This is a genomic window from Streptomyces sp. NPDC002926, assembly GCF_053591755.1.
Window position 1 is genome coordinate 443749 of sequence record NZ_JBSFUK010000004.1, and the last position, 55217, is coordinate 498965.

Annotated in this window: 55 protein-coding genes and 1 tRNA gene (1 of these 56 running past the window's edge); 33 read left to right on the top strand and 23 right to left on the bottom strand. The window is 67.8% G+C overall.

Translation table 11 applies throughout. The annotated features are described in order from the left end of the window. Positions 1-118: 118 nt before the first annotated feature. Positions 119-358 carry a chaplin gene (locus tag ACWDZ6_RS11145; protein WP_326652260.1) on the bottom strand — a complete coding sequence of 80 codons (240 nt, stop codon included), beginning with the start codon at positions 356-358 and terminating at the stop codon, positions 119-121. Positions 359-1103: 745 nt separating this feature from the next. Between ACWDZ6_RS11145 and ACWDZ6_RS11150 the strand changes: the two genes are divergently transcribed. The 5 genes from ACWDZ6_RS11150 (at position 1104) to ACWDZ6_RS11170 (ending at position 5253) form a co-directional block, all read left to right on the top strand. Beyond that, positions 1104-1337, top strand: a complete 234-nt coding sequence (locus tag ACWDZ6_RS11150) for a chaplin (protein ID WP_351460883.1) — start codon at positions 1104-1106, stop codon at positions 1335-1337. Between the two features lie 244 nt (positions 1338-1581). Beyond that, the gene (locus tag ACWDZ6_RS11155; protein ID WP_389174713.1) at positions 1582-2232 is read left to right on the top strand and encodes a DUF4360 domain-containing protein; all 651 of its coding nucleotides are present in this window, start codon (positions 1582-1584) and stop codon (positions 2230-2232) included. Between the two features lie 243 nt (positions 2233-2475). Further along, positions 2476-3084: a DUF6058 family natural product biosynthesis protein gene (locus tag ACWDZ6_RS11160; RefSeq protein ID WP_451502631.1), complete on the top strand. Its 609-nt coding sequence runs from the start codon at positions 2476-2478 to the stop codon at positions 3082-3084. Between the two features lie 478 nt (positions 3085-3562). Next, positions 3563-4774: a pyridoxal phosphate-dependent aminotransferase gene (locus tag ACWDZ6_RS11165; protein ID WP_326652256.1), complete on the top strand. Its 1212-nt coding sequence runs from the start codon at positions 3563-3565 to the stop codon at positions 4772-4774. Positions 4775-4866: 92 nt separating this feature from the next. Continuing rightward, positions 4867-5253, top strand: coding sequence for an SCO4983 family protein (locus tag ACWDZ6_RS11170; protein WP_451502632.1), 387 nt, complete (start codon positions 4867-4869; stop codon positions 5251-5253). A gap of 216 nt (positions 5254-5469) precedes the next feature. Here the strand turns inward: ACWDZ6_RS11170 and ACWDZ6_RS11175 are convergent, their stop codons facing one another. Beyond that, positions 5470-6060 (bottom strand): XRE family transcriptional regulator, encoded by a 591-nt coding sequence (locus ACWDZ6_RS11175; protein WP_451502633.1) that lies wholly within the window; start codon positions 6058-6060, stop codon positions 5470-5472. A gap of 83 nt (positions 6061-6143) precedes the next feature. On the opposite strand from ACWDZ6_RS11175, the gene ACWDZ6_RS11180 reads away from it, so the two are divergent. Continuing rightward, positions 6144-7208 carry an NAD(P)/FAD-dependent oxidoreductase gene (locus tag ACWDZ6_RS11180; RefSeq protein WP_451502634.1) on the top strand — a complete coding sequence of 355 codons (1065 nt, stop codon included), beginning with the start codon at positions 6144-6146 and terminating at the stop codon, positions 7206-7208. Positions 7209-7451: 243 nt separating this feature from the next. Here ACWDZ6_RS11180 and ACWDZ6_RS11185 read toward each other — a convergent pair whose 3' ends face one another. After that, the gene (locus ACWDZ6_RS11185) at positions 7452-9287 is read right to left on the bottom strand and encodes a phosphoenolpyruvate carboxykinase (GTP) (protein WP_451502635.1); all 1836 of its coding nucleotides are present in this window, start codon (positions 9285-9287) and stop codon (positions 7452-7454) included. A gap of 284 nt (positions 9288-9571) precedes the next feature. Between ACWDZ6_RS11185 and trhA the strand changes: the two genes are divergently transcribed. Together trhA and ACWDZ6_RS11195 are read left to right on the top strand one after the other, a co-directional pair. Further along, on the top strand, positions 9572-10246 hold the full coding sequence (gene trhA, locus ACWDZ6_RS11190) for a PAQR family membrane homeostasis protein TrhA (protein WP_326652251.1): 675 nt from the start codon (positions 9572-9574) through the stop codon (positions 10244-10246). A 200-nt stretch (positions 10247-10446) separates the two neighbouring features. Then, a complete protein-coding gene (locus ACWDZ6_RS11195; protein WP_451502636.1) occupies positions 10447-11085 on the top strand; it encodes a TetR/AcrR family transcriptional regulator in 639 nt (212 codons plus the stop codon). Between the two features lie 56 nt (positions 11086-11141). On the opposite strand, the gene ACWDZ6_RS11200 is transcribed toward ACWDZ6_RS11195, so the two are convergent. The 5 genes from ACWDZ6_RS11200 to ACWDZ6_RS11220 form a co-directional block, all read right to left on the bottom strand. After that, entirely contained in the window at positions 11142-13577 is a 2436-nt protein-coding gene (locus ACWDZ6_RS11200; protein ID WP_451502637.1) for a galactose oxidase-like domain-containing protein, read from the bottom strand. A 73-nt stretch (positions 13578-13650) separates the two neighbouring features. Then, positions 13651-14835 (bottom strand): glycosyltransferase, encoded by a 1185-nt coding sequence (locus ACWDZ6_RS11205; RefSeq protein ID WP_451502638.1) that lies wholly within the window; start codon positions 14833-14835, stop codon positions 13651-13653. Then, a complete protein-coding gene (locus tag ACWDZ6_RS11210; RefSeq protein ID WP_451502639.1) occupies positions 14832-16553 on the bottom strand; it encodes an ArnT family glycosyltransferase in 1722 nt (573 codons plus the stop codon). The genes ACWDZ6_RS11205 and ACWDZ6_RS11210 overlap by 4 nt, the downstream gene beginning before the upstream one ends. Further along, on the bottom strand, positions 16550-17764 hold the full coding sequence (locus ACWDZ6_RS11215; RefSeq protein ID WP_451502640.1) for a glycosyltransferase: 1215 nt from the start codon (positions 17762-17764) through the stop codon (positions 16550-16552). The genes ACWDZ6_RS11210 and ACWDZ6_RS11215 overlap by 4 nt, the downstream gene beginning before the upstream one ends. 231 nt (positions 17765-17995) lie before the next feature. Beyond that, positions 17996-20005, bottom strand: coding sequence for a thioredoxin domain-containing protein (locus ACWDZ6_RS11220; RefSeq protein ID WP_451502641.1), 2010 nt, complete (start codon positions 20003-20005; stop codon positions 17996-17998). Between the two features lie 451 nt (positions 20006-20456). On the opposite strand from ACWDZ6_RS11220, the gene ACWDZ6_RS11225 reads away from it, so the two are divergent. Further along, positions 20457-23663: a tetratricopeptide repeat protein gene (locus ACWDZ6_RS11225; RefSeq protein WP_451502642.1), complete on the top strand. Its 3207-nt coding sequence runs from the start codon at positions 20457-20459 to the stop codon at positions 23661-23663. Between the two features lie 175 nt (positions 23664-23838). Here ACWDZ6_RS11225 and ACWDZ6_RS11230 read toward each other — a convergent pair whose 3' ends face one another. Continuing rightward, positions 23839-24090 carry a hypothetical protein gene (locus ACWDZ6_RS11230; protein WP_326652243.1) on the bottom strand — a complete coding sequence of 84 codons (252 nt, stop codon included), beginning with the start codon at positions 24088-24090 and terminating at the stop codon, positions 23839-23841. Further along, on the bottom strand, positions 24083-24964 hold the full coding sequence (mca, locus tag ACWDZ6_RS11235; RefSeq protein ID WP_389174670.1) for a mycothiol conjugate amidase Mca: 882 nt from the start codon (positions 24962-24964) through the stop codon (positions 24083-24085). Before mca ends, ACWDZ6_RS11230 begins: the two co-directional genes overlap by 8 nt. Before the next feature lie 151 nt (positions 24965-25115). On the opposite strand from mca, the gene ACWDZ6_RS11240 reads away from it, so the two are divergent. Beyond that, entirely contained in the window at positions 25116-25520 is a 405-nt protein-coding gene (locus tag ACWDZ6_RS11240) for a DUF4307 domain-containing protein (RefSeq protein ID WP_451502643.1), read from the top strand. A gap of 184 nt (positions 25521-25704) precedes the next feature. Next, on the top strand, positions 25705-26205 hold the full coding sequence (gene greA, locus ACWDZ6_RS11245) for a transcription elongation factor GreA (protein ID WP_366730186.1): 501 nt from the start codon (positions 25705-25707) through the stop codon (positions 26203-26205). Between the two features lie 120 nt (positions 26206-26325). On the opposite strand, the gene ACWDZ6_RS11250 is transcribed toward greA, so the two are convergent. The 3 genes from ACWDZ6_RS11250 to ilvA all read right to left on the bottom strand — a co-directional run bounded on the left by ACWDZ6_RS11250 (position 26326) and on the right by ilvA (position 29647). Beyond that, entirely contained in the window at positions 26326-27177 is an 852-nt protein-coding gene (locus ACWDZ6_RS11250; RefSeq protein ID WP_326652239.1) for an ABC transporter permease, read from the bottom strand. Then, on the bottom strand, positions 27174-28193 hold the full coding sequence (locus ACWDZ6_RS11255; RefSeq protein WP_451502644.1) for an ATP-binding cassette domain-containing protein: 1020 nt from the start codon (positions 28191-28193) through the stop codon (positions 27174-27176). The genes ACWDZ6_RS11250 and ACWDZ6_RS11255 overlap by 4 nt, the downstream gene beginning before the upstream one ends. 224 nt (positions 28194-28417) lie before the next feature. Beyond that, the gene (gene ilvA, locus ACWDZ6_RS11260; protein ID WP_366730184.1) at positions 28418-29647 is read right to left on the bottom strand and encodes a threonine ammonia-lyase; all 1230 of its coding nucleotides are present in this window, start codon (positions 29645-29647) and stop codon (positions 28418-28420) included. 147 nt (positions 29648-29794) lie between these two features. Here ilvA and ACWDZ6_RS11265 point away from each other — a divergent pair, with 147 nt between their 5' ends. The 4 genes from ACWDZ6_RS11265 to ACWDZ6_RS11280 all read left to right on the top strand — a co-directional run bounded on the left by ACWDZ6_RS11265 (position 29795) and on the right by ACWDZ6_RS11280 (position 31313). After that, positions 29795-30307, top strand: coding sequence for a MarR family winged helix-turn-helix transcriptional regulator (locus tag ACWDZ6_RS11265; protein ID WP_326652236.1), 513 nt, complete (start codon positions 29795-29797; stop codon positions 30305-30307). A 32-nt stretch (positions 30308-30339) separates the two neighbouring features. Next, positions 30340-30792: a sigma factor-like helix-turn-helix DNA-binding protein gene (locus ACWDZ6_RS11270; protein WP_451502645.1), complete on the top strand. Its 453-nt coding sequence runs from the start codon at positions 30340-30342 to the stop codon at positions 30790-30792. Beyond that, a complete protein-coding gene (locus ACWDZ6_RS11275) occupies positions 30789-31040 on the top strand; it encodes a hypothetical protein (RefSeq protein ID WP_451502646.1) in 252 nt (83 codons plus the stop codon). Before ACWDZ6_RS11270 ends, ACWDZ6_RS11275 begins: the two co-directional genes overlap by 4 nt. Positions 31041-31121: 81 nt before the next feature. Then, positions 31122-31313, top strand: coding sequence for a DUF1059 domain-containing protein (locus ACWDZ6_RS11280; protein WP_326652233.1), 192 nt, complete (start codon positions 31122-31124; stop codon positions 31311-31313). A 111-nt stretch (positions 31314-31424) separates the two neighbouring features. On the opposite strand, the gene ACWDZ6_RS11285 is transcribed toward ACWDZ6_RS11280, so the two are convergent. Continuing rightward, positions 31425-32579 (bottom strand): cystathionine gamma-synthase, encoded by a 1155-nt coding sequence (locus tag ACWDZ6_RS11285; RefSeq protein ID WP_451502647.1) that lies wholly within the window; start codon positions 32577-32579, stop codon positions 31425-31427. 71 nt (positions 32580-32650) lie between these two features. On the opposite strand from ACWDZ6_RS11285, the gene ACWDZ6_RS11290 reads away from it, so the two are divergent. The 3 genes from ACWDZ6_RS11290 (at position 32651) to ACWDZ6_RS11300 (ending at position 35345) form a co-directional block, all read left to right on the top strand. Continuing rightward, complete coding sequence (locus ACWDZ6_RS11290; protein WP_451502648.1) at positions 32651-33754, top strand: hypothetical protein; 1104 nt, start codon at positions 32651-32653, stop codon at positions 33752-33754. Positions 33755-33896: 142 nt separating this feature from the next. Beyond that, positions 33897-34610 carry a peptide-methionine (S)-S-oxide reductase MsrA gene (gene msrA / locus ACWDZ6_RS11295; protein ID WP_451502649.1) on the top strand — a complete coding sequence of 238 codons (714 nt, stop codon included), beginning with the start codon at positions 33897-33899 and terminating at the stop codon, positions 34608-34610. Between the two features lie 141 nt (positions 34611-34751). Then, complete coding sequence (locus ACWDZ6_RS11300) at positions 34752-35345, top strand: DUF4291 domain-containing protein (protein ID WP_451502650.1); 594 nt, start codon at positions 34752-34754, stop codon at positions 35343-35345. 340 nt (positions 35346-35685) lie between these two features. Here the strand turns inward: ACWDZ6_RS11300 and ACWDZ6_RS11305 are convergent, their stop codons facing one another. Continuing rightward, positions 35686-36156: an NUDIX domain-containing protein gene (locus ACWDZ6_RS11305; protein ID WP_451502651.1), complete on the bottom strand. Its 471-nt coding sequence runs from the start codon at positions 36154-36156 to the stop codon at positions 35686-35688. A 2-nt stretch (positions 36157-36158) separates the two neighbouring features. Further along, the gene (locus ACWDZ6_RS11310) at positions 36159-36902 is read right to left on the bottom strand and encodes a helix-turn-helix domain-containing protein (protein WP_451502652.1); all 744 of its coding nucleotides are present in this window, start codon (positions 36900-36902) and stop codon (positions 36159-36161) included. A 118-nt stretch (positions 36903-37020) separates the two neighbouring features. Between ACWDZ6_RS11310 and ACWDZ6_RS11315 the strand changes: the two genes are divergently transcribed. The 5 genes from ACWDZ6_RS11315 to ACWDZ6_RS11335 all read left to right on the top strand — a co-directional run bounded on the left by ACWDZ6_RS11315 (position 37021) and on the right by ACWDZ6_RS11335 (position 39189). Next, on the top strand, positions 37021-37437 hold the full coding sequence (locus ACWDZ6_RS11315; RefSeq protein ID WP_451502653.1) for an ATP-binding protein: 417 nt from the start codon (positions 37021-37023) through the stop codon (positions 37435-37437). Further along, entirely contained in the window at positions 37437-37664 is a 228-nt protein-coding gene (locus tag ACWDZ6_RS11320; RefSeq protein ID WP_451502654.1) for a hypothetical protein, read from the top strand. The genes ACWDZ6_RS11315 and ACWDZ6_RS11320 overlap by 1 nt, the downstream gene beginning before the upstream one ends. After that, complete coding sequence (locus ACWDZ6_RS11325) at positions 37664-37906, top strand: DUF7848 domain-containing protein (protein WP_451502655.1); 243 nt, start codon at positions 37664-37666, stop codon at positions 37904-37906. The genes ACWDZ6_RS11320 and ACWDZ6_RS11325 overlap by 1 nt, the downstream gene beginning before the upstream one ends. Before the next feature lie 282 nt (positions 37907-38188). Next, on the top strand, positions 38189-38476 hold the full coding sequence (locus ACWDZ6_RS11330) for a hypothetical protein (protein ID WP_451502656.1): 288 nt from the start codon (positions 38189-38191) through the stop codon (positions 38474-38476). Between the two features lie 236 nt (positions 38477-38712). Then, on the top strand, positions 38713-39189 hold the full coding sequence (locus tag ACWDZ6_RS11335; protein WP_451502657.1) for a hypothetical protein: 477 nt from the start codon (positions 38713-38715) through the stop codon (positions 39187-39189). Positions 39190-39362: 173 nt separating this feature from the next. Here ACWDZ6_RS11335 and ACWDZ6_RS11340 read toward each other — a convergent pair. After that, positions 39363-39438, bottom strand: a tRNA-Trp gene (locus ACWDZ6_RS11340). Between the two features lie 239 nt (positions 39439-39677). Here ACWDZ6_RS11340 and ACWDZ6_RS11345 point away from each other — a divergent pair. Continuing rightward, entirely contained in the window at positions 39678-39863 is a 186-nt protein-coding gene (locus ACWDZ6_RS11345) for a hypothetical protein (protein WP_451502658.1), read from the top strand. Positions 39864-40145: 282 nt separating this feature from the next. Further along, positions 40146-40499, top strand: a complete 354-nt coding sequence (locus tag ACWDZ6_RS11350; protein ID WP_451502694.1) for a hypothetical protein — start codon at positions 40146-40148, stop codon at positions 40497-40499. An 891-nt stretch (positions 40500-41390) separates the two neighbouring features. Here ACWDZ6_RS11350 and ACWDZ6_RS11355 read toward each other — a convergent pair. Together ACWDZ6_RS11355 and ACWDZ6_RS11360 are read right to left on the bottom strand one after the other, a co-directional pair. Then, on the bottom strand, positions 41391-42020 hold the full coding sequence (locus tag ACWDZ6_RS11355; RefSeq protein WP_451502659.1) for a hypothetical protein: 630 nt from the start codon (positions 42018-42020) through the stop codon (positions 41391-41393). Between the two features lie 66 nt (positions 42021-42086). Next, the gene (locus ACWDZ6_RS11360; RefSeq protein WP_451502660.1) at positions 42087-42869 is read right to left on the bottom strand and encodes a hypothetical protein; all 783 of its coding nucleotides are present in this window, start codon (positions 42867-42869) and stop codon (positions 42087-42089) included. Between the two features lie 197 nt (positions 42870-43066). Here ACWDZ6_RS11360 and ACWDZ6_RS11365 point away from each other — a divergent pair, with 197 nt between their 5' ends. Together ACWDZ6_RS11365 and ACWDZ6_RS11370 are read left to right on the top strand one after the other, a co-directional pair. Beyond that, positions 43067-43333: a helix-turn-helix domain-containing protein gene (locus ACWDZ6_RS11365; RefSeq protein ID WP_451502661.1), complete on the top strand. Its 267-nt coding sequence runs from the start codon at positions 43067-43069 to the stop codon at positions 43331-43333. Beyond that, positions 43314-43487 carry a hypothetical protein gene (locus ACWDZ6_RS11370; protein WP_451502662.1) on the top strand — a complete coding sequence of 58 codons (174 nt, stop codon included), beginning with the start codon at positions 43314-43316 and terminating at the stop codon, positions 43485-43487. The genes ACWDZ6_RS11365 and ACWDZ6_RS11370 overlap by 20 nt, the downstream gene beginning before the upstream one ends. A gap of 178 nt (positions 43488-43665) precedes the next feature. Here ACWDZ6_RS11370 and ACWDZ6_RS11375 read toward each other — a convergent pair whose 3' ends face one another. Together ACWDZ6_RS11375 and ACWDZ6_RS11380 are read right to left on the bottom strand one after the other, a co-directional pair. Further along, a complete protein-coding gene (locus ACWDZ6_RS11375) occupies positions 43666-45117 on the bottom strand; it encodes a hypothetical protein (protein ID WP_451502663.1) in 1452 nt (483 codons plus the stop codon). 705 nt (positions 45118-45822) lie between these two features. Further along, positions 45823-46599, bottom strand: coding sequence for a GntR family transcriptional regulator (locus ACWDZ6_RS11380; protein WP_451502664.1), 777 nt, complete (start codon positions 46597-46599; stop codon positions 45823-45825). Positions 46600-46780: 181 nt separating this feature from the next. On the opposite strand from ACWDZ6_RS11380, the gene ACWDZ6_RS11385 reads away from it, so the two are divergent. From ACWDZ6_RS11385 to ACWDZ6_RS11400, 4 genes are all read left to right on the top strand, one after another. Continuing rightward, positions 46781-47143: an SCO3933 family regulatory protein gene (locus ACWDZ6_RS11385; protein ID WP_451502665.1), complete on the top strand. Its 363-nt coding sequence runs from the start codon at positions 46781-46783 to the stop codon at positions 47141-47143. After that, the gene (locus ACWDZ6_RS11390; protein WP_451502666.1) at positions 47143-48450 is read left to right on the top strand and encodes an FtsK/SpoIIIE domain-containing protein; all 1308 of its coding nucleotides are present in this window, start codon (positions 47143-47145) and stop codon (positions 48448-48450) included. The genes ACWDZ6_RS11385 and ACWDZ6_RS11390 overlap by 1 nt, the downstream gene beginning before the upstream one ends. Beyond that, entirely contained in the window at positions 48443-48637 is a 195-nt protein-coding gene (locus ACWDZ6_RS11395; RefSeq protein WP_451502667.1) for a hypothetical protein, read from the top strand. Before ACWDZ6_RS11390 ends, ACWDZ6_RS11395 begins: the two co-directional genes overlap by 8 nt. 266 nt (positions 48638-48903) lie before the next feature. Next, on the top strand, positions 48904-50325 hold the full coding sequence (locus ACWDZ6_RS11400; RefSeq protein WP_451502668.1) for a replication initiator: 1422 nt from the start codon (positions 48904-48906) through the stop codon (positions 50323-50325). Between the two features lie 137 nt (positions 50326-50462). Here the strand turns inward: ACWDZ6_RS11400 and ACWDZ6_RS11405 are convergent, their stop codons facing one another. Together ACWDZ6_RS11405 and ACWDZ6_RS11410 are read right to left on the bottom strand one after the other, a co-directional pair. Further along, on the bottom strand, positions 50463-51914 hold the full coding sequence (locus tag ACWDZ6_RS11405; RefSeq protein WP_451502669.1) for a recombinase family protein: 1452 nt from the start codon (positions 51912-51914) through the stop codon (positions 50463-50465). Positions 51915-52172: 258 nt separating this feature from the next. Beyond that, positions 52173-52946 (bottom strand): polysaccharide deacetylase family protein, encoded by a 774-nt coding sequence (locus ACWDZ6_RS11410; RefSeq protein ID WP_451502670.1) that lies wholly within the window; start codon positions 52944-52946, stop codon positions 52173-52175. Positions 52947-53339: 393 nt separating this feature from the next. On the opposite strand from ACWDZ6_RS11410, the gene ACWDZ6_RS11415 reads away from it, so the two are divergent. Further along, a complete protein-coding gene (locus ACWDZ6_RS11415) occupies positions 53340-54446 on the top strand; it encodes a serine hydrolase domain-containing protein (RefSeq protein WP_451502671.1) in 1107 nt (368 codons plus the stop codon). Between the two features lie 322 nt (positions 54447-54768). Continuing rightward, positions 54769-55217, top strand: the 5' portion of a protein-coding gene (locus ACWDZ6_RS11420) for a DUF6584 family protein (protein WP_451502672.1). 64 nt of this gene lie beyond the right edge of the window; only the first 449 of its 513 coding nucleotides appear in the window; its start codon is at positions 54769-54771; the stop codon falls past the right edge of the window.

A 55217-nucleotide genomic window follows, 5' to 3' on the forward strand; every position in this document is an offset into this window, starting at 1 on the left:
GGGGGGCGGCGGCCCGCGACATTCTTTTGCCCGGCGCCCCCCCCCCCCACCCACCCCGGCCGGGGCCCCCCCCCGCCCCGCCCCCCCCCCCCCCCACCCTGGTGTGGCGAAGCTCGGCTCAGCCGTTGGAGGCGACGTTGCCGGAGGCCGTGTTGAGGAGGCCGATCACGTTGGCGGTGTTGCCCGAGACGTTCACCGGGACGTGCACCGGAACCTGGGCCTGGTTGCCGGAGACGACGCCCGGCGATTCGGCGGTGGCGCCGTCCGCACCGGCATCGGCGAACGCGGATCCGGAGGCGGCACCGGCGGCGAGACCAGCGGTGGCAAGCACCAGGGCGGCCTTCTTGGCAGTCTTCATGGGAAATAGCACCTTCTGCTCGATGTTCTGCCCAACGTTAGGGCTCACATAGATCGAAACGGGATACGCATGGAGATGACACGGCCGACGACGCCGGTACCCCTGTTCAGCCCAATTACCCTACGAGCGTGCCGATGTGGGCCATGTGAGTGAATCCGCAGCCCCGCCGACCGGGTGGACCGGTATTCGGATCTTCACATTGCACCTCATCGTTTCGATTGCGTACTTGATGCCCAAACAACGTCTCGATCAGCAATTCTGCCGGACTCTCGGAATTCATTCAGCAAACGGGTGAATACGGGGCCGGGCGGTCGCCAGGGAGTGATGGAATGGCGGAGCAGACCGTACCGGGATCTATTCGGGTACAAGCCTCCAGCCGGCGGCGCATTGCGTCGTGGGGCAGTCGTGCTTCCTGTTGGCATGGCGCATCCGGATACGTGCGACGATCTGCCTCACCGGCGGAGGGCCTCTTGAAGACCCTCCGCCGGTATTCACAAACGGCCGCACACGAGCGGGACGGGAATGCCCGGAGCGGCGGGAGATCATCCCCGCAAATAATCCTCCGGCGGTCCGATAAACCGCCGTGCTGCATACGAGTGACTTTTCGGGACGGCGGCCATACCGAGGTTTCTTCGCGGGAATCCAGTCGTTACTAGTCCTGCAGAGGTGTTCATGAACAGGGAACTGGCAGCGCAGCGCGAAGGTCGGGCTTGCGTACGGCACCACTGCTGAAAGGATCAAAATAATGAAGCACAAGAAGGCTGCTGTCGTTGTCGCGGGCGTCGTCATGGCCATGGGTGGCGCTGCCCCCGCCATGGCGGACGCGGGTGCCGAAGGTGCCGCTGCCGGCTCCCCCGGGATCCTGTCGGGCAACGTCATTCAGGCTCCGATTCACGTGCCGCTCGCCGCCTGCGGCAACACTGTCGATGTGATCGCCCTGCTGAACCCGGCCTTCGGCAACGCCTGCGGCAACGGCTGACATTTGTTACAAAGCGGCACCGAGGGTCACGAAAGTGCACCCCGGTGCCGCTTTTCTCTGTGGCCGGTTCCGGCGCATACGCAAGAGGCCGATAACGGCCCTAGCCAGCCCCTGCCCTGGTATCTACCATTCCACTCGATCCGGCTCTTCAAGAAGCGCCACGAAATACTTGAAGAGTTGACATGATCATGCCTAGGCATGGTCACTTCCGGATGAACCCCTCACATTTCCCGATGGGAGAATCATGTCCCGTGCACTTTTCGCAGGTGGCGCGACAGCGGCAATTCTCGCTTCGTTGCTGGCCTCTCAGAATGCTTCCGCTGTGAGCATCGCGCCCCCGGACAAAATCACGATCGACATCGCGACAGTCAACGGATCGGGCTGTCGCCCAGGGTCCGCCGCAGTGGCCGTGTCCGAGGACAACACGGCCTTCACCGTGACCTACAGCGAGTACCTCGCCAAAGTGGGCGTGGGTGCGAGCTCGACCGACTTCCGGAAGAACTGCCAGCTGAACCTGGTGGTGCATGTCCCGCAAGGCTTCACGTACGCGATCGCCAGCGCCGACTACCGCGGTTTCGCGAGCCTGCAGTCCGGTGCCACCGCCATGCAGAAGGCGTCGTACTACTTCCAGGGCTCGCCTGACACGGCGGCCAGAAATCACCCCTTCAAGGGGCCCCTCGACGACAACTGGCAGGCGTCCGACTCCACGGAGTGGGGGCAGTTGGTCTGGGCGGCATGCGGCGTGAAGCGCAACTTCAACATCAACACCGAAGTGCGGGTCAGCGCAGGGACATCGGATCCGAAGAAGACGACCAGCTTCATGACGATGGACTCGACGGACGGTGCCATCAACACCATCTACCGGCTGGCCTGGAAGGAGTGCGACGAGCCCTAAAGACAGGGTTTCTCAGGGCACTGCCCCGGCCACCTTCCGGTGGCCGGGGCGGCGGTTGTGCGATACGCCCCGGTTCGGCCTCGGCTGCGGGGGTCCGGCGAATCCGGCCGCGAGCTCCGCCCCGTCCCCCTGCGCGCCATCACGACGTGCTCCGCACCGTTCGGTGAGCACCGAACCAACCCGTCGATAGCGTGCGGAGCACCCCGCGGGACGCCCCCGTGCGGTGGCGGCGGAGGGCCACGTATGTCGACGACAGACCTGAAGAGGCAGCTGGCGGACCGGTTCCGCGAGGTCAACGGTGAGCATCCGATGACCGATGCCGACGACGCGTACGTCAGCGCGCAGTTCACCGTCCTGGATGAACTGTGCGCAGTCCACGGCCGTGATGCCGACGAGGCCCGCCGGCTGATGCTGGGCCGGCGTCTGCCGCTGCCGGGATACCTGCGCTCCGACGGGGCCGAGATGGTGCCGGCCGATCTGTTCTCCCTCGCCGACGAGGCGGGCGGCACACACCGGCTCGAAGCCTGGTTCACCGCTCACTGGACCGTGCCGGCCGTCGGCGAGGAGGAGTGGGATTCGTACCTCAGCGGACGCTACGTATGCCTCCACTCGGTGACTCCGGCCGCCATCCGGCGCAAGGACCGCCTGACGGCCGCGATCAGCGCCGCGCCGCACGAGCCGACTGCCGGTTCGGTGCGGTGGGCAGTGCGACTGCACGCTCTGATCGACGAACTCGATGCGCTGGAGCCTGCGTTCACCGCGTACGACCGTCTCCGTTTCAACGGTCCCACGTCCCGCGACACCTGCATCGACGCGATGCGCGAACGCTTCCCGCGCCCTGAGCGCCGGTAAGTCGGTGAGAGCAGCACCTGCCGGCGCTGACGCGCGGCGAGGGTGTGCGGGAGATCGGGAGTGCGCCTTCGACCGGTACCGGCCGGTCACCGGCACGATCCCGGCCCGCCGGCGGACGGACCACGTTCCGCTCAACCGCCGGGCATACCGGTGAGCGGCCGGCGTGCCCCTGAGGCCAGCCGGCCGGCCGAAGCCGACCCGCTCCGGCCGGAAGCCGAGCAGCGGCACGTCGCCGGGGATCTCGATGCCGACGGCGCGGGCCGACGACGAGGACGAGGCGAAGGTGACGAGGACAACACCGAACCGATTCCCTCCTGCCCCCGCAACACAAACCGCAGGTGTCCGGCCCGTCCGGGTGGCCCTTTCGAAGGGACGGAGCCGCTCTCATCGGCCGATGTGTCAAACCGGACATTCGTGCCACCTCGCGGTGGCCGAAAACACGGGGCGATCAGCGTTACGCGCCCGTAAGCTCGCGGACATGCAGGTGATCCAGTCGACGAAGCTCGCAAACGTCTGTTACGAAATCCGGGGCCCGGTCCTCGAGGAGGCGATGCGGTTGGAGGCAGCAGGTCATCGCATCCTCAAGCTCAACACCGGCAACCCCGCCGCCTTCGGTTTCGAGTGCCCGCCCGAGATCCTCGAGGACATCCTCCGCAACCTCGGCGACGCACACGGCTACGGCGATGCGAAGGGGCTGCTGTCCGCACGCCGTGCGGTGATGCAGCACTACCAGACCAAGGGCATCGACCTGGACGTCGAGGACATCTACCTCGGCAACGGCGTCTCCGAGCTGATCCAGATGTCGATGCAGGCACTGCTCGACGACGGCGACGAGGTACTCGTACCTGCCCCGGACTATCCGCTGTGGACCGCGTCCGTCTCGCTCGCCGGCGGCACCGCCGTGCACTACCGGTGCGACGAGCAGGCCGACTGGATGCCCGACCTCGCCGACATCGAGCGGAAGATCACCGACCGCACCAAGGCGATCGTGATCATCAACCCGAACAACCCCACGGGTGCGGTGTACGACGACGAGATGCTGCGCGGCCTCACCGAGATCGCCCGTCGGCACAACCTGGTCGTCTGCTCCGACGAGATCTACGACAAGATCCTCTACGACGGCGCCACGCACACGCCGACCGCCGCGGTCGCCCCGGACCTGATGGTTCTCACCTTCAACGGGCTCTCCAAGAATTACCGGGTGGCGGGCTACCGCTCCGGCTGGATGGCGGTCTGCGGCCCGAAGGCGCACGCCTCCTCGTACATCGAGGGCCTGACGATCCTGGCCAATATGCGCCTCTGCGCCAACATGCCCTCGCAGCACGCCGTCGCCACCGCGCTCGGCGGCCGGCAGTCGATCGAGGACCTGGTGCTGCCGGGCGGGCGGATCCTGGAGCAGCGGGATGTCGCGTACGACCTGCTCACCCAGATCCCGGGCGTGACCTGCGTCAAGCCGAAGGGTGCGCTGTATCTCTTCCCGCGCCTCGACCCCAAGGTCTACAAGGTCAAGGACGACCGGCAGATGGTGCTCGATCTGCTGCGGACCGAGAAGATCATGGTCGTGCACGGCACGGGATTCAACTGGCCGGAGCCCGATCACTTCCGGATCGTGACGCTGCCGGCGGCGAAGGATCTGGCGGACGCGGTGACGCGGATCGGCAGGTTCCTCGACGGCTACAGCCAGCCGTGACCCGCTCCCGGGCAAAGATTCACGACCCGGCTCAACCTTAGACAGAATCTAAGCTAGGATGGTCTCCTGACAGTGAGCAGGAGGCCATCCCCATGTACGAGCCGATCCGCACCAGGTCACTCCATTCGATGGCCGACGATGCCGAGTACCCGCACCGCAGCCGCGAGGAAGAGCTGGACATCCAGCTCGCCGGACATCTCTCCGCTCTGCTCGCCGTAACCGACGAGCTCGGTCTCGATGCGGCTGCCGAGCGCATCGCGGCCCAGATCTCCCGCCTCCGTGGCGCCCCGCCGGTCCGCCATGCTGGCCGCAGCGGCGCCGATCCGGCTGCCCTGCACCGCCGCGCGCACGCTCTCGCGGGCCGCGCGCTCGTCGTCGCCGCGTCGCGCGCCGACACCGCCGCCGCGATCCTTTCCGCCGAGCGCATGGACGCGCACACCGCCGCGCTGACCGACACACCTCTGGTCGGCGCCCACTGACGGCCCCGGTTCACGGGCCGCGGAGGCGCGTGGGCCGGGTGCCACCAACTGTCCGCAGCCTCCACGACATGCCGGAGCCCTTCCCGCCACTGCGGGAAGGGCTCCGGCATGTCTGCACATCCACGATCCGCGAGCGACGCGCCGAGCGGGATCAGCCCGCCCAGAACCAGGAAGCCGACCTCGCCCGGGAACCACGGGCCGCCGGGCCGGCGCCGGTCATCTGCCTGCGGGGCGGGCCCGTACGTGTATCCGCTCGCCCTGCGCCCCGAACAGGCTGAGGAACTCGACGGGCCGGGGTCCGGCGTTGGCGAAGCCGTGGGGAGTGCGGGTGTCGAATTCGGCCGCCTCGCCCGCGGTGAGGACGATGTCGTCCCCGCCCAGAGCCAGCAGCAGGCGGCCGGACAGGACGTAGAGCCAGTCGTAGCCCTCGTGCGTCCGCTGCTCGGGCCGTACGCCCGTCTCCTTCCCGACGGGGAGGATCTGCTTGTAGGCATGCAGGCCGCCGAGGTGGCGGGTCAGTGGCACGAAGGTCTGGCCGTGCCTGGTGAAGGGGCGCGGGTGGACACGTGGGTCGCCGGTGGGTGGCGCGCCCACGAGTTCGTCCAGTTGCACGTTGTGTGCCTTGGCCAGCGGGAGCAGGAGTTCCAGGGTCGGTTTGCGCTTCCCCGACTCCAGTCGCGAGAGGGTGCTGAGCGAGATGCCGGTCGCCTCGCTCAGCTCGGCCAGGGTGGTGCCGCGGTCGCGCCGCAGGGCCCGCAACCGCGGGCCGACCGCGCTCAGCACACCGGGAATGTCGTCGTCAGCCATCTCCTCATTTGCCGCTTCGGCAAGAAGGTTTGTCAAGTGGCCGGCCACGGAACGACGATCTCCGGTGAACGGAGGTAAGCGACATGACGAGACAGAACGAGCTGATTCCGGCCGCCGCTTCCACGGACGAGGAGCGGCGCTACGAGGTCGTGGTCGTCGGAGGCGGTGCCGCGGGACTGAGCGGGGCGCTGACCCTGGCGCGGGCACGGCGCTCGGTACTGGTGGTCGACGCCGGTCAGCCGCGCAACGCCCCGGCGGCCGGAGTCCACACCTATCTGGCGCGCGAAGGCACGCCGCCCGCGGAACTGCTGGCCGCGGGCCGCGCGGAGGTGACCGGCTACGGCGGTGCGATCCGGGCGGGCACCGTCGTGGCCGCCGAGCGGTGCACGTCGGGGGGCTTCCGCGTCGTCCTCGACGGCGGCGGCACGGTCCTGGCGGAGCGGCTGCTGGTGACCACCGGCCTGGTCGATGAGCTGCCCGACGTTCCCGGCCTGGCCCAGCGGTGGGGACGGGAGGTGCTGCACTGCCCGTACTGCCACGGCTGGGAGGTACGCGACCGGGCCATCGGCATCCTGGCGACCGGACCCTTCGCCGTCCACCAGGCACTGCTGTGGCGCCAGTGGAGCAAGGACGTGACCCTGTTTCTGCACACCGCGCCGGAACCGGGCGAGGAGGAGTACGAGCAACTCGCCGCCCGCGCCATCGCCGTCGTCGACGGCGAGGTGACCCGCCTGGAGGTGACCGGCGACCGCCTCACCGGTGTGCGGCTGGCCGGCGGCCGGGAGTTCCCCTGCCAGGCTCTCGCGGTCGTCCCGCGCTTCACCGCCCGCACAGCCGTCCTCACCGGCCTCGGACTCTCGGCCGTCGAGCAGGAGATGGGCGGTCATGTCATCGGCAGCTACATCGCCGCCGACCCGACAGGGGCGACCGCGGTGCCCGGAGTGTGGGTGGCCGGCAACGTCACCAACCTGATCGAGCAGGTTGTCGGCGCCGCCGGTGCGGGCGTGCGCGCCGCCGCGGCGATCAACGCCGACCTGATCGCCGAGGAGACCCGCCGGGCTGTTGCCGCCCGTCGCTCCCCCTTCTCACCGCAGTTGGAGCGTGACGTGTGCGAGCGCGTGCTCGGCGACCGCCGGCACGGCCTGTGACCCCACGCAGGCCACCACCCTGCCGCGCCCGAAGAGGTCATCGAGGCCCTCGGCTGTGACGTCCGGCGATCGGGCCCGCGGCGGCAGTGTGCGAGGAGTCCGTGGGACAGAGTCCGGCCCCCGGAGCCGTGAGGGGGCTCCGGGGGCCGGGGGACGCGGCGGACCTGTGTGACCCCACAGGTCAGGGCGGATGTCTGGAGGATCCGCCGCGACGTTTCTTCAGCCGTTCGACTTCGGCTCCGCTCAGCCGAGACGGGCGACCAGCGCGCGGTACTCGTCCCACAGTTCCTTCGGCGTGTGGTCACCGAAGGTGTTGAGGTGCTCGGGGACCAGAGCGGCCTCCTCGCGCCACACCTCCTTGTCGACCTTGAGCAGGAAGTCGATGTCGGCCTCAGGCAGTTCGAGGCCGTCCGTGTCGAGCGCCTCTCGCGTCGGCAGGACGCCGATCGGCGTCTCGACGCCCTCGGCCTTGCCCTCCAGGCGCTCCACGATCCACTTCAGTACGCGGCTGTTCTCGCCGAAGCCCGGCCACACGAACTTGCCCGCGTCGTTCTTGCGGAACCAGTTGACGTAGTAGATCTTCGGCAGCTTGGCGCCGTCGCCCCTGGACGTCGCAGCCTGGCCGACCTTGATCCAGTGGGCCATGTAGTCGCCCATGTTGTAACCGCAGAACGGCAGCATCGCGAACGGGTCGCGGCGCAGCTCGCCGACCTTGCCCTCGGCGGCCGCGGTCTTCTCGGAGGCGACATTCGCACCGAGGAAGACACCGTGGTTCCAGTCGAAGGACTCCGTCACCAGCGGTACGGCGGAGGCGCGGCGGCCGCCGAAGAGGATCGCCGAGATCGGCACACCCTTCGGGTCCTCCCACTCGGGCGCGGCGATCGGGCACTGCGAAGCCGGCACGGTGAAGCGGGCGTTCGGGTGGGCCGCCGGAGTCTCGGACGCCGGGGTCCAGTCGTTGCCCTTCCAGTCCGTGAGGTGCGCCGGCGCCTCCTCGGTCATGCCCTCCCACCAGACGTCGTTGTCATCCGTCAGCGCGACGTTGGTGAAGACGGCGTTGCCCCACAGGGTCTTCATGGCGTTGGCGTTGGTGTGTTCACCGGTGCCGGGCGCGACGCCGAAGAAACCGGCCTCCGGGTTGATCGCGTACAGCCGGCCGTCCTCGCCGAAGCGCATCCAGGCGATGTCGTCGCCGATGGTCTCCACGGTCCAGCCGGAGATGGTCGGCTCCAGCATGGCGAGGTTGGTCTTGCCGCACGCGGACGGGAAGGCGGCCGCGACGTACTTCGACGGGCCCTGCGGCGGAGTGAGCTTGAGGATCAGCATGTGCTCGGCGAGCCAGCCCTCGTCGCGCGCCATGACGGACGCGATGCGCAGCGCGTAGCACTTCTTGCCGAGCAGGGCGTTGCCGCCGTAGCCGGAGCCGTACGACCAGATCTCGCGGGTCTCCGGGAAGTGCGAGATGTACTTGGTGGAGTTGCAGGGCCACGGCACATCGGCCTCGCCCTCGGCGAGCGGGGCGCCGAGGGTGTGGACGGCCTTGACGAAGAAGCCGTCGGTGCCGAGCTCGTCCAGCACCGGGCGGCCCATGCGCGTCATCGTCCGCATGGAGACGGCGACGTACGCGGAGTCGGTGATCTCGACGCCGATCGCGGAGAGCGGCGAGCCCAGCGGTCCCATGCAGAACGGCACGACGTACATGGTCCGCCCGCGCATCGAGCCGCGGAAGATGCCCTTCTCGCCGGCGAAGATGTCCTTCATCTCCGCGGGAGCCTTCCAGTGGTTCGTCGGGCCCGCGTCCTCCTCCTTCTCGGAGCAGATGAAGGTGCGGTCCTCGACACGTGCGACATCACTCGGGTCGGACGCGGCGTAGTACGAGTTCGGGCGCTTGATCGGGTCCAGTTTCTTGAACGTGCCCTTGGCGACGAGCTCCTCGCACAGGCGCTCGTACTCGGCCTCGGACCCGTCACACCAGACGACGCTGTCCGGCTCCGTGAGTGCAACGATCTCGTCGACCCAGGAGACGAGCTCCTGGTGATTGGTGGGGACGGTGCCGGGAGCCGCGATGTCGCGCGCCACGATCGCTCCTAAGTGAGGGGTTTGAAGGTTGTTGCCCCGTGGGGGCTGCGACCCGGATGCTTCGTAGCCCGCTCATCCGGTGCCGACCGCACTCATCTGATGATCGGTGCACTGTGCCCATATGTCCAGAGGACCTCTCACGTGAGCATCGCCACTCATCACTCGAAACCTCGAACCAATAGGTGGGAACCGGGCCGCGAACCCGGAGCGGGCTCGAGCCCAACCGCTGTGAGCCTGGCGGGAAGGGGCCCGTTACCTACGGTTCCGTAGGTAACATCTTCGCCATGACCTCTGCCGCGCCCGAAGTGACCGAGATAGAGCCCACCCCGGTGAAACCGAGGCTGCGCGGCTGGCTGCACGCCGGGATGTTTCCCGCCGTGCTCGTCGCGGGGCTGGTGCTCACGGCACTCGCCGACTCCACCCGCGCCCGGGTGGCCTGCGCGATCTACGTCTTCACAGCGTGCCTGCTCTTCGGCGTCAGCGCGATCTACCACCGCGGCACCTGGGGCCCGCGCGGCGAAGCCGTACTGCGCCGGCTCGACCACGCCAATATCTTCCTGATCATCGCGGGCACCTACACCCCGCTGACGATGCTCCTCCTCCCCGATTCCACCGGCCGGACGCTGCTGTGGGCCGTCTGGGTGGCGGCCGTGGCGGGCATAGCGTTCCGGGTCTTCTGGGTCGGCGCCCCGCGCTGGCTCTACACGCCTTGCTACATCGCGATGGGGTGGGCGGCGGTCTTCTTCCTGCCGGACTTCATGCGGGCCGGCGGGATCGCCGTGCTCGTCTGCGTGATTGTCGGCGGACTGCTCTACAGCGCGGGCGGAGTGATCTACGGAATCAAGCGGCCGAACCCGTCACCGAGCTGGTTCGGCTTCCACGAGGTCTTCCACTCCCTCACCCTCGCGGCGTTCGTCGTGCACTACGTGGGCATCTCGATGGTCGCCTACCAGCACTAGGGGCGTGTTCGAGAAGCGGCGCCGACCGCTCCTTCCCCTCACTCGTACGGCCCTGGCCGTGGCATCGCCGCCACGGCCTTTTTCCTGACATCGACCGTCTTTGGAGAGCTGCTGTCATCTGACATCGGCTCTCCGGGACCCGCCGCCCCCGGTCGGCGCACGACATCGATGTACGACGTCGATGCACGACAATGACGAGCATGGCCGCCACCACAGGTAACCCCTTGCGCGACTCGTCCGTCGCGCCGGCGCAGCCACAGCTGGGGCTGCGCGAGCGCAAGAAGCTCAAGACGCGGATCGCGATCCGGCGGGCGACTTTCGGTCTCATCGCCCAGCAGGGGTACGAGGCGACCACCATCGAGCAGATCGCGGCAGCCGCCGAGGTCTCGCCCTCCACGGTCTTCCGCTACTTCCCCACCAAGGAGGACATCGTCCTCACCGACGAGTACGGCCCGGTCTTGGAAGCGGCACTGCGGGCCAGACCGGTCGGCGAGGACCCGCTGGAGTCGATCCGACAGGTGATGACGCACGGGCTGCGGACCTTCATCCGTGAGGAGCGCGAGGAGGTCGTCCAGCGCACCAGGCTGATGGTCGAAGTCCCGGCGGTCCGGGCCAGGATGACCGTGACCATGGCCACCGCCGCGGAGCTGCTGGTCCACGCGCTGGCCGACCGCACCGGCCGCGACCGCGACGACCTGGACGTACGGATCTTCACGGCGGCCGTGCTCGGGGCGCTGCGCGAGGTGGTGCTGTACTGGGCCGCGCGCGACCACCAGGACGCGCTGATCGTCCTGGTGGACCGCGCGCTGACCACGATCAAGGGCGGGCTGACGCTCTAGCTCCCGGCTCCCCGCCCCTCACACACCGCCGGGGCTCGTCCGGCCCCGCGCCCGGATCAACGGCTTACCCGGTCGCCCTTGCCGCACGCGAGACCGTCCCTGTTCGGGTCGAGCCCCAGGGGATCGTCCTTGCCGTTGACCTTCAAGCGGCCGTAGTCATGCGCCGAAAGCCACTCACACCGCGCCGCCGTCCCCGCCCTCACCGTCCTCGGAAAGGCCGTGGGAACACATACTCCGGCCGTGCCGTAGTGCCGGTCGCAGCCCGCGATCTGCGCACTCACCGATATCGAACTCCGCTTCTTCTGAGCCTTCTTGGGCGCCTGTGCCGGCGCGCCCGCGAAATCGTGGACATGCGCGGACGGCGCGTCCGCGGCCAGGGCCGCCGGTCCCCCGAGATGCACCCACTGGGCCACCGACGGAACGCCGTTCGCGTCGACCGCGAAGAGCATGTACCAGCCGGGCGGCGCCAGATTCGGGTTGCTGGTGACATTGAGGTCGACGTTGTTGCCGTCGACCGTCATCGGCAGATCCACGAACCGCTGGTTGGGGTCGGAGGAGTGTGTCACCGCCGCCGGCCGGATCAGCTCCGCCTTGGCGATGGGCCGGTCGACCGTGATCCGCTGCGTGTCCCCGTACGTCCACTGCCCGTCGATCACCGAAGTGATACTCGGCCGCGCGCCCTTGAGCAGATACGGCGGGGTGTAGACCGACACATTGTGGTTGTACGTGCCGTTGCCCGGGTTGTCGCCGACGGACATCACCCGCCCGTCCGGCAGCAGGAAGGACCCGGAGTGATACGTACGCGGGATCGGGTCCGTCGCCAGGCCCTGCTCGTACGTATTGCTCACCGGGTCGAAGAACGACGCCTCGTACACAGGATCAGCCCGGTCGTGCAGACCGCCCCCCGTCTCCAGCACCTTTCCGTCCGGGAGCAGCACGGCGGAGACGAACATCTTGCCCTCGGCGCCCGACTGCGGACGCTTGCCCTGCCCCTGGTCGACCTGGCCCTGCGGCAGCAACGGACCGTTCGTATATACCGGGTTGGGGCTCTTCAGATCGATGATGTCGGTGAGACGGTTGGCCGCCGGGTTGGTCTCGTTGTTGCCACCGCCCATCGTCAGGACGCGCTGGTCCTGGGCCGGCGGCAGTAGCACGCTCGCCGACTCGTCGCGCTGGTCCTTGTTCCGCAGACCGGGCACATCGGTGATCGTGTTGGCGGTGTAGTCGTAGATCGAGGCACCGGAGCCCTGCGTTCCGTTGCCGAAGACATGGCTGCCGGAGTAGAAGAGCCGGCCGTCCTGCATCAGGATCATCGACGGATACAGACCCCAGTACGACCATGTCTGGTTGACCTCGTTCATCGGCAGCCACCTGTTCTGCGCCGCCGAGAACTTCTCGGCCGTCACATTGCCGGTGGAGTCCTCCTTCAGACCGCCGAAGGAGATGACATCGCCATTGCCGAGGACCGTCGCCGACGGATACCAGTGCCCGCCGTTCATGTCGTTCGTCTTCGTGTACGTCTCGGTCGCCGGGTCGAAGATGTACGAGTCCTTCAGCCCCTGGTAGCCGATCCTGCCGTCGGCCGACGGATAGCCCTTGTTGCCGCTCATCACCAGGACCTTGCCGTCCTGCAGCTGCACATGCCCGGAACAGAACATGTCCACCGGCGTGGGGATGGTCCTGAAGGTGCCGTTCGCCGGGTCGTAGACGGCCGAGGTAAAGGTGCCCGCCTCGAACTGCGCCTGGTCGTTCCCGGAGCCGGCGATGACCAGCACCTTGCCGTTGCGCAGGACCACGGAGTGCATGGACCGCACCGGGTTCTGCACGGGCAGTACCTCCCAGCGGCCCTTGGCGCACTCCTGAGGTGTCGCCGTGCACTGGGGTTCCGGAGCGGGCGCTGTCACTTCCTCCATGACGTAGTCGTCGGTGGTGACCGAGCCGGTGCCATAGACGGACACACCCCAGGTGATCTGGTCGGTATGCGGCGGCACGGCGGGCGTGCGGACCTCGGCGCGCTCGTAACCGCCGCTCATCGGGAGGGTCTTGAGGTCCGTCCAGTACTGCCAGCCCAGCGTCGTGTCGTGCCGGAAGAGGGTGACGGACGTGTCGGGAGTGGTGCTCTTGTACCAGAGCGAGAGGTCGTACTGACTCTCCGGCTTCACCTTGGGCGCGCACGTCACGTTCTCGGTGATCATCGCCTTGCGGTCGCCGTCCACGCGGCGGCTCAACGACACCTTCATCGCCTTGCTGCCGGAGTGCGCGTCGGCCACGGTCTCGAAGGTGAAGTCGTTGTCGCCCCAGCCGGACTTCTCCCAGCAGGCGGGCATGTCCGCCGTACCGGCCGGACCGGCCGCCTCGAAACCGGGGTTGGTTATCAGGTTGGCTCCGGCGGAGGCGGGCTGTGGAGCGGATATCAGCAGCGCGGCGGTCATTGCGCCGACGCCCAGCAGTGCGGCCGGGCGCCGGCGCCCTCTCCGGATCGTTGAAAGCATGGGCAGATCCCTTTCTGTGCTGTCCCCGGCCGGACAGGCGTGCAAGAAGCCCCGTCCGGCGGTCAAGGACGAACTACTGGGGCCGCTTGGTCCCGACACGACCCTTGCGCGGCAGGTACACCAGCGCCTCCGTCGCGGCGAACCGCAGGACGAACGTGGTCAGCAGCGCCAGAGTGGTCGCGGGCAGCACGGCCATCTCGAGGTGACCCACGAACAGCGCGATCAGCGGAATGCGCAACAGCAGATCGGCGTTGGCGAGCAGCGCGAAGCGCCCGGCCCGGTCCGCCCAGTGCCGGTGCCCGCGCCGGTCCCGGAACAACAGCACCTCGATGAGGAGGAAGTTCCACCCGACGCCGAACTGGTTGGCCACGATCTCGGCCGGCAGATAGTGCATTCCGGCGGTCGTCAGCAGATGCAGCCCGAGCAGATTCGGTACGAAGCCGGTGAGCCCGATCAGCCCGAAAGCCAGCATCCGCGCCGCCGGAGCGGCCGTACGCAGCGCAACGAGATGTCCGAGGAACCGCAGCCCCTCCTTCGCGGTCGACTTGGACTCGCCGGCGAATCTGTCCTGGAAGACGAACGGCACCTCAGCGACCTTCTCGGGACGGCACCGTACGGCCAGCTCCAGCAGGATCTTGTAGCCGAGCGGCTTCAGCACATCCGCTGTCACCACATTGCGGCGGATCGCGAAGAAGCCGCTCATCGGGTCGCTGATACCGCGCAGCCGGCCCGGGAAGAGCCCCTTGGTCAGCCAGGTCGCACCCCGCGAAACGGCGATGCGATAGCCACCGGCGAGGCCCGCGCGGCTGCCGCCCCGGATATAGCGGCTGGCGACGACGAGATCGGCGCCCGACCGCTCGCCCGCCGCCACCAGTTCGGGCACCAGCGCGGGCGGATGCTGGAGGTCGGCGTCCATGACCACGATCCAGTCGGAGCCCGCGGACTTGATGCCCTCGACGACGGCGCCGCCGAGCCCGCCGACCGGCGTTTCGCGGTGCAGCAGGGTGACCGGAAACGGGCAGTCCTGCGCGGCGCTGCGGATCACCTCCGGGGTGTCGTCCGTGGAGTCGTCGACGAAGACGACCTCGCAGGGCAGCCGGGACGGCACCGAATCGGTGAGCCGGTGCAGCAACTCCCGTACATTTCCCGATTCGTTGAAGGTGGGGATGATGATGGTGACGGCACCGGGCTCGGCGAGCTGGGCGCCGCTGAGTTCCGGATCGCCGAGCTCCTCCGCGCCGGTACGGGGTGTGGTCATCGGGTGCCTCCAGCGATACGGCGGATCTCGATCCGGCCCTCGCCGTCGCCGAAGACGGCGACCGGCTTCGAATGCTCCAGTGCCGCCTTGACGTTGGGCAGATCGACGGCGTCACGTCGGACGGTCGGCGACGACACGACATAGTCGAGGTCTCGCCAGCCACGCGGCATCGTCTTCGTCACCGCCGGGTCGAGGTCGGCCTTGTAGAACCAGATGGCGCCGGTGCCGGGCTCGAAACCGTCGTGCACCAGGTCCAGCCAGAGCGCGTCGTCGACCAGGACCCGGGCCGACGCCGGGTCGGGCACCTCGTCCTGGAGCCAGGAAGCGGCGGCCCGGTAGGGACCGTTGGCGTCGACGGTCAGGGCGGCGCGGTTGCCGTCGTACCAGCGCGGCACGACGTAGGCGGCCGCGGCCACCGCGAGGATCCCGGCGACGGCCCAGCGGATGCCGGTCCGGAGCCGCGGGCGCTGCGCCGGGGCTTCGCCCCGGACCCGTCCCCCTGCACTCTGAGGGTCCCCCCAACGCAACCGCCCAAGAGGCCGGAAATCCCGCCGCAGCACCGCGTGCGCGACGCTCGCCGTGCCGCCCGCGAGGACCAGCGCCAGGAACGGCAGCGCCTGGATGACGTACATGGCCGGCAGATAGCCGGAGGGGCGCATCGCGACCAGGGCGAGGATCGCCACCACCAGCGAAGGTCCGGCGAGCGCCCGCGCGGTGACCGACCAGCGCAGCGTGACCAGCAGCAACGCCGCGCCCGCGAGACCGCCGAGCGGCAGTACCCGGTCGTAGTAGAGCCAGGACCGGAAGACGCCGTGCGAACCAGAGCCCGGGTCGAAGATCGATCCGGAACCCTCGCGGCCCATCTGGTACGTGATCCCGTCGATCAGCGACACATGACCGGGACCCGGGAACAGCTCATTGTTGAGCAGCGCGAAGAGGGGATACGACAGACCTATCAGCGCGCAGGCCGTTATCGCTCCGGTCACCGCGTACTTGCGGGTGTCGCGATGGCTGTGCCGCCACATCGTCACCAGCAGCGCCGGCAGCACCACCAGCATCGTTTCCTTGGTGAGTACGGAGGTCGCTGCGGCGAGACCGGCGGCGAAGTGGTGCCACAGATGGCGGCTCGGGGACGCGGCCAGGCAGAACGCCAGCAGCATCCACATCACCGCGATGTTGTCCAGGAAGATCTCACGCTGCAGGACCACGGAGAGCGGGGAAAGGCCGAAGAGGAGCATGGCCAGCCCAGCCGCCCAGCGCGGCAGGAACAGCCTGCGCGCCAGTACATAGAGGAGCACCGCGCACGCCGCGCTGACCAGCAGCATCGCGAAGCGCATCGACGCCACGGTCATCGTCTCGGGCGCGATGAGCGACGGCAGCCAGGTGAGGAACGCGATCTGGATCCAGCCGAGCGGCGGATGGTCGTACCAGTACGTGTAGTGCGCGAGCCCGTCGCCCTGCTGCACCGCCCAGGCCTGTGCGAGATAGGTGCCCTCGTCGTCGCTGAGGGTCGGGAAGTGCGTGATGTTCCAGCCCTGGACGAGCAGTATCGCCGCCAACAGCCCCGCGCAGAGCAGCAGATCGGGGCGGGAACTGCGGAACCGTATGACGGGCCGTATGTGGACGGGCGCGTCCGGCCGGGACTCCTCGACGGCGGACGAGGCAGCGGCAGGCGGGGCGGCGGCTGTGTCGGGCGCCGGCGGAAGTGTGGTGGTCACTGGTGGACGTCCTCTCGGGTCTCGGTGAGATGAGCGCCGACATGACTGGTCAGCTCCCACTCGTTACGGCCGCGCTGCTCCCGCCAGACGGCACGCACCGCGGCGCCCGCCAGCAGTACCTGGTAGAAGGGGCCGCCGACGATGAGCTTGAGGTAGTGGCCGGTGCGGACGCGCAGTCCGTACTGCTTCCCGAAGTCGTGCAGCCCGACGATCTCGAAGACAAAGGTGACCATCGCCGTGATCAGCGGCAGGAAGGTCACGATGGCGATCCCGACGGGGACGTCGAGAAAGAGTGCGACAGCGGCGTTGACCGGGATGATCACGCCGGAGAACGCCTGCAGGAACGGCGTCATCAGGGTGTAGCGGGCGAGCATCCGTTGCCCGCGTCCCGGCAGCTGCTTCCAGTCCTTCTTCCGGTAGACCTGCAGAAAGCCCTGGTTCCACCGGGTGCGCTGCTTGAGCAGACTCATCAGGGTGCCGGGGGTCTCCTCGCGGGTGACCATGTCGCTGTCGTACGCGACGACGACCTTCTTTCCGACGGAGGAGAGGCGCACGCCCAGGTCGCAGTCCTCGGCAAGGCAGTTCGGGTCCCAGCCGTCCGCCTCGCGCAGCACCTTCGTACGGACGAATACGGTGTTGCCGCCGAGCGGAATGAAGCCCTTCTGCGCGTGCAGATGGAGGCGGGAGCGGAACCAGAAGAAGTATTCCAGGCAGTTGCGCAGGCTGTACCAGCTGGAGTGGAAATTGATCAGCTGTACGCCGCCCTGGACGACATCCGCACCCGTGGAGGTGAAGGCGTGGTCGACATGGGCCAGCAGCTCGGGATGCACCTGGTCCTCGGCGTCGAAGACGCCCACGATGTCGCCTCGGCAGTGCGGCAGCGCGGTGTTGAGGGCCTTGGGCTTGTTCTTCACCTCATGGGTGTCGGTGATCACGCGTACCCGGACAGGGTCACGGGCCGCGGAACGCTCCGCGACCGCGGCGGTCTCCGGATCGTCATGCCCGACGATCACGATGATCTCGAAGTTGGAGTGGCTGGATTTCAGCAGCCGCTCGATCGTGTGGTCCAGCACGGCCTGCTCGTGCCGCGCCGGCAGCAGCAGGGAGAAAGAGAGTCCGACACCGCCGTCGGGCCGGTCGAACCGGGTCGCCGCGAGCGTCTCGGGCGTCCGCCAGGCATGCATCTGCCACCACAGCGTGAATGCCGCCATCCAGAAAAGCGCCACGGAAATGGCAGCAATGAACACCGATATGAGCACCGAACGGTCCCCCCTTGGACCTGCGCCCCGGCAGCAGGACCCCCCTGGCCGGCGACACACCTCTTGCAGCCCCGGCGCAGCGGCACTCCCCAGTGCACACGTCCGGCAACTCCTCGCGCCGAGGACCGTATCGGCGGGAAGTTAAAGTCTGGTGTTCGGCCGATAAACACTGGCGTTCCACCGTCAATGGGCGAGTTTTCGGACAAGCGCGGACGCGTCCACGACAGGGGCGTCACAGGTGAAGTTCCGGCAGACGTAGGCCGCCGGGCGGCCGTCCACCAGCGGCCTTTCCCTGAGCAGCGGAAACTCCTCGCCGTCCGCCTCCCCCACCGCGATCACCGCACCCGGCGCCGGCGCCAGCAGCGCCGTACGGTGCAACTCCCGTGTCGCCGGCTCGTCCCGGGGTCCGACGACAGCCACCTCACGCGGCCCGTCCAGCAGGGCCTCGGCCACCGCGAGCCCCCAGCCGATGAACCGCGGAGCACGCGGAGCCAGCGCCTTCACCACACCCAACGCGCCCTCGGCCGCGGTGCGATGAGCCTCCGAGCCGGTGTGCGCGGCATAGGACAACAGGGCCCCGGCGGCGGCCGTCCAGCCGGACGGGGTCGCGCTGTCCGTCGGATCCTGCGGCCGGCGGATCAGCTGCTCCGCGTCATGCGCGGTGTCGTACAGAGCCCCGGCCTCGCCCACGAACTGGTCGACGACAATGTCCAGAAGGAACCCCGCGAAATCCAGCCACACCCCTTCGCCGCTCACCGCCGCCAGCGCCAGGAACCCCTCCGCGACATCCGCGTAGTCCTCCAACACCCCCGCGTTCGCGCCGACTTGACCGTCCTTGGACGTACGGGCCAGCCGCGCGCCGCTGTCCATGTGCAGTCGCACCAGCAGATCGGCCGCCTCGGTCGCCCGCTCGATGAGATCCGGCCGCTCGAAATACGCCCCGACCTCCGCCAGCGCGGCGATCGCCAGCCCGTTCCACGCGGCGACCACCTTGTCGTCCCGCCCGGGCCTCACCCGCTCCGCCCGCGCCGCGAGCAGCCGCTCCCTGATCCCCCCATCCGCTTCACCGTCCGGGAGCCGAAGGACCGAGGCACCCTCCTCGAAGGTCCCTTCCTCCGTCACCCCGAAGAACTCGGCGGCCCGCCGGCCGTCCTCGTCCCCGAGCACCTCGCGCAGCTGCTGCGGCGTCCACGCGTAGAACGCGCCCTCGACATGCCTGCCCGTACCGTCGTCGCTGTCGGCGTCCAGCGCGGAGGCGAAGCCGCCTTCGGCCGTACGCAGCTCCCGCACCATGAAGTCCGCGGTCTCCAGCGCCACCCGCCGGGCCAGGTCCGACCCCGTGGCCCGCCACAGATGTGCGTACACCCGGCACAGCAGCGCGTTGTCGTAGAGCATCTTCTCGAAGTGCGGCACAACCCACTCGCGGTCCACCGAGTACCGCGCGAAACCGCCGCCGAGCTGGTCGTACATCCCGCCGCGCGCCATCGCCTCGCAGGTGTCGGCGGCCATCTGCAGCGCACCCTCGGCGCCGGTGCGCGCGTAGTGCCGCAGCAGGAACTCCACGGCCATCGACGGCGGGAACTTCGGCGCACCGCCGAATCCGCCGTGCCGCTCGTCGTACTCGCGGGTCAGCCCGAGCAGCGCCTGCGCGAGCTCCTCCTCGCCGGGCGCACCGTCCCCGCCGAACGCGAGCGACCGCCCGGCCAGATCACGGACGAACTTCCCGGCAACCTCACCGACCTCCTCCCGCCGATCGGTCCACGCGGCCGAGACCCCCTCCAGAACCTGCCGGAAGGAGGCCATGCCGTGCCGGGGCTCGGGCGGGAAGTACGTACCGAAGTAGAAGGGCTCGGCGTCCGCGGTGAGAAAGACGGTCATGGGCCAGCCGCCCTGCCCGGTGGCGGCCTGCACGGCCTCCATGTAGACGGCATCGACGTCGGGCCGCTCCTCGCGGTCGACCTTGATGTTGACGAAGTGCTCGTTCATATAGGCGGCCGTTTGTTCATCTTCGAAACTTTCGAGGCTGAAGACATGGCACCAGTGGCAACTGGAATAGCCGACGCTCAGCAGCACCGGCACCCCGCGCTCGCGCGCCTCCTCGAAGGCCTCGCCCGACCACGGCCACCAGTCGACCGGGTTGTCGGCGTGCTGGAGGAGGTAGGGGGAGGTCTCATGGGCCAGTCGGTTCGCCATGCTTTCATCCTGCCTGAAGACGCCTGATCCGCCGCATCGCCCGGCCATCGGGCCACGGCATCGGCCACCGCCACGCGGTCCGCCCACGTGCGTACCGGGGGGTACCCGCGAGTAGTCCCGGGCGCGGCACACAGCCGTACACGCCCTTCTCCCGCCTCGGGGAAGAGCAACCGCTCGACGGGAGCGACCCGCGTCTTCCCGGCCCCCGCGTACCGATACGGGCGCCATTGCTCTCCCCATTCTCTTCGGCACTCCACCCGACATTCACAAGAACGGGCGAGATCCCCTCAGGACACCCCGTGCCACCGGGGCCGCCACGGGGAAGCCTCAACACGGCAGCGGCCGGGGCCACTTGATCGTCGGACTCTCTCGCGCTGACGCGCCGCACACAGGACACTTGTCACCGGAACAGAAGTGGAACGGAAACCGGGGCTCTCGGAGGGGGACGCACATGCGGGACAGCCATCGGGCGGAAGCCGAGCGGCTGTTGGTACGCGCCGTCGAGGAAGAGGTACGGCGTTCGGGCGGGCGGTCGGACTCGAGTGTGCTGCTGGCACGCGGTCGGGCCGCCCTGGACAGCATGGCGGCGAACGCGGGCGAGGAGTACGCCGCGTACGAGCAGTCGCTGGCGGAGGCGGAGGCCGGGCAGCAGCCGCTGGCCGAGCGCTTCAGCGGGGGAAACATCTCGACTCCCGTGCTGGTGACGGTCGTTGCGGCGGCCGCCGCGATCGGTGCGGACATCGCGCTGGGTACGGCGACGGCCACCGCGCTCGGTGCCGGGGCCGTGGTCGCGGTCGCCGGGGCCGCGACCACCGTCGCCAAGGTGACGGCTTCGCACTGGCCGGCCGCGCACCGCAGAGCCGGGGCGCTCGGCCAGCCGGGCGGTGCCGAGCAGCTGCGGCTGCAGTGGCTGACGGCGCTGGAGGTGCGGGGCATTCGCCCGTTCCTGGATCAGCAGCGGATGCTGGCCTCCTCCACCCGTACGGCGAAGAAGGCGCCCGTGGTGCCGCAACTGCGCGGTACGGACCGGAGTGCGGCGGCGCGCCAGCGCTCGGTGCTGGAGCAGTCGTTCGGTCATCTGCCGGAAGCGGAGGGTCCGTTCGCGGGCCGCCGGGAGGAAATGACGCAGATCGCGCAGTGGGTGCACGCGGCCCGTGCCTCGACGGAGACCAAACCGACGGTCGTGGTGCTGTACGGCGCGGCGGGCGCGGGACGTACGACGCTCGCCGTGCGGGCCTCGCATCATCTGAAGGACCAGTTCCGCGGTGCGTGCATCGTCGATCTGCGGGGTGACGGCGAGCAACCGCTGTCGACGCGCGATGCGCTGCTGCATCTGCTGAACCGGCTGGGCGCGCCGCGCGAGCAGCTGCTGTTCCGCGAGCGGTCGTCGGCGGAGCAGCAGGTGCGGCGGCTGAGCGAGCTGTACCACCAGCATCTGACGGGTCTGCCGGTGACGGTGGTGCTGGACGATGCGAGCGATGCGGCGCAGGTGCGGACGCTGGTGCCGGAGCGTTCGGACAGCCTGGTGCTGGTGACGGCACGCAGGCGGCTGGAGCTGCCGGACGACATTCCGGCGTGGGTGCATCAGCTGCCGGTGGAGGCGCTGGACGCGGCGGGTGCGGAGGAGCTGCTGCGGGCGTCGGCAGAGGATCCTTCGACGGGTCCGTACGACGCCCAATCGGTGGACGAGGTACGGGAGTTGTGCGGTGGGCTGCCGCTGGCGCTGCGTATCGCGGGTTCGTCGCTCGGCGCGCGCACCGCACATCAGCTGGCGACGGATCTTGGTGCGTACGGTCCGGTGGATCCGGTCGAGCGGGCGATGTGGCTGCGCTACGCCGACCAGCCCGAGCAGGCGCGCCGGCTGCTGCGCCGGCTCGCGCTGGCCGGGCGGGCGTCGCTGGGCGTCGCCGCGGCGGCGGCGCTGCTGGCCACGGACGAGCAGGAGTCGCAGCGGCTGCTGTCGGGGCTGGCCGATGCGGGCCTGATAGATCATGTACGGGCCAGTCGTTACCGGCTGCACGATGTCGTCCGGTCCTTCGCGCGGGCCAGGCTGCTGGACGAGGAGGAGGCGGCGGAGCGTACGGCGGCTCAGGAGCGGCTGATCCAGAACTACGCGGATCTCGCGGGCGCGGTGATCCGGATGGTGGACGGCAAGATGTCCACGCGTGCGGGCCAGTTCGGGGCGCACGGCTTCTCCTCGCTGGACGCGGCACTGCGCTGGCTGGACGACGAGTCGAGCTTCATCACCTCGGCGCTGCGGCATGCCGAGGGGGTGAACCAGCAGGCTGTGCTCAATCTGCTGGGCGCGCTCTGCGACTACTGCCTGTTGCGCGGCGACCTGTACCGGCTCGGGGAGATCAGCGAGCTGTCACAGGCTGTCGACCAGGGACTGCTGGAGCGTTCCGTACGGTGGCGTACCGGCATCGCGGCCCGCCAGCTGGGCGAGCTCGACAAGGCGCGTACGACGCTGTCCTCGGTCGTCGGCCTCTACCGCGAGGCGCAGAACGATTCGGGCACGGCGCTCGCGCTCTGTTCCCTCGGCATCACGCTGCACCATCAGGGCAATCTGACCGAGGCCGCGGCGAAGCTCAACGAGGCGATCGAGCTGCAGTCCTCGGACGAGCAGGCCGAGGACCGGGCGTGGTCGCTGCACGCACTGGCCGCGGTGGAGCGCGACCGGGCCAATCTCAACCAGGCGCTGGATCTGCTGGCGACGGCGTTGCGGCTGCACCGGGAGGGCGAGTCGCTGCACGGCGAGGCGTGGACGCACTTCCAGCTGGGCCAGGTGTGTCTGCGGATGGGCGATGTGCCGCGCGCGGAGGAGGAGTTGCGTACGGCGCTGGATTCCTACGGCCGTACCCACGACGGCCGCGGCGAGGCCTGGGCACTGACCCAGCTGGCGCGTGCCCGGCTGGTGGACGGCGATCCGGCCCCGGCGGTGGACCAGCTGCGCCAGGCGCTGTCGCGTCACCGGGACAACGAGGACGCGCGCGGTGAGGCGTGGACGCTGTACTACCTGGGCCAGGCGCTGGAGGAACGTGGCGACCGCGATCAGGCGGTACGGGAGCTGGAGCGGGCGCGCACGATGTTCTCGCGGATGCGCGATGTGTACGGCCTGGCCTGTGCCCGCCACCACTCGGGCCGGGTGACGAGGGACCAACGCGCGGCCCAGACCGGGAATCTGCGCAATTCCGGCTTCGCCCGCCAGCTCCTGGTGGACGCCCGTGCGGACTTCCACCGCATCGGTGTCGCGCACGGGGAGGCGTGGACCGCTCTGGAGCTGGCGCTGATCGACGGCGGCAACAACCGTCCGGCTCAGGCGCTGGCGCTGTGCGACGAGGCGGCGGCGCTGTTCACCTCGTACGAGGACCATCGCGGCGCGGACTGGGCGCGCTTCCTGCGCTGCACGCTGCTGCCGTTCGCCTCACCGGGCGGTATCGAGGTCGGCACGGTGGTGGCCCAGGAGGAGCTGGCCGAGCTGACGGGGACGACGCACCCGTCGCGCGACGGCAAGCTGGAGGACTGCGCGGAGGCTCTGGCGGTGATGCTGGAGCGGGGCGTGCACCTGGAGGACGGCTGGCAGGCGTGGCATCTGGGGATGGTGCCGAACCGGCATGCGCGGGAGGTGATGGGCGTACCGGTGACTGCGGCGAAGTAGGCGAGGGCGGCCCTTGGCGGTGCGGGGCCTTTCGCGGGCGGGGCCCTCGCCGGGCACTGCCCCCGGACCCCCGCTCCTCAACCGCCCGAGGGCGTACCGGGGTCCAGGGGCCGGCCCCATGGTTTCGGGAAGCGGCAGGGTGGGGGGCAAGGCCCGCCGCGGGCACCCCGCCCGGTCACGCCGCGGCAGCGCCCGAATTGCCCTTGCCGCCCGTGGGGGCGTCCGCCTTCGGGTCCGGGGCCTCCTCGAAGTCGACCTTGCCCATGTGGCGGTTCATCGACTTCATCAGCAGCCACACGCCCACGGCCAGCGCCGCGAAGACGATGAAGCCGAGGACGCCCGGAGTGACCTTGTTGTCGTCGACCTCCTTGGCGAGAGGGACGAGATGCGTCAGTGCGAGGTTTGCGCTTGCGCTCATATCAGGCATTGTCGCCGATGCCCGCGAAGAGGTCGTCCTCGGGGAGGGAGGTATCGACCAGAGACTTGGCGAGCTCGTACTCCTCCGTGGGCCAGACCTTCTTCTGGATGTCCATCGGAACGCGGAACCAGCCGCCGTCCGGGTCGATCTGCGTCGCGTGCGCGATCAGCGCCTTGTCGCGGATCTCGAAGTAGTCGGCACACGGGACGTAGGTGGTCAGCGTGCGCTCGGCGCGCTGGAACTCCTTCCAGCGCTCCAGCCACTCGCCGTACGGGGACTCCAGACCGCGCTCGAGCAGCGCCTCGTGCAGCGCGACCGTACGGGGACGGTTGAAGCCCTGGTTGTAGTAGAGCTTCTGCGGCTGCCAGACCGGGCCGAACCCGGACTCCGGGAACTTCTCGGCGTCGCCGGCTCCGTCGAAGGCCACCATCGAGATCTTGTGGGTCATGATGTGGTCGGGGTGCGGGTATCCGCCGTTCTCGTCGTACGTCGTGACGACATGCGGGCGGAAGGTGCGGATGGACTTCACCAGGCGCCCGGCGGCCGCCTCCACGTCCTCCAGGGCGAAGCAGCCCTCGGGAAGCGGCGGAAGCGGGTCGCCCTCCGGCAGGCCGGAGTCGACGAAGCCGAGCCACTCCTGGCTCACGCCGAGGATCTCCCGCGCCTCGTCCATCTCCTTCTTGCGCACTTCGTGGATGTGCTCCTCGATGTACGCGTCGCCCTGGAGCTTGGGATTGAGGATGGAGCCACGCTCGCCTCCCGTGCAGGTCACGACCAGCACGTCCACCCCCTCGGACACGTACTTGGCCATCGTGGCCGCGCCCTTGCTCGACTCGTCGTCGGGGTGGGCGTGAACGGCCATCAGTCGCAGCTGCTCAGTCAAGACTCGATCCTCAGTGATTCGTCGCGAAATACTGGTGCCGTCCCGCGGGGACGTCGCTGTGGGGCGGCGGTCGGGTGGCGGGCATGAGACTTCTATAGTGACCGAATCGGGGGCCGGAAAATTCCGGCCGCCCGCCCCGGAAGGAATGATCATGGCTGCGGTACGCGAACAGCTCCCCGAGGGCCGCTACGGCCGCCCGGCGGACGAGCGCGCCGACCGCAAGCTCAAGATCGTGGGCGCGGTCCTCGGGGTCGCGCTGCTCGGGATGATCGGCTGGTTCGGTTACGACTACATCGCCGGCCAGAAGATCAGCGCCGAGGTGATCAAGTTCGATGTCACCTCCGACTCCGAGGTCCAGGTGCACCTGGAGGTGCGCAAGGACAAAGACGCCACAGGCACCTGCACGCTGCGCTCCCGCGCGAAGGACGGCAACGAGGTCGGGCGGCTGGACGTCGCCGTGGACCAGCGGGACCTGAAGCGGATCGACCAGGTCGTCAAGGTGCGGACAACGGCGCGGGCCACCAGCGCCGAGCTGGTGGAGTGCATCGCCCGCTGACCGTCCCCCGGCCCGGCTCGCTGTCGGCGGGTCTCGTCGCTGACCTGCGTTGATGTAATTCTGATGGCATTCGTCCTCCCCCTTCCGCCACGAAATTGTTAGGCTCGTGGTTTCGCCCACCCGGGGAGGCACATCCTTTGGGTAGGGCGATGCTTTGTATTCCCAGTACCTACGAGGAGCACCTGTGACCCAGACCAGCGAAAACGTCACCTGGCTCACCCAGGAGGCGTACAACCAGCTGAAGGCCGAGCTGGAGTACCTGTCTGGTCCTGCGCGCACGGAGATCGCCACCAAGATCGCCGCTGCGCGTGAGGAGGGCGACCTGCGCGAGAACGGCGGGTACCACGCGGCCAAGGAGGAGCAGGGCAAGCAGGAGCTCCGGGTGCGCCAGCTGACCCAGCTCCTGGAGCACGCGAAGGTCGGCGAGGCGCCTGCCGTCGCGGACGGCGTGGTCGCGCCCGGCACGGTCGTGACGATCGCCTTCGACGGCGACGAGGACGACACGACGACCTTCCTGCTCGCCTCGCGGGAGTACGCGAGCGACAGCATCGAGACGTACTCACCGCAGTCCCCGCTCGGGTCCGGCGTGAACGGCAAGAAGGTCGGCGAGAACGCGGAGTACGAGCTGCCCAACGGCAGGACGGCCTCGGTGAAGATCCTCGAGGCCAAGCCGTACACGGGCTGAACCAGGAGGAACAGCGGAGCGGCCGGGCCGCCGCATGCGGTCAGGCCCCTCCGCTGTTCCGGCACCTTCCGGTGCTTCAGCACCTTCCGGCGTTTCATCACCTGGTGTCGGCGTCCGGCCTCAGGCGGTCGCCGAGCGGTACTTGCGCACCGACAGCGTCCGGAAGACCACGATGATCAGGACCGACCAGAGCATCGAGGCCAGCACCGGGTGTGCCATCGGCCAGGCGTCGGACGGCGAGGCGCCGGGGTTGCCGAACAGCTCACGGCAGGCCTGGACCGTGGCGCTGAAGGGGTTCCACTCGGCGACGGGCTGAAGCCAGCCGGGCAGATTGCTGGACTGCACGAACGCGTTCGAGATGAACGTGACCGGGAAGAGCCAGATCAGACCGCCGGAGGTGGCCGCCTCGGGCGTCCGGACCGAGAGTCCGATCAGTGCGCCGATCCAGGAGAAGGCGTAACCCAGCAGAAGCAGCAGCGCGAACGCGCCGAGCGCCTTGGGAATGCCCTCGTGGATCCGCCAGCCGACCAGCAGAGCGACGATCGCGAGGACGACGACGGTCAGCGCGGTCTGGACGAGGTCCGCGAGCGTACGGCCGGTGAGGACCGCTCCACGGGCCATCGGCAGCGAGCGGAACCGGTCGATGAGGCCCTTGTGCATGTCGTCGGCGATGCCCGCGCCCGCGCCCGCCGTAGCGAACGTCACGGTCTGGGCGAAGATGCCTGCCATCAGGAACTCGCGGTAGACGCCGGGGTCCGTGGTGCCGCCGACGTTCATGGAGCCGCCGAAAACATAGCTGAACAGCACCACGAACATGATCGGCTGGATCATCCCGAAGATGATCATCTCCGGGATCCGGGTCATCCGGATCAGATTGCGCCTGGCGACGACGAGTGAGTCGTTGACGGACTGGACGACGCCGCCGCGCGGTCTCGGTGCCGTCGGCTTCAGCGTTTCCGCGGTGGTGGTCACTTCACGCTCTCCTTCCGGGCGTTCTTGCCCTTGGCCGCTACGGCTTCCTGGGGTTCGCCGTTCTCTTCGTCCTGGAGCTCGGCGGCATGGCCGGTGAGCGAGATGAAGACGTCGTCGAGGGTCGGTCGGCGCAGACCGATGTCGTCGATCTCGACACCCCGGGTGTCCAGTTCGCGGATGACCTCGGCGAGCAGCTTCGCGCCGCCGGTGACCGGGACGGTGAGCTTGCGGGTGTGGTCGGCGACGGCGACATCGCCCTTGCCGAGGCCGAGGAGCACCTCGCGGGCGGGGGCGATCTGGTCCCGCTCGTGCACGACGACCTCGACACGCTCGCCGCCGGTCTGGGCCTTGAGCTGGTCGGCGGTACCGCGGGCGATGACCTTGCCGTGGTCGATGACGCAGATGTCGTCGGCCAGGTGGTCGGCCTCTTCGAGGTACTGGGTGGTGAGCAGCAGCGTCGTACCGCCGCCGACCAGTTCCTGGATGACCTCCCACAGCTGCATCCGGTTGCGCGGGTCGAGCCCCGTGGTGGGCTCGTCCATGAACATCACGGGCGGGGAGACGACCAGCGCGGCTGCGAGGTCCAGCCGGCGGCGCATGCCGCCGGAGTACGTCTTGGCCGGGCGGTCGGCGGCGTCGGCGAGGTTGAAGCGGTCGAGCAGCTGGACCGCCCGTGCCTTCGCGTCGCGCGCGCTCATCTGGTAGAGCTGGCCGACCATGTGGAGGTTCTCACGGCCTGTCAGATACTCGTCGACCGCGGCGAACTGGCCGGAGAGGCCGATGCAGCGACGGACTTCGTTCGGATGCTTCAGGACGTCGATACCGGCGACGACGGCATGGCCGCTGTCGGGCTGGAGCAAAGTGGTCAGTACGCGCACGGCGGTGGTCTTGCCGGCTCCGTTGGGGCCGAGAAGCCCCAGGACGGTGCCTTCGGGGACGTCGAGATCGACGCCGTCCAGAGCCCTTACTTCGCCGAAGGTCTTGACCAGACCTTCGGCGTATATGGCGCCTGGCATATGGGTTCTCCCAAGGTGGCAGGTGGGTGGATTCTTCGTGCGAAAAAACTTGGATGTGTACGTCCTCCCGCCGCCTGACGGGAGCATGGCAGGATCTTCACCGTAACGCGATACATCGCGATACTCAAGACTGTGTCGCGAGGGAAGTGAGGCCCCGAGGTGATCCCCGAGGTGATGCGCGAGGCGATCCGCGAGGGAATGACGGCGAGCGCTTGCCCCCAGGCTCAGCCCATGACCGTGTAACCCGCCTCGCGCAGTGCCGTCGCGACCTCTTCGCAGTGCTCCGGGCCCTTCGTCTCCAGCTGCAACTCCACCTCCACCTCCGTGAGCCCGAGCCGCGGATCGGTCCGTACATGACTCACGTCAAGCACGTTAGCGTCGACCACTGACAACGCCGCCAGAAGTGCGGCAAGCGCCCCCGGCCGGTCCGTCAGACGCACCCGCAGCGAGAGATAACGCCCCGCCGCCGCCATGCCGTGCCGCAGGATGCGCTGCATCAGCAGCGGGTCCACATTGCCGCCCGACAGCAGGGCCACGACCGGCCCCTGGAACGACCGCGGGTCACTCAGCAGCGCCGCCACCGGACTCGCCCCGGCAGGCTCGACAACAAGCTTCGCCCGCTCCAGGCAGAGCAGCAGCGCGCTGGAGAGCGCGTCCTCGGAGACCGTACGGACCTCGTCCATGAGATCGCCAATGATTTTGAACGGAACGTCGCCGGGCCGGCCCACCTTGATGCCGTCCGCCATCGTCGACGGCGAATCGATCGACACCGGGTGCCCGGCGGCCAGCGAAGGCGGGTAAGCGGCCGAGCCCTCCGCCTGCACACCGATCAGCTTCACATCGGGACGCAGCGTCTTCACCGCCACAGCGATACCGGCCGCGAGCCCGCCGCCGCCGATACCGACGACGATCGTCTGCACCTCCGGGCACTGCTCGAGGATCTCCAGACCCACCGTGCCCTGCCCGGCGATGATGTCCGGGTGGTCGAAGGGGTGTATGAAGACCGCACCCGTCTCGCGCGCGTACTCCTGCGCCGCGGTCATGGTCTCCTCGATGACCTGCCCGTGCAGCCGCACCTCGGCCCCGTACTCCCTGGTCGCCGCGACCTTCGGCAGCGGCGCTCCCATCGGCATGAACACGGTGGAGTGCACGCCGAGCAGCGAGGACGCCAGCGCCACACCCTGCGCGTGGTTGCCGGCGGAGGCTGCCACGACGCCCGCCGCGCGCTCCTCGGGGGAGAGGCCCGCGATCCGTACGTACGCCCCGCGCAGCTTGAACGAACCGGTGCGCTGAAGGTTCTCGCACTTGAAGTGGACGGGCGCGCCCACCAGCCGCGACAGATGTCTGCTGCCCTCCATCGCGGTGGTTCTCGCGACACCCGAGAGCATCTTCTGCGCCCCGCGGATGTCGTCGAGGATGACGGGACGCAAGGTGCCAGACGTACTGAAGCTCATGACACCAAGTCTCGCAGCTCACCGGCGCGGCGGCCGTCCGGATCCCGTGCTTCCCCACCGGTTTGTGCAGCGCTGGTACGCACCGGGTCACGGCCGCGTACTCTGTCCCCCACCAACCGACCACCGCACGAGAGAGCCACGGCAGCCATGCCCACTTCTCAGGACATGACGACTCATCTCGACCCCGGCCTCCTCGATGCCCTCCAGCACCAGGTCGCCGTCTTCGCACGCCGCGCGGAACAGACCCGGCTCGGCGGGGTCGGCCAGGTCCGCAACTCCATGGACCGCGCCGCCTATCTGCTCCTCAACCGGCTCGACCTGGAAGGCCCGATGGGCGTCAAGGCGCTGGCCGCGGGGATGGGCATCGACTCGTCGACCGTCACCCGCCAGGTGGCGCCGCTCGTCGACACCGGCCTCGTCAAGCGCACCTCGCACCCGGAGGACGGCCGCGCGGTCGTGCTCCAGCTGTCCCCGCGCGGACAGGCCAGGCTCGAAGAGGTCCGCTCCTCGCGGCGCGAGCTGATGGCACAGGTGACGGACGGCTGGACGGAGGCGGAGCGCGAGTCGTTCTGCACTCTGCTCACCCGCTTCAACACCGCGCTCTCCGCCCGCCAGGCCGGACTGCCGCCCGTGGACACGGAGACGCCGCCGACCTCTTGACCCGGGGAGCGCAGCTGCCTCTATATGAGGAGGTGAGCGAGCGGCAGACGGCCCAGGGGCGTCGCCGGGCCCGGGAGTTCGAGGCATTCGTCGCGGGCGCGGCCGGCCGACTGCTGCATGCGGCGACGCTGCTCACCGCCGAGGCACCCGGCGTCACCCCGCACGCGCAGCAGCTGCTCACCGCCGCGCTGGCCCATACGTACGCGGAGTGGGACCGGCTGCGCGGCGAGGATCCGTACGACCGCACACGCCAGGAACTCGCCACGCGCTTCGCACGCAGCGCCTGGCGCCACCACAAGACGCACGGTGGCGTACTGGAACGTCTCACCCCGCAGGAGCGCCTGATCCTGGTGCTGCGCCTGTACGAGGGGGTCGCCGAGGAACAGACGGCGGCGCTGATCGGACTCCCGGTGGAACGGGTCCGCTCGATCTGCACGCGCGCGATCGCGACGATGCGCAGCGCCCCGGCGGAGACGGTGTCGTGAGCGGCCCCGACCGCAAGGAGGACGAGGTCCGCCGGATGCTGGAGACCCGGCATCCGCCGGTCCCGGCCGATCTTGCGGAGCGCGCCGCGGAGCACGGCACCCGCCTGCTGCGCCGCCACCGGGCGCTGCGCCGCGCGGCATGGCTGCTGCTGATGGCGGCGGCGATCGCGTTCGCGATCTGGGCGGCGGCGGCAGAGCCGTGGGTCACACCACCGACGAAGACGACTCCTCCGCTGGAGGGCTGGTAAACGGCTTTCCATCCGGATGTATCCGACTTGTACGGATCTATGCTGGAGGAAGCGGCGTACAGACCGACCGAGGAGGTCGTCATGACGAGGAAAGTTGCCGACTGCCGCAAGTTCCCCAGCGAGATGGACTGCTCCCTCACCATCTCCGGCGAGGAGGAGGAAGTCGTACGGGCCGCCGCCGAACACGCGGTCTCCGTCCACGGGCACACGGACAGCCTCGATCTGCGCGCGCAGATCCGCGAGACTCTCGAGGACGAGAAGGTCAGCGCCTGACGTCGTTCGCCGGACGGGCCCGGGGTCAGGCCCGCCCGGCGATTGAGGACACACCGGCCGCCGGACGGACGTGGTACGTGCCTGCCCCCGGTCTGCGCCCTCTCCAGCTCGTCAGCCCAGCGCCTGCTTCAGGTCCGCCAGCAGGTCGTCGCCCGACTCGATGCCCACCGACAGGCGCACCAGGTCCCCCGGGACCTCCAGCGCCGAACCCACCACCGACGCGTGCGTCATCCGGCCCGGGTGCTCGATGAGGGACTCGACGCCGCCCAGGGACTCGCCCAGCGTGAAGAGCTTCGCGCGGTTGCAGACCTCGACCGCCGCCTCCTCGCCGCCCGCGATACGGAACGACACCATGCCGCCGTACGCCTTCATCTGCTTCGCGGCGATCTCGTGCCCCGGGTGCTCGGGCAGCCCCGGGTAAAGGACCTTGGTGACCTTGGGATGCTTGGTCAGCATCTCGGCGACGCGGCCCGCGTTCTCACTGTGCCGGTCCATCCGGACGGGAAGGGTCTTGATGCCGCGCAGCACCAGCCACGCGTCGAACGGGCCCGCCACCGCGCCCATCGCGTTCTGGTGGTACGCCAGTTCCTCGCCGACCGTCCTGTCCGCCGCGATCAGCGCACCGCCGACAACGTCCGAGTGCCCGCCCATGTACTTGGTGAGGGAGTGCACGACGATGTCCGCGCCGAGCGCGATCGGCTGCTGCAGATAGGGGCTGGCGAAAGTGTTGTCGACGACGAGCTTCGCGCCCGCGCCGCGGGCCACCTCCGCCACGGCCGCGATGTCGGTGATGCCGAGCAGCGGGTTGGAGGGCGTCTCGACCCAGATCACCTTCGTCTTCGGGGTGACCGCGGCACGTACCGCCACCGGGTCGGAGGTGTCGGCAACCGACCACTCCACGCCCCAGCGCGAGACGACCTTCGCGAAGAGCCGGAAAGTGCCGCCGTACGCGTCGTTCGGGATCACCACATGGTCACCCGGCGCCAGCAGCGTACGCAGCAGGCAGTCCTCCGCCGCCAGCCCGGACGCGAAGGCGAGCCCGCGCCGGCCGCCCTCGATGGCCGCCAGGTTCTCCTCCAGCGCGGTACGGGTCGGGTTGGCGCTACGGCTGTACTCGTAGCCGCCGCGGAGCCCGCCGACCCCGTCCTGCTTGTAAGTGGATACCTGGTAGATGGGCGGGACGACCGCGCCGGTCAGCGGATCCGCGGTATTGCCCGCGTGGATGGCGAGGGTCTCGAAGCTGTGCACACTTTGCTCGTCACTCATGAGGTCCGAGCGTAGTCCCGGCGGGACCCCGGGCGTGGCCCGGCCCGACCTCTGTCCGGAACAATGGGGTCATGGAGATTCTCTGGTTCCTGATCGCGATGGGTCTGCTGGCCGCGGCCTTCGGTCCCTATCTGCTGCGCCGCCGCTCCGGCATCCGCCAGGTCGCGCCCGGCTCGCCCGACGCCGCCGACCCGGCCACGTACGGATTCATGCGCCAGGAGGAGCTGGACATCAGGCTGCCGGGACCGGACCAGGACCTCCTCGACGTGCTCGATGTCGTCCAGCGCACCCAGGAGTGGCGGGCCGCCGCCCAGCTGCTGGCCGGCACCTCCAAGGAGGGCGAGGTGCGCTGGCAGCGCGTGCAGGCCTTCGCCGGCGCCGCGTCGCTGGAGCTCCAGCAGCGGCCGGGCGTCGGCGGCGCGTGGCTGCGCGCCTGGCGCTCCGAGTCCCCGAAGGACGCGGGCGCCGCTCAGGTGCACGCCGAGTTCCTGGTGCAGCAGGCCTGGCGGTCCTCGACCGCCGGGACGGACGACTTCCGGATCATCCTGGAGGAGGCCCGCGCGGTCTGCGGCGAGGCGGCACTGCTCGCACCGGGCGACCCGGTCCCGTACATCGTCGAACTCGCCGTCGCACGCGGACTCGGCTACTCCCCCGAGCAGTTCGACCAGCTGTGGGCGAAGGTCATCGACCGCGCGCCGCAGCACATGGGCGCGCATCTGGCCGCGCTGCACTACTGGTGCGAGAAGTGGCACGGCTCCCGCGAGGAGGCGGACCACTTCGCGACAACGGCCGCGGCACGCGCGCCGCAGGGCTCGCTCCTCGCCGCCCTCCCGCTCTTCGCGGTGTACGAGCACATCCCGGACGTGATCCTGGTGCAGGGCTTCTACCAGAGCGCGGTGGTCACCAAGGCGGTGGAGGGAGCGCTCTTCGCGGTGCACTCGGCAAGCGGCGACGACCCGATGCTCGCGCACGTACGCCACCTTCTGATCCTCTTCCTCGTCCATTCGGAGAGGTGGGCGGAGGCGATGAACCAGCTGGTGCGGGTGGACGGCCACATTGGCGCACTGCCGTGGACACAAAGCGGCGATCCGGCGGCCGAGTACACGGTCTGCCGGGCGCTGGCTGTGGCCGGGTACGAGGCGAACGGCGGCAGCCCGGCGACGCTGCCGCACTGACGCGGCAGGGCGCGCGTCGATGCCAGAGCGACAGCAGGCAGACAGCAGGCAGCAGGTCGACGGCGCATCGAGGCAGGCCGAGGAATGCCCGACAGGGGTCCGTACGTTCCCTCTACGGACCCCACACCACGAGGAGCCCCGCATGTTCCTGTCCCACCGCACCCCCGAGCTCCCCACCCCTGACAAGGCCCTGCGCGGCCGCCCCGACCCCGAATTCACCGTCCCCGACCGCCACACGGTGCTGGGCAACCCCCTGCTGGGCCCGTACCCGGAAGGCCTGGAGATCGCGGACTTCGGCCTGGGCTGCTTCTGGGGCGCGGAGCGCAAGTTCTGGCAGACGGAAGGCGTCTGGACGACCTTGGTCGGCTACCAGGGCGGCTACACGCCGAACCCGGCATACGACGAGGTCTGCTCGGGCCTCACGGGTCACACGGAGGCGGTACGCGTCGTCTTCGACCCGAAGATCGTCTCGTACGCGGAGCTGCTGAAACTGTTCTGGGAGTCCCACAACCCGACGCAGGGCTTCCGCCAGGGCAACGACGTGGGCACGCAGTACCGCTCGGCGATCTACACCCACTCGACGGCTCAGGCCGAGGCGGCGGAGGCGTCGCGGGAGGCGTACCAGAAGGTCCTGACGGGATCGGGGTACGGCACGATCACGACGGAAGTGCTGCCGGCGGCGGGCCGTACGTTCTACCCGGCGGAGGCGTACCACCAGCAGTACCTCGACAAGAACCCGGCGGGGTACTGCGGGATCGGCGGGACGGGCGTCAAGCTAAGTACCCCGTTCGAAACGAACTGGGGAGCTTCCTGCCCGACCGGCGTAGCTCCGGCACCGGAGGTCACGGATAAGTAGCCCGTGTAAGCCCAGGGATCTGAAAAGGGTGGCCGCGGCACCGGCAAACCGCACGGAGCTGCGGCAGGTGCTCTCTATCGCAGTGAAGGGCAGTCGAAAATCAGTGGCCGCCCGAACCCGGCCGACCCCACGCTGTACGCCATGGAAGAACCGCAACGCAGGATCCGTGCGACCTACACGGAATCCACGATCACCGTCTACCAGGCGTACTCCCCGGAAATCGGCCAGCCCGCCGTCCGCGACGGCCGCTTCCCCGCCGCGTGGAAGCGGGACAGGATGACATGGATCAAGCCGTCGTTCCTGTGGATGATGTACCGCTGCGGCTGGGGCGCGAAAGCGGGGCAGGAGACCGTCCTCGCTGTCGAGATCAGCCGTGACAGCTTCGAGTGGGCGCTGCGCCACGCGTGCCTGTCAAGCTACGTCCGCGGGGTACACCCCGACCGGGCCACCTGGCAGCGTCAGTTGAAGCGCGCGCCCACCCGCGTGCAGTGGGACCCCGAGCGGGACCCGCACCTACAGCCCCTGCCATACCGATCCCTACAACTCGGCCTCTCCGGTGAGGCCGCACGACGCTACGCGGACGAGTGGACAGTCTCCATACGCGACGTAACCCCACTCGCCCACGAGATCCAGGCCCTCGTCAGCAGCGGGGACTTGGCCTCCGCTACCCGACTGCTGCCCCAAGAACGCCCATACCCCGTTGGAGACGAACTCCTTGCCGACCTACGGGGATGACGGGCTGCTTCATTCAACAGCTGGCTGCGGCCGATGGGGCACATGGCAGCACAGGCTCGCCGGGACGGGCGTCAAGCTAAGTACCCCGTTCGAGACGAACTGGGGAGCATCCTGCCCGACAGGCATCGCCCCAGCGCCGGAGGCAACGGACAAGTAGCCGTTGGCGCGAACCGCCGCACGGCCGTGGCCCTGTCCAGCGATGTATCGAGCTGCTCCATGACGTGTTGGTGAAAGCTACTACGACCTGCCCACCATAGCGCTCGATCGCGTGGACTGGGCCGCTGCGCGTGCGACTGATCCCTTGCGGCGGCAGGCAACAGTACATGCGGGTTTGGCTCCGCTAGCCGAGATACGGCCACTCTCGGTGCTCCAAAAAGTGCTGGATCCGGAGCCGCTGCGTGTGGTGCATGGGCAGCGCGTCCAGCTCGTCCGGCGACACGAACCGCAGTTCCGTGGACTCGTCGGAGATGGTGAGCTGACCGCCGAGCACGCGAGCTGTAAAGCAGACGTTGAACTGACGGCGCACTTCGCCGTCCGTGTACGCCATGACGTGGCGGGGGTCGGTGTACGTGCCGACCAGGCCCGTGATCTCGACGTCGAGGCCGGTCTCTTCCTTGACCTCTCGTACGGCCGTGCCCGGGAGGGAATCGCTCATGTCCATACCGCCGCCCGGCAGTGCCCATAGCTCGTTGTCACGGCGACGCTGGAGCAGGATGCGTCCCGCCTCGTCGGTCACGACTGCGGACGCCGCGACCACCAAGCTGTTCGGCTTGGGAGCGTCAGGGTCGTCGAAGTACTCGGTCCGTGCCACGGTCACTCTTCCCCTACCGGTTCGGCTGTCGACCACACGGCATCGAAGCTGGCCGCGTAGGTGTCGAAGATCCCGCCGTCGCCGTTGCGACGGAGGTGCCATACGGGTGCCCCATAGGCGTTCACCCCCCACACGTGGGCGTTGACCAGTAGTTGATCATCCGCGCGGTAGAGAGAGTTGTACAGCGTCGTCGCATGGGTCCGGAGCTCGATGCCGGGCACGCCAAGCAGGGGACGGTAGTGCATGAGGGCGAGTCGGCAGCGGGACTCAATGCCGTGGCCGAACTTCTCTTCCGCGCCTCGCTGCCTCACGTTCTCGCTCTCGGCGTCGCCGACAGCGATACGCACCGTGCAGCCTGCGGCGGCTCGCTCCCGCAGAAGGTCGTTGAGCCGCGGGTATGCCTCGTGCAGAAAGACAGCGGCGTACACCAATATGTCGATGCACTCGGCGGCCTGCGCCAGCATGTCCGTGAACGTGGACACAGGGACGTTGGCGCGTTGGTCGTGCAAGGCCACCAGTTCGGGGCTGACGGCTCGGGCAGCGCGAGCCTGACGAAGCGATGGCCAGAGAGCGTGCACGTCTTCTCCTAAGATCTCAGCCGCGAGCAGGGCCGTGCCACGGCGCGGTGTCCGGCCGAGATTGACCCATCGCTCAACGGACTTGGGGTCCACCTCCGCCTTCGCTGCCAAAGTGGAGTACGTCCACCCTCCGGCTGCCATGGCGGCGCGAAGCCGTTCGTTTTGCATCGCAGTCTCTCCCTGGATGTTGGGACGGTGCTAGGGACGTTCTACCCTCCGCGGGACGTCCCAAAGTGGGGTTTGGGGGAGGTTCCTCCGTCCTAGTCTCCGGCCCGAGGATCGCGTCATGAGTGAGGACGAACTCCCGGAAGTGATGTGCCGTTGGGCTCGCCATCCCCGGTGCGTGGGCCTGGCTCGCATGGAGCTGCGCAAGGCGTTGGCCGGCTGGGGCCTGGTCGTGATTGAGGACGCCGCGCTGATCGTGCTCTCGGAGCTGGTCACCAATGCCGTACGGCACGCACGGGTTTCGCCCGGGCGGGAGATCGAGACCCGCTATCTGCCGACCAGTGGCGGTGTGCGGATCGAGGTCCACGATGCGGCCGACACCTGGCTGGAGAAGCGCGACTTCGATCCGGATTCCGAGGATGGGCGCGGGCTGGGCCTGGTTGCCGCATTGGCAGACCAGTGGGGCGTGAACGAGCGGGTCGGCGTCGGCAAGGCGGTCTGGGCCGTGGTGACAGCTCCCGACGGAGGTGAGGCGTGATGGCCCGAGTGATGGCGCTGCGTGTGCAGCGCGGCGACTGGGTGAGCGCCCATGGTCAGTGGCGTGAGGTCAAGGCGGTGCGCTCCGGTCGGTACGCCTCGGGCGGCCCGCTGGTGGTCCTGCTCTTCAAGTCCGGCCCTCCGCTGCGGGTCAGTGCGGCCTCGCTCCTGACGGTGGATCGCGGAAGCCGGTTCGCGCGCGGCGAGTCCAGAGGAGGGCGGCACTGATGGCGGTAGGTGCGGTGTGGCGGTTCGCGGACTGGGTGTTGCAGGTCGATGCCTCGGGAAGCGGGCCGATCTTCGAGACCGAGTGCACGACGTGCGGGGAATCCTCAGGCCCTGCTGACAGCAGGGAGGCACCAGAAGTGTGGTGCCTGCAGCATGCGGGCCGCTCCGGTCATACGGGATTCCGGGCCGCAGCGACCACATTCCTCAGGGCTACTCGGGCTGAGAGCGGCGGTGCGCACTGATGAGGCAGCGATTATTCGCGTTCGGGATCGTTCTCTTCTGGATCGTGGTCTACGTGCCGCTGGCAGTGATCAGCGATCCCTGCTCACAGATCCTCTAACTTCCGGTCTTCGTAAGCCGATTGTGGGTCGGACCGCCCCTCGCCTGGTCAGCTAGCGGGGCGGTCCGGCGTGGGATGCAGATGCAACCCGGTGCCGATGGTACCGGGGTCGTCGTCGTGCTCACGCTCGATGAGTCCCGGTCGTTGAAGTCAAGCCAACGTGCGGGGAAGGGACTTGAGGCAGATGCACGACCCAGAGGACGCCGGTTTCGAGGACGAGTCGTTCCATCCTGACGACGTGGTGTGGGTGCATGGGGTGGACTACGTGGCGGGCTGGCGGGACGCGACGGAAGCCGGTGCAGAGCTGGCGGACGCTTTGGCGACGGCTGGGTTCGACACGACCGGGCTCGAATGGCGGGCCAAGGCGAATGGAGACGGTTCCGGGGCGGTGCGCCTGGTCCTGTCGGCGGCAACGACTCATCACGTGGCGGCACTGGTACGGGCGGTTGCCCGGCTAGGCAAGGCAAGCTGAACGGTGCGCTGCATCTGGACGACGGGGGAACGTAGCGCGCACTCTTTCCAAGTCTGTTGGTTGGGGTGAGGGGTTCGTCCGGGGGCGTTCACCTGCGTTCACTGCGGGCTCGCTGCTGTGGCAGCGACCGAATCCGGCCTGGGATGAACAACTCTGAACGCGACTGAATGAGACGGAGACTGAGGCGGCTCTGGGGTGAGCGCGGTCTCAAGCAGCGGAGCAGCTACGGTCAGGCCATGGAGTGGATCGCCCTAGCCAGCACGGTAGTTGGAGCCGCGATCGCGATGGGCTCCGCCATGCTCCTCGACCGTCGACGCTGGCAGCGAGAGCACCAGGACCGTGAAATACAGACGCGACGCACCCTATATGGCGCCTATCTGGCTTGCCTGTCTGAGGCTCGTCACACTTGCGGGAACGTGGCTCGAGATCCGGACATGGAACTCGCGACGCGTCGGACCACGGCTCGTGAGGCGTTCGGACCGTGCATCGGCTTGCGGTATCAGATCACTATTACGGCGCCGCCCGGCGTGGTGGAGGCCTCGGAGAATGCCTTCCGCCGGCTGCGCGATCTCCGTGATCGTGTGATGGAAGGAGTGCTGGTCACTGAACAGGTCTATTTGGAGGGGCGGCGTAGCTACGACGACGCTCTTGCTGCCCTCAGGACCGGCATGCGGCAGGACTTGAGCATCGATGGAAGTGGTGCTGCGCCCTGAGCTTGGGAATCACCGGGCACACAAGTTGGTACAGGATGCTTGAGCTGCGGAAAGGCCCTCCCGGTCACTCTGAGACAGCCCCTTGAGTGACCGGGATAGACCGCGGGTCGCCAGCCGTACTGGCACACGTCTGGCACGGACGCTCATCGTCCTAGACGCCTAACGGGGGCAGGCTAAGCCGACCGGATTCGAACCGGCGTCCTCGCGATTTTGGAGACCGCGCGCGACTACCCCTGCGCTACGGCTTCGCCCGCTGCGATCCTAGCCCCGTCACGCTTCAGGACGGATCGGTGCGCCGAACCTTCTGATCCGTAGCTCTAGCCGGATCGGTCAGCGACGGCCATGCCGGCCGCATCGGGGCTCCAGAGGGGTGCTACAGGGCGCAGCTGGTTGCTGTGGTTGCGGTATCCCCCTGCTGTATCCGCCCGCCTGACTAGGCAGGTATGTTCGATCCTGTGCCCTATTCCGACGCAGACCAAAACCGGCTCATGACGCAGACTCTCGACGACTTCGCCACGCGTAGCGACGAGGGACTGGACAACATCCTCGGGCATGTGAGGCACCGCATAGAAACTGCTCGCCGTATGGGCGTGGAGGTACCTGACGACCTGTCCGACCGTGTGGAGCGTCTCTCCCTTCAGCGCGGCTGGCCGACGCGGTGGTCCACGCCCTGAGCTTGGGAATCACCGTGCCTCTGGGCGTAGTTGGCGGCCTAACCAGCGGCAACGGGTGCCAGGGCGAGCCGCACGGCTGTTCCTGGCAGCCGCTGTTGACCGTGGTTTACCGGCCTGTCGGGCACGGATCGGGCACGGTCACCTTCTGATCCGTAGCTCTAGCGGATCGGCCAGTGACGGCCATTCCGGCCGCTACTGGCCCCAGAGGGACGTTACCGGGCGGGGCAATTGCTGGGTTGCGGTACCTGGCTGCGGTACCGCAGGATCTCGACGGGGGTGAACATGGAACGGCATTTGCTGGAGAAGCTGTTGGCCGGTGACGACGAGGCTTCCGCGGCTGCTCTGGCCGCTATCCGAAGCGGCGCCACCTACTGCGTGTGGGATACGACGCATCCCGCAGAGCAGCATGCCGGGGTCTTTGCAATCCGACTGCGGCGCATGCGGCTGCGCGGAGTCGAACCTCTTGGGCTGGAACGAATGGTGCAGCTTCTCCGCGAGCATGGCCGGCCGGTGCGCGGAGGGCTGATCGATTCTGTCGATCAGAAATGGACCTTCCTGATCTACTTAACCGAAGACGGCAGCGCACTGGTGGCCTGCGCCCGCCTGCAGCGGTGGGTCGAGCAATCACCGCTTTAGGAGCGAGGTAGGGCGAGTTGGGCGCTGACCTGGGTAACGTTGGCTTTGGCGCCTGCGGTTCCTGAGCCCCGCTGGCAGCCGCCGTTCCCCGTGACTCCCCCCTCGATCTGGCACGCCTGTGGCACAGGCTGACCCTCTCGATGCGAATACGGGCGTGTAGGTCGCTGAGGGATCCCGCACTGGTCGCGGGGATGGTAGCGGTTCGGGGTGGTCATCTGTGGTCGGCACGGTTGCTGTACTTCTTTCTCGAACCTGCGACCAAGCGCTTAGAAGGCGCCTGCTCACGCGGGTGTCGTTCACGGTGTGACCTGCCAAGTCGATCGCTGCGTGACTATTCGATGCCTCGCGTCGACACGCATTCGACAGGCAGCGACACCCCGGGGACTTGAACAGCCCGCAGGCACGCGGTCTCGTCAGGACGAACCAGGGAGTGCTGAACTTACGGGCATGCAGGCCATCCTTGTTGCGCTCATCGCTGTCGTCGGAACTCTGGGCGGATCCATCGTCAGTGGGGTCCTCCATAGGCGCCAGACGGATCGCGCAGCCCAATTGGATCGTCCTCGCTCCGCTTCTTGTTGCGCAGGAAGTGACGTCGGCCCGGAGCGACCTCACGCGATCGACGTTCGGCGCAGCGCTGACCTGTGGTCGGGCGGTCGGCATTGGTCGCTGTGGGCCACCCTTCGACGGCCCACAGACGGCCCCGCTTCAGCGCCACGACAGACTCACAGCGGGCTCCGCTCACCCTTCCGGTCTCCAGTCTCTCCTCGCCCTGCCACCGCTGGGGGAAGTATGAGGGGAACGCACCCATTCGTGGACTCCGCGTCAGGTGAGAGCTGACTCACCAGCGTTCCACAGAGGCAGAAGGGCAGCTCAAGGTATTCATCTTGACGCCTACTGAAGCGAATCGGACCCGTCAACGCTTCGCCTCTCTGCAATACGAGGCGGAACCGGGATGCCCGCCTCAGCCGTTCGCACGCGAACCTCGTTCAGCATGTCGGCCATCATTTCTGCACGCACCTGTTGGAGGTCCTCCAACGCTGGGAGCACTTCATCATTTAGCCAGTGCTCTCGACTCGCCGAATCGTGAAATGGTGGTTCCGGACTCGTTGATCGACGAATCAGATAGACAACCTTATAATGCACCTCCATGAATGCGCGATACACTCTGCCCTCTTCTACGCTCTCCAGTTCAAACCAGTACGCGAGCCCCGCCATCGGCCTGGCAGCAGCAACTGCAGCATCCGCATCGACCGGGACTCCAAGCTTAATGGAGTCAATTTCACGAGCACACACATCGAGAAACTCGCGCGATGCCACCCGGATCCTGATGAAATCTTCCAGGACCCCACGGGCGTAGGAATCGTCCTCTCGCTGCTGATCACGCAAGAGTGCTTGTTCTTGATTCCTATCTTGGTGGCGCTCTTGGCGTCTCTGAATAAGCAGTGGGCCAAGACTGGCTCCGACTGCACCGATAACGGCACCTCCGATACCCCCTAAAAGACCGATCATTGCATCATTCATGCCCACATCCAATCCGAAGATCTCATTCTCCAGCTTTGAAGCACCTAACGACGTCAGAGCCTCCAGTCACTTGCCCCACAGATTGTGAGCGGCCGTAACTACCGTGCCAAGAGTCCCTAGCGCAGTCAGCGGAACTACCACCACGGCGATCTTTTCTCCATTGGAGAGCCGCGACCACCACGAATCCCTTGACACATCCACGTCCACTTTCAACCGCGCTCGCGACGCTCGACGCTTCATGAGCTGAAAGAAGGGAAAAAGTAATCCGAAGGAGAAAGTCACCGTCATGAAGAAGTTAAAGATAACGTCATTCTTTGAGGCGTTATTCGCCTGCCTGACGCAATCCGCAACAGTATCGTCATCTACGCCATGAATCAGGAAGAACGCCCCGAGACCCACAAAGAAAGCAAGAGAGACAAAGGTAATGACATTTTCATACCTCGGGGAACTGAATACCGCACCCCGCGAAACCAGGAATTTTTCAATTCTGGCTATTTGGCCATACGCCCAGGTCGTGTCGGACCCCGAGACATTAACCTCGGTTCGCTCCTTGTCTATACTTATCTTCACCCCTCTTTCCTCGGAGGCGGTATCAGCTTGAAGCGTGAGATTTGCCCAATCCCCATGAATCTCCGGCGCGTCACGTCGGACACTCTCCACAAGCTCCCCCAAAGAGGGCTTCCAGATTAGCGTCACCCCAGCAGTGGTCGAGATTTTCACCTGAGGCAGGGGTATTCCCTCGCATGCCATTGCAAACAGGCTGTCAAGGTCACTTTTCCCCAATTGACACTGGTAGAAGACCTTTCGGAGGTTCGTCTGCTGTCCTGACGGGCTCGCCGGTGTCGTCATGTCCCAGATGATGCCCTCAATGCAGGTCACTGAGTACAGCTTCTGGCTGTTCTAAGCAACCGGACACTGTGTCCGGGTCTCATGTTGTTTGACCCTTGACGCTGGTTCTGACCAAGCACTGACCGAGGCCAGCTACCGGCCTCGTCACGGCCTCGGTACCGTGAAACCAACCCCCACCCAGCAGGAGGCAGCACGCAGTGCGTGGTCTCGGAGATCACCTGAGTATCGGCGAGCGGATCGCGTTCTACCGGAAGCGTCGTGGCTACACGCAAGAGGTACTCGCCGGTCTGGTCGGGCGCAGCACCGACTGGTTGGCAAAGATCGAGACAGGGCGCCGGAAGCCTCCCCGTATCGACATGCTCACGGAGCTGTCGCGCATCCTCCGCGTGCCCCTCGGAGACCTGGTCGGTCAGACCGTGCTCATGGAGGATGAAAGGCAGCAAGATGACGTTCCGGCTGCGTGACGCGCTCATGAGCCCGCGCCGGCTGTCCCGTTTGCTCTTCGGACTTGAGGCTGAGGTGCAGTTCCCCACTCCTGCGCCTGTGGCCGTGCGTGTGGAGCAGGCATGGAACGACTACCAGGGCGGGCGGCTCGGCAGCGTCATCGCGACGTCCTGAGAGTCGGGCGGTCTACCTGCTGCCGCGTCCGTCCGTTGGAGTCCGGCGTCTGATGGCAGGGGCATTCTTCTGATCCGTAGCTCTAGACGGATCGGCCAGCAGCGGCCATACCGGTCGCTTCTCGACCCGGAGGGACAGTATCGGACGGGAGCGGCACTCCGAGAGACCATCCTTCAAGTCAACTTTCCCATTTGAGCGGGTTGCAGATAGAGCAGACTCGATGCTTATCAGTGTCGAAGTCGGCAAGTGAATCTATTTTCGTCGCAGAACCGCGAGAGCGGCACTTTTCCACGTGAAGTACCTTTGTTCGGGTGCTGAGATAGTATTCCTCGCCGAGGAGGCTTGAAATTCCGAACGGAAGCGTTATCGTTTTACTCCATTCGACATACTCGGGTATTTCGCGCACCCCTTCAAATAGAGGCCATTCGAGTACGTCTTCAGAGCTCAAATCGCCAGCAGAATGCATCTTCTTCATCATCTCAAGTGCCTTCTGAGCCTCGCCCAGTAGGCATGCCTTCGCGAGCTTGTATCTATCCTCAAGCGCGGAGGTGTCCCATTCACGAACCTGTGTCGCAGTAGTCTCCGGGTCCGTGCGCTTCTGGGAGATCCATCCGTTGACCTTGAAAAGCAACTGACCGTCGTACTCCATTGCGAGCTTTTCTCCCGCAGTGCACAAATGTCTAACCATATCGTTATCTTTGGCTAGCAGGCGACTATAGGTAAGACTGTGAAGGCTATTCAAGATAACACCCTCGCGGTCCTTTGCAAATTTCATGCCGACCGAACTTGCCAGCAGGATTCCGAAGGCCAGGATTGAATCAAGCGTTTGATGCACGTAATTTTCGCTGGTGCGAATTTTTTTTCCTACCTGTACTTCCCCCCTCTTCCCGTTGGTCGATACTGCATTGACATATCGGGCCGATGCGACCCCTCCCGCATGGACGAGGACGTGTCGGCGTTGAAATATTTCTTGGACCGCGACCCAATCGCTGCAGAGCTCTTCGAATTTAATGTTCAGCTTGTCGATGCAGAATCTGCGCCAATCCGACACGCTACCGAACATGAGTTCATCAACTCGCCGAGATACAGCGAGATCGACAGCCTCTTCGATGTTTGCGAGACTCTTCAAGTCGCGAAGCGAGAACTCTTTTTCCTTCTCCTTTGACATAGCATCGAGCGCCTGAGGGGACACCTTGAGGAACGACGAAATCAGAGAGGAGAAAAGAACCTCAAAAGAGGTTACTGCAGATACGACCGTAGACTCTCGCAGAAAGTCTATTCGTGACGGCCGCCGAAGCATGGCATGAAGGTCCGTAGCAAGCTTGGACGTCCAACTCTTGCCCTTGAACTCCTCCCAGACTGCGTTCAGCAATTCCACTTGCCAAGGGACGTTATTTTTCGCGGCTTCTTCTCCAGACTTCTCGAGTAGGCCAAAGAACTGGTTCAATTCCTCACGTGTCAAATAATTCAATCCGCCGACGAATTTGTGAAATACCGCCTTCTGGCTGTCCGCGGCCGCAATTACGGGAGATGTGATGTCGATGATGTCGCGCGCCGCGTCGATCCGATCGATGAATCTCTCGATCGCTACGTCAACCATAATCGCGAATTCTTCAGTATCGGTCCCCATTGAGCCCCCTCAAACTCACGCGAGATGTCAGTGTGACATGGGTCACCTCACCGTGGCGTGGAAATGGCAAAGGTCGGCGGAGTGGGTTTGGCCGGTGTCCTGCCCGGTTTGGGGTTGTGCATGATCAGGGGGCCGTACGCTTGCCGGCTACTCGGGCAGGCTTCACCCCTGCCCGCAATGTGTCCGAGTGGCCCCCTGGTCTTGCTCGACGCGGGTCCCGAATCGGGGAGTGTGGGTAAAGCCGCGGAGCCGACCGTCCCCACCCCCGGCCTGGTTCTTTTCGCCCCCTTGCGGGCGCGGGCGGGCGACGACGTGCGGCCCCGGTGGCGTAGACATGGAGGGGCAAGCGCGGCGGCGTCCGGCCGGCGCCGCCGCACTCCGTGCGGCACCTCTGACCTCGTGTCAGACAGCATCGCTGTTCAGGAGGCCGGGAAAGCAGACGCCCCAAGCGTCAACTGTGGTGTTCTCCCGAGCTTCCGCCGCTGTTCCGATGTGCCGGTGCCTTGGCGCCTTTGAAGCCTTCTGGGGCCACTCGGGCTCATGGCGGGCATGGGGATGGTGCCGCGCCCATGGTGGCTGTGCTGCGTGGCGGCGGCTGGGTTGGCGTTGATCTGGCTCGCTGACCGAACCTCGGTCGGGCAGCGAGCGCAGCGAGCCTTGAGTAAGTGAAGAAGGTTTGGACCGATCCGGCCTGTCGGCGGTCTGTCAGTTGCGGACGGCGCGGAGTGTGCGGGGGCTGTCGGCGGTGATGCGGTAGGTGAGTTGGGCCTGGCTGCCGTTGGCGCGGAGTTCTTCGAGGATGAGGGGCTGGTGGTCGGTGCCGTGGGTGACGCGCAGGGTGTGGATGACTGGTGTGGCGTCGGGGAGTTCCAGGGCGGTTCGTTCGTCGGCCTGGGGCATGCGGGCTCGTACGGTCTCGGTCCAGGTGAGTTTGTGCCCGGCCGCGGTGAGAGCGGTGTAGATCCCTTCCGGCGCGGTGTCGGGGGCGTCGGCGAGGGGCGGTGTGTTCTCGGCGGTGGCGAACGGGATCAGCAGGCGGTGCAGTGCGCGGGCGCCGGTGGCTGGGTCGATCAGGACGCGGTCGACGCCGAACAGTGCCTCGCCCTCGGAGAGTTCGAGTAGCGGGCCGGTCGTGCCGGTTGTTTCGGTCCGGTAGACGGTCGGCTGGTGTGCCTGGGTCCACTCGGTGAGTTCCGATGTAAACGTCTTTCCGCTGCGCGTGACGGTGCGCTCGATCGTGAGCGGCGGCGTCGGCGTGCCCTTTACGAAGCTGCCTTTGCCGTGCCGGACTTCGACGAGTCCTTCGGACCGCAGTGCTGCGATGGCGTTGCGCACGGTGGGCCGACTGACTTCGTAGCGCTCGATGAGCTGTGCCTCTGAGGGGAGTGGGGTGCCTGGGGGGAATTCGCCGTTGGCGATGCCTTGCCGGATGGCGGCGGCGACCTGCTGGTACAGGGGTCCGGGGCGCTCGATGCCTGCCATGTCTGTGGCCTCCGCTCATGGGCGCGCGCTGGTATGCGGGCGGCTGACGCCCGTCGTGTCACGTCACTCGTCAGCATAAGTGCTTGCCTTCTCGCGTCAAGCCATGCATGGTTGTCACTCGTCAGTACGAGTGACGTCAGGCTGATCCTGGCGTCTGGATGGCCAAGGAGGCCGACTATCCATGCAGTCCATACCTGTGGACACATCCCGGCTCGGCGTACTGCGGTGCGCTGTCGAGCCGGAAGCGAAGGTCAGCAACTTCGAGACCAAGGAGGTGAAGAAAGACCGGGACGGCAACACCATCTACACCGTGGCCGTCATGGTCCGCCAGGAAGGCCGACGGGTCTCGGTGATCGAGATCTCGGTGACCGGGGAGCCCAAGGGCGTCACGGAAGGCACGGAGGTCGGGGTCACGGGCCTGGAGGCGTTTGCCTGGGCGATGGGCGACCGGCACGGGATCAGCTTCCGTGCCGCCGCGATCACCCCCGTACCGGCCGGCGGTGGGACGGGAACTTCCGCTGCCAGTAAGGCGGGTGGCGCGTGATGGGACCGATCGTGCTCGCGTTCGCTCTCGCCGCGCTGGCCTGGTTACTGGTGGCCGGGGCCGCGCTGCGGGAGCGGCGCCCGGTGTGGTTCTGGTACCTGACGGGATACCCGTTCACCGCTGTGCGGGTGCTGGTCACCTGGCGCAGGGTCGCGCAGTTCAACGGTCTCACCGTCACCCACAAACCGGCTCGTCGGATCGTGGGCGACCTGGAGATGCGTGGAGAGCCGGTGCGCCCCATCGCCCCGCGCATCTCTTTCCCCCGCGCCACCCCGACGGGCTTGTTCCTGGTGGTGCGGCTGCATCCGGGGCAGACGCCGGGCCCGTTCATCGCAGCGGCCGACGCGCTCATGCATACCTGGCGTGTGCACGGGGTGCGGGTGACCTCCCCGGAGCGGGGAACCGTGCTGATCACGGCAACGGCCCGGGATCCGCTGGAACGGCCGGGCCTGGCCTCTGCCCCGGCCGAATTGCTGTGTGCGCTGGTCGGCGTGCTGGAGTCGGGCGGGGCCTGGGTGATGGACCTGCGGCAGATTCCGCACTGGCTGATCACCGGTGCGACCCAGTCGGGCAAATCCACCCTCCTGGCCCGTCTGGTGTGCCAACTCGCCCCGCAACCGGTGGCACTGGTCGGCATCGACTGCAAGGGCGGCATGGAACTCGGTCTGTTCGGTGATCGCCTCACCGCGCTGACCACCAGCCGGCGGGAGGCAGTGGCGGTACTCGGCGCGCTCGTGGTCGAGATCCAGGACCGGATGCGCATCTGCCGCCAGGTCGGGGCCCGCTCGATCTGGGACCTGCCCCACACCGTGCGGCCGGTGCCCGTGGTGGTCATCGTCGACGAGCTCGCCGAGCTCTACCTGACGGACGGCACGAGGGAGGGCAGGGCGGAAGCCGAGCAGTGCTCCACCTACCTCCTGCGCCTCGGGCAGCTCGGCGCGGCCCTCGGTGTGCATCTCGTGGTCGCAGGCCAACGCGTCGGCTCCGACCTCGGGCCCGGGGTGACCGCGCTGCGCGCTCAGCTGGCCGGGCGGATCTGCCACCGCGTCAACGACCCCGCAACAGCCGAAATGACCCTGGGCGACCTCAACAAGGACGCCGTCGCCGTCGCCCAGTCCATCACCTCCCACGAGAAGGGCGTGGCCGTGTGCACCGGGACAGAAGGCGGCTGGGACCGGGCCCGCTCCCACCTCACCACCACCGAAGAGGCACGTAAGACCGCCTCCGCCTACGCAGGCCTGACGCCCGGGCTGCCCGGCCTGGACCAGGCCCTGAAGGCCTCGGAAGGGAGTGAGATCCATGAGTGAAGAAGCCTCGATTCCCTTCGCCCTGGTCTTCGGGATCATCACCGTCCTCCTGGTGCGCTCCCGCGATGTGAAGACGTGGGAGGCCGTGATGATCGGCCTGTTCGGGCTCTACCTCGGCCAGACCCCGGTCATCTTCACCGTGGATGGCCTCGTGACCTGGATCTTCTCCGGATTCACCCACACCTGACAGGGAGCCGTATGCCGATGCGCCGCGTGCGCTGCCCCGTCTGCAAGGGCGAGCGCTACCGCAAGACCCGCACCGGACACCGGCGGCGCTGCCGCTGCTGCCGCGGGACCGGAACCATCCGCTGACCTCATCCGCCAACTGGCCAACGAACAGGGAGTGATCGCCATGGACACAGCCCACCCACCATCCGTCCGTGCCGCCGCGGCGGCCCGACAAGGGAGGTCCCCACCATCACCGCCGACATCACCTCGGCTGACAGACGCGCCGTGCTCGACCGCGCGGCGCGTCTGCGTCAGCTCCCCGACGTCGACCAAGACACCATCCGCCTCGCCCAAGACCCGCAGTTCACCCGCTGGCTGGAACAAATCACCGCAACCGGCGGCTGCGCCCACCCCATCCACCTCACCGGCGCCACCACCCTCCGCGACACCTACAGCGGCGAAATCCTGCACCACTACGACACGAGGACAGAGCCCGGCGAACGCCTCCTCGTCCGCTGCCGCAACCGGCGCGCCACCGTCTGCCCGCCCTGCTCCCGCCTCCACGCCGGAGACACCTTCCACCTGGTGCGCGCCGGACTCGTCGGCGGCAAGACCGTCCCCGACGCGGTACGCGCACATCCGCGGCTCTTCGTCACCCTCACCGCTCCCGGCTTCGGCCCGGTGCACCACATCACCACTGGGGAAGAGCGCTGCCGCCCCCGCCGCGCCGGGCACTGCGAACACGGACGGTCCATCGGCTGCTCCGCACGGCACACCGACACAGACCCCCTCGTCGGCCAGCCACTGTGCCGCGACTGCTACGACTACCCGGGCCACGTCCTGTGGCACGCCCACACCGGGGAGCTCTGGGCCCGCTTCACCCGCACCGTCCGCCGCACCCTCGCCTCGACCGCCGGGATCACACAAAACAACTTCCCCGACCACGCCCGGCTGTCCTTCGCCAAGGTCGCCGAGTACCAGAAGCGCGCAGCCATCCACGTGCACGCCGTCGTGCGCCTGGACGGTCCGGCCGGTCCCCACGACCCGCCCCCGCCCTGGGCAACCGCCGACGCACTCACCAGTGCCGTACACGCCGCTGCGCGCGCCGTCACGGTCCATACCCCGTACAGCCTGGCCACCGGCGAACTCGCCCTGCGGTGGGGTGCCCAGCTCGACGCCCGGCCCCTGCGTGCCTTCGGCAACGGTGAGGGGCTCGCAGATGACGCGGTCGCCGCGTACGTAGCCAAGTACGTCACCAAAGGAGCGGCCGACACCGCCGCCGGCACCGACTACCGGCTGACCTCCGCCGACGACATCGAGAGCGCAGCCGTCTCCCCACACCTGCGATCCCTCATGCGCGCCTGCTGGCGACTCGGCGGCCTGCCCGAATTCGCACCCCTACGCCTCCGGGCCTGGGCCCACACCCTCGGCTACCGCGGCCACATCCTCACCAAATCCCGCGCCTACTCCACCACCTACACGACCCTGCGCGCCGAACGCGCCGAACACGAACGCACCGCCGCCGGGGCCGATCTGCCCGACGACTCCGACACGGTCACTGACGCGCACTGGCGCTACATCGACTCCGGACACACCCCCGGGGCCGCCCTCATCGCGGCGGGGATCGCCGAGGACTTGGCAGCCAACCGCGAGGCGGCACGCGACGCGACGTCCGAACCCGCCGGAGGTGCTATTGGTGCCAGATGAGCTGAGAAGGAGAGTCGCCAAGTCCCGGGCCCGTCAGGGGCTGCCGCCGGTGATTGAAGACCTGGCCGTCATCGAACGTGTGGCTCAGGTCTTCAAACTCGTCGCCCCGGCGGAGCAGCCCGGCAACGATCTCCAGGTCACGCGACCCAGTCGAACACGAAGCGCTCCGGGTCCCACCTCGTGCGCGGGTTCGCCGGGTGTACCTCGATCGACCGTACACAGGCAGTGATGATCGCCCGTCGCTGGGAGTTGTTCATACGCTTCCAACGCGCCTGCATGTCCTCGAAGGTGCCGACGAACCCCATCAGCACGGCGACACGGGACACTTTCGCGAGCTTCCCGCGATTGCGCTCCAATCGTTCCTCAATCGGCTGGCGCGCGATCATCCACTCCTTGCGACTGATGCGTCGCTCGCCCATGTCGCGGGCCAGCTCTTCAAGTTCTTCCTCATCAGCCCGGACCTCTTCGTACAGATCACGACCGGTGTCGTCCTGGCTGCGCAGCCGCTCCACGAACACGGGCGACTCCAGCGCCGCCAGCACCATGTCCCGAACATGCTCGTCCGTTCGCTCTGCATTGGTCGCAGTACCCCCGCACGAGTCCGTGCCTGGGGTGTTGGGGCACACATAACGGGGAACCCCGCTCCGCGGACGTCCGTTCATCCACCACCCGCACGGCTTGCCATCCCCCTTCGGCTTCCCGCATCGCAGAACCCCGGAGAGCAGATAGCTACGCCGCGTCGTCCCTTCCACCCTCTCCCGGCGGGTCGGGTCGGACAGAATCCCGCGCGCCCGGTCCGAGTCCTCATGGCTCACGATCGCGGGCCACACGGCATCCGCCACGATCTCCCCAAGTAGCGGCCTCGTTCCCTCCCACGAGTCGCGAGGCGTGTGCTCACGACGGCCGCTGATCCGTGCGGACGCCAAGAGGCGACGCAACCCATGTGCCTTCCATGGCTTGCCCGCCGGGCTGACGATGCCGCGCGCCTGCCAGTCACGGCAGATGCTCGCCAGACTCTCGTTCGCGAGCACGCGCCGGACTCCCTCCCGGATCACTTCGGCTTCGCTCTCCCGGATGGTCAGCCGATCGTCCTCGTAGCCGAAGGGGCGCTTCCCTCCCCCGGCTATCCGCCCCGCCTCGGCAGCCTGACGGCGCTGCCGCTTCTGACGCTCCGCCTTGTGCTCGGCCTCATGACGGGCAGCGGCACCGAGCATCCGGGCGACCATGCGCCCGGTCGGCGTCGCGAGATCGATTTCGCCGCTCACCGTAGCCAAGTCGATGCCATGCCGGTCCGCAAGATCAATGACGTCTTCCAACTCGCGTGGGGAGCGTGTCAGCCTGTCCACATGCCACACGGTGATCGCGTCGACATCGCCTCGACGCACCTCCGCCAACAGTTCCTGCCACGCAGGGCGGGGCGCTCCGGAGTAGGCGCTCACGTCGTTGTCCGTATGAACGGAGACGACATCCCAGTCCATGCGAGCGCACAGTGCCCGGCAGTCCTCTTCCTGACGCGCAACCCCGAGTCCGGCGCCGCCCCGGTCCTGGCTGATCCGGCAGTAGATCGCTACTCGCTTCGTCGTCGGCATGGGTCACATAGGTACACCCTCGTAGGGACGGGCGTCTCCTGCCCGATCGGTGTCGCGAAGGCGGACGGGTGAGCGCTGGCGTCATTGCCGCCAGGGCCCAGGCCTCCCGTGGGACTGGCTGCGACTGCCACTGACCGTGGTCGTGCGCCCTGAAGGGCACGCTGTGGGCTCGACGCCGCTGAGCTGCCCAGCCCGGGCTGGGGGTGGCGCTCGCGCCGGGGCCGGGACCTCACAAACGCCGGGACCGACCAGGGCCGCTCAACGCACCGGGAAGCCGCAGGAGTAGCCCTGCTCCTTGAGCCAGGGGAGGATCCGGCGCAGGGCCTCGACGGTCTGGGAACGGTCGCCGCCCGCGTCGTGGAAGAGGAGCGTCGGCCCATTGGGCAGCTCCCGCTCGACGGTGGCGACGATGGCGTCCGTGCCCGGTCGTTCGAAGTCCTTGGTGTCCACGTTCCAGCCCAGCGGGCGCATCCCCCGGGAAGCGGCGAGCGTACGGCTGTGAGGGGTGAAGGCCCCGCCGGGCGCGCGGTAGTACATCGGCCGTACACCTCCGGACGCCTCGGTGATCATGCCTTCGGCGTCGCGTATCTGCTGCGACTGGTAAGCCTCGGACTTCTTGTCCATGGTGGTGTCGTGCGACACCGAGTGGTTGCACAGCCGGTGCCCGGCCGCGACCACCTTCTTCACGAGGTCCGGGTGGGCCTGCGCCTGCATCCCCACCATGCAGAACGTGGCCTTGACCCCGTACTCCCGAAGCACGTCCAGCACTTGAGGGGTCCACACAGGGTCGGGGCCGTCGTCGATGGTGATGTTGACGCCGCGCGTCCCCTTGTCCGAGGCGTGCGCGATGGTCACCGCGACCTGCTTGACGTCACTGCCCGGCGTCGCCGACGCGGCCGCCTTTGGCGACGAGCCGCCCACGGCGCTGGCCTGCGCCGTCCACACCGAGGCACCGGTGGCGAGCACCGTCACCCCCAGCGCCGCCCCGACCAGCTTGCCGTACCAGCCCCGCCCACCACCGTGCCGTGCCATGTCCGCCCCGCTTTCGCCCAGTCCCTGGCCGATCCCCGGTCACTTTGCGACCACATGGCAGGACGAAGGGCGGCGGCCACGGGATGCGTCCGTTACCGATCACGGACAATCTCGGGGGAGTTCGCGGACAACTCGGCCGGCAGCGGCCAGAACCGGGCCAGTTGGCTCGTCTCAGGGCGGCGGCCACGGTGCGGGGTCGTTCCATGAACCCGGCGGGGTACTGCGGAATCGGCGGGACGGGCGTCAAGCTGAGTACCCCGTTCGAGACGAACTGGGGAGTGTCCTGCCCGACCGGGCATCGCCCCAGCGCCGGAAGCCACTGAGGGACAGTCGCCGCCGGCGGGCCGGGAATTCAGTTGCCTCGCGTCACCCCAGGCTGGCTAGATTCTCCGCATGGCGGACATTCAGGGCTCATACGATGATCTGTTCACTGCCGTGCCCAGCGCGCTGGCGGCATTGCTGGACGAGGGAGACGCCGGTGGCTCGGTGGCCGTCTTCGTGGATGGCCGGCCGATGGTGGATGTCTGGGGCGGATACACCGACGCCGACCGTACGATCCCGTGGCAGCGCGACACGATCGTCAACGTCTGGTCCGCCACCAAGACGATGACCGCGCTGTGCGCCCTGGTTCTCGCCGACCGTGGCGAACTCGACCTGGCCGCGCCGGTCGCCCGGTACTGGCCGGAGTTCGCCGCGGCGGGCAAAGAGAAGGTGCTGGTACGCCACCTGCTCGCGCACACGGCCGGCCTGCCCGACTGGGACGGGCCGGTGGCGGAGCTGTACGACTGGACGTCCGCCACGGCACGACTGGCCGCGCAGGCTCCGCAATGGGAGCCGGGCAGCGAGGCCGGATACCACTCGCTCACCCAGGGATTCCTCGTGGGCGAGGTCGTACGCCGCATCACCGGCCGGACTCCGGGCGCGTTCTTCGCCGACGAGGTTGCCGGCCCGCTGGGCGCGGACTTCCACATCGGCCTGCCCGCCGAGCACGACCACCGGGTGGCGCTCACGATCCCGCCACAGTCCCGGGACGACGGCTACGCCGCGAGTGCCGCCGCCGGCGGCGCGACTCCCGCCGCCGGGACCCCGATACGGGTCCACGACGGGAACAGCGTGGCCTGGCGCCGTGCGCAAATCCCTGCGGCGAGCGGGTTCGGCAACGCCCGCTCGGTCGCCCTCGTCCAGTCCGTGATGGCCTGCGGAGGATCGGTGCGGGGCGCGCGGCTGCTGTCGCAGGCGGGTTGTGACCGAGCCCGGGAGGAGCAGTTCCACGGCGATGACCGCGTGCTGGGCATGCCGATGCGCTGGGGTCTGGGCTACGGACTGTTCGGCAACACCTACGGGTGGGGCGGTTGGGGCGGCTCACTGGTGATGATCGATCCTGACGCCCGTATGGCAGTGGCGTACGTGACACATCAGATGCGCGAACCCGCGGACGACAATCGGGGACTAGAGATCGTCACGGCCGCGTATGACGGGCTCACGGTTCTGCGCGCCTGATCCAACGGGTCACATGGCAGCGCAGGCTCGCCCGGGACGGCGTCAAGCTAAGTACGGGCAGGACACTCCCCAGTTAGTCTCGAACGGGGCTGTCGGCCGCAGCGGCTCATGACGTGGCAGCGCGGGTGCGGGCGGTTGCCCGGTTGGGCAAGGCGAGCTGAGCCAGGTGGCGATGACACAGAGTGTTGGCGGACTCTGGTCGGGTGCGTTGGGGTGGACTACGGTCACCGTGGTTTCTGTACTCCGCTGCTGTACCGCCATCGCGAGGCCTGCACAGGAAACCGCTGGCGCGCGCCTTGGTCGGAAGCGATCATGGCCAATCGTGACCATCGAGAACACCTTGGCCAAGGTGGACACCGACCTCGCGGCGGGCCGCCTTCCTTTGGCACGGCAGCGTTTGCGTGGGCTGGTGTCCTCTTTCCCTGCAGACCTCTCTCTTCGCGTCAGGCTCGCGGACGTCTATCGCCTGTTCGGGGAGTCGGTGCAAGCCGGCCGCTGGAGCTACCTCGACGCCGGACGCTCTCCCGAGGAGCTGGCGGCTTTCGAAGCCCGTTACCGACACCCGGTCGACCGTATGCGGGCACTGGCTTGGCGTGGCTCGGAAGCGGCAGCGAAGACTCCCTTCGCTCGTGCGCAGCTGGCTGCGATGCGCCTCGCTGCATCGCAGTCAGCGGGGAAACCGATGGACTGGGACCAACTGGGCTCCGGGGCGGACGAACCCACCGAGCCGGGATCCGTCCATGACGTGCTCTTCGGACTGGGATGCATGGT

Excerpts from the sequence above, each read along its gene's own strand:
- ACWDZ6_RS11145 (WP_326652260.1), bottom strand. The coding sequence starts at position 358 with ATGAAGACTGCCAAGAAGGCCGCCCTGGTGCTTGCCACCGCTGGTCTC.
- ACWDZ6_RS11150 (WP_351460883.1), top strand. The coding sequence starts at position 1,104 with ATGAAGCACAAGAAGGCTGCTGTCGTTGTCGCGGGCGTCGTCATGGCC.
- ACWDZ6_RS11155 (WP_389174713.1), top strand. The coding sequence starts at position 1,582 with ATGTCCCGTGCACTTTTCGCAGGTGGCGCGACAGCGGCAATTCTCGCT.
- ACWDZ6_RS11160 (WP_451502631.1), top strand. The coding sequence starts at position 2,476 with ATGTCGACGACAGACCTGAAGAGGCAGCTGGCGGACCGGTTCCGCGAG.
- ACWDZ6_RS11165 (WP_326652256.1), top strand. The coding sequence starts at position 3,563 with ATGCAGGTGATCCAGTCGACGAAGCTCGCAAACGTCTGTTACGAAATC.
- ACWDZ6_RS11170 (WP_451502632.1), top strand. The coding sequence starts at position 4,867 with ATGTACGAGCCGATCCGCACCAGGTCACTCCATTCGATGGCCGACGAT.
- ACWDZ6_RS11175 (WP_451502633.1), bottom strand. The coding sequence starts at position 6,060 with ATGGCTGACGACGACATTCCCGGTGTGCTGAGCGCGGTCGGCCCGCGG.
- ACWDZ6_RS11180 (WP_451502634.1), top strand. The coding sequence starts at position 6,144 with ATGACGAGACAGAACGAGCTGATTCCGGCCGCCGCTTCCACGGACGAG.
- trhA (WP_326652251.1), top strand. The coding sequence starts at position 9,572 with ATGACCTCTGCCGCGCCCGAAGTGACCGAGATAGAGCCCACCCCGGTG.
- ACWDZ6_RS11195 (WP_451502636.1), top strand. The coding sequence starts at position 10,447 with ATGGCCGCCACCACAGGTAACCCCTTGCGCGACTCGTCCGTCGCGCCG.
- ACWDZ6_RS11200 (WP_451502637.1), bottom strand. The coding sequence starts at position 13,577 with ATGCTTTCAACGATCCGGAGAGGGCGCCGGCGCCCGGCCGCACTGCTG.
- ACWDZ6_RS11205 (WP_451502638.1), bottom strand. The coding sequence starts at position 14,835 with ATGACCACACCCCGTACCGGCGCGGAGGAGCTCGGCGATCCGGAACTC.
- ACWDZ6_RS11215 (WP_451502640.1), bottom strand. The coding sequence starts at position 17,764 with ATGGCGGCATTCACGCTGTGGTGGCAGATGCATGCCTGGCGGACGCCC.
- ACWDZ6_RS11220 (WP_451502641.1), bottom strand. The coding sequence starts at position 20,005 with ATGGCGAACCGACTGGCCCATGAGACCTCCCCCTACCTCCTCCAGCAC.
- ACWDZ6_RS11225 (WP_451502642.1), top strand. The coding sequence starts at position 20,457 with ATGCGGGACAGCCATCGGGCGGAAGCCGAGCGGCTGTTGGTACGCGCC.
- ACWDZ6_RS11230 (WP_326652243.1), bottom strand. The coding sequence starts at position 24,090 with ATGCCTGATATGAGCGCAAGCGCAAACCTCGCACTGACGCATCTCGTC.
- ACWDZ6_RS11240 (WP_451502643.1), top strand. The coding sequence starts at position 25,116 with ATGGCTGCGGTACGCGAACAGCTCCCCGAGGGCCGCTACGGCCGCCCG.
- ACWDZ6_RS11255 (WP_451502644.1), bottom strand. The coding sequence starts at position 28,193 with ATGCCAGGCGCCATATACGCCGAAGGTCTGGTCAAGACCTTCGGCGAA.
- ilvA (WP_366730184.1), bottom strand. The coding sequence starts at position 29,647 with ATGAGCTTCAGTACGTCTGGCACCTTGCGTCCCGTCATCCTCGACGAC.
- ACWDZ6_RS11265 (WP_326652236.1), top strand. The coding sequence starts at position 29,795 with ATGCCCACTTCTCAGGACATGACGACTCATCTCGACCCCGGCCTCCTC.
- ACWDZ6_RS11280 (WP_326652233.1), top strand. The coding sequence starts at position 31,122 with ATGACGAGGAAAGTTGCCGACTGCCGCAAGTTCCCCAGCGAGATGGAC.
- ACWDZ6_RS11285 (WP_451502647.1), bottom strand. The coding sequence starts at position 32,579 with ATGAGTGACGAGCAAAGTGTGCACAGCTTCGAGACCCTCGCCATCCAC.
- ACWDZ6_RS11290 (WP_451502648.1), top strand. The coding sequence starts at position 32,651 with ATGGAGATTCTCTGGTTCCTGATCGCGATGGGTCTGCTGGCCGCGGCC.
- msrA (WP_451502649.1), top strand. The coding sequence starts at position 33,897 with ATGTTCCTGTCCCACCGCACCCCCGAGCTCCCCACCCCTGACAAGGCC.
- ACWDZ6_RS11300 (WP_451502650.1), top strand. The coding sequence starts at position 34,752 with ATGGAAGAACCGCAACGCAGGATCCGTGCGACCTACACGGAATCCACG.
- ACWDZ6_RS11310 (WP_451502652.1), bottom strand. The coding sequence starts at position 36,902 with ATGCAAAACGAACGGCTTCGCGCCGCCATGGCAGCCGGAGGGTGGACG.
- ACWDZ6_RS11315 (WP_451502653.1), top strand. The coding sequence starts at position 37,021 with ATGAGTGAGGACGAACTCCCGGAAGTGATGTGCCGTTGGGCTCGCCAT.
- ACWDZ6_RS11320 (WP_451502654.1), top strand. The coding sequence starts at position 37,437 with ATGGCCCGAGTGATGGCGCTGCGTGTGCAGCGCGGCGACTGGGTGAGC.
- ACWDZ6_RS11325 (WP_451502655.1), top strand. The coding sequence starts at position 37,664 with ATGGCGGTAGGTGCGGTGTGGCGGTTCGCGGACTGGGTGTTGCAGGTC.
- ACWDZ6_RS11330 (WP_451502656.1), top strand. The coding sequence starts at position 38,189 with ATGCACGACCCAGAGGACGCCGGTTTCGAGGACGAGTCGTTCCATCCT.
- ACWDZ6_RS11335 (WP_451502657.1), top strand. The coding sequence starts at position 38,713 with ATGGAGTGGATCGCCCTAGCCAGCACGGTAGTTGGAGCCGCGATCGCG.
- ACWDZ6_RS11345 (WP_451502658.1), top strand. The coding sequence starts at position 39,678 with ATGACGCAGACTCTCGACGACTTCGCCACGCGTAGCGACGAGGGACTG.
- ACWDZ6_RS11350 (WP_451502694.1), top strand. The coding sequence starts at position 40,146 with ATGGAACGGCATTTGCTGGAGAAGCTGTTGGCCGGTGACGACGAGGCT.
- ACWDZ6_RS11355 (WP_451502659.1), bottom strand. The coding sequence starts at position 42,020 with ATGAATGATGCAATGATCGGTCTTTTAGGGGGTATCGGAGGTGCCGTT.
- ACWDZ6_RS11360 (WP_451502660.1), bottom strand. The coding sequence starts at position 42,869 with ATGACGACACCGGCGAGCCCGTCAGGACAGCAGACGAACCTCCGAAAG.
- ACWDZ6_RS11370 (WP_451502662.1), top strand. The coding sequence starts at position 43,314 with ATGACGTTCCGGCTGCGTGACGCGCTCATGAGCCCGCGCCGGCTGTCC.
- ACWDZ6_RS11375 (WP_451502663.1), bottom strand. The coding sequence starts at position 45,117 with ATGGGGACCGATACTGAAGAATTCGCGATTATGGTTGACGTAGCGATC.
- ACWDZ6_RS11380 (WP_451502664.1), bottom strand. The coding sequence starts at position 46,599 with ATGGCAGGCATCGAGCGCCCCGGACCCCTGTACCAGCAGGTCGCCGCC.
- ACWDZ6_RS11385 (WP_451502665.1), top strand. The coding sequence starts at position 46,781 with ATGCAGTCCATACCTGTGGACACATCCCGGCTCGGCGTACTGCGGTGC.
- ACWDZ6_RS11390 (WP_451502666.1), top strand. The coding sequence starts at position 47,143 with ATGGGACCGATCGTGCTCGCGTTCGCTCTCGCCGCGCTGGCCTGGTTA.
- ACWDZ6_RS11395 (WP_451502667.1), top strand. The coding sequence starts at position 48,443 with ATGAGTGAAGAAGCCTCGATTCCCTTCGCCCTGGTCTTCGGGATCATC.
- ACWDZ6_RS11405 (WP_451502669.1), bottom strand. The coding sequence starts at position 51,914 with ATGCCGACGACGAAGCGAGTAGCGATCTACTGCCGGATCAGCCAGGAC.
- ACWDZ6_RS11410 (WP_451502670.1), bottom strand. The coding sequence starts at position 52,946 with ATGGCACGGCACGGTGGTGGGCGGGGCTGGTACGGCAAGCTGGTCGGG.
- ACWDZ6_RS11415 (WP_451502671.1), top strand. The coding sequence starts at position 53,340 with ATGGCGGACATTCAGGGCTCATACGATGATCTGTTCACTGCCGTGCCC.